Below are 48,171 nucleotides of genomic sequence, written 5' to 3'. Positions count from 1 at the left end.
CACGAGCAGAAGACCGTTTCAGCACGATGAAAACCCTTGACACCCCTGTGCCAGGCGTATGCCCTGGTACAGGTCCTGGACTCGGGTACGTGCGACGAGCCGCAAAGTAGGCAGGTCCCGCAGGTCACGGTGCGTACGCGCCGTTGGGTCGCCGATCGGGTTCCGATCCGGCGGACGAACCTCGCGTACGCACCGTGACCTGCTCAGGCGGACCGGACTTGCGGCATATGACACGGCGGTTAATGCCACCCCAACGCCCGGCGGGTACTGGGCCCTGGGGAGCGCGGGTTCTCATGCTCACCGTGTTCAGGGGAGCGAGATCCACCAGTACGGGCGGTCGTTGCGGGAGGCGACGAACATCTCGAACTCGCCCGTCCGGTCAGGGGCGCCGGGCAGCGGGCCCCGCACGCGAAGTCGATAGCGGACGGCGGGAGGCGCGCCCAGATGTTGGACGTCGCGCTCCTCGGAGAGGATCTCCCAGACGTCCCACGACAGCGAGGGCTTGACTCGGTCGACGCGTCGGGGGCGAGCGGGAAATCCTCCGAAGCGGAGGTAGGCGGCGATCTCCACGGCAACATGTTCGCACGCGTGTTCGAGTACGGGTCCGGCCGTGACGTCGTGAGCTCACGACGTCACGACGGGCACACACCTCAAGCTGATCGCCCCCCTCGCCAGGCGACACGTCACATGTCCGTACACGCCCACACACGTCCATACACGTGTGTGGAACGTGTATGGACGCCGCCTACGGGCGTCTCAGAAATGATCTTGGGCTCAAGGGGTCAGTGCGTCACCTTTAATGATCTTGATCTTGGATGTGTGGTGCGGGACTACGGGTTGTCGCCGGGTCAGCAGGACGAGTTGTGGTGGCAGTGGAAGCAGGGCGAATCGATCCGCTCGATCGCTCGCAGCGTGGGGGCCGAGCAGCACCACGTGCGGCGGTTCCTGGCCCAAAGCGGAGGTGAGGTTCCCCCCGTAGCGCGGCCATCTGGGGTGGGATGGGTCAGCCGGTGGCAGTCTGCTGGGCGTGGTGCATGAGCCGGTCGATCGCGGCGGTGGCCATGGTCTTGGGCATGATCGAATCGAACCCTGACGGGTGGGTGTTGCTGGTCAGGATGATCGAGCGGCGTTCGTAGGCGGCGTCGATACAACGGCCCCACAACGTCACTCACGGCACGGCGACATCGGCCCCGTCCCCGGGCATCCCGGGACGGGAACCCGGGCCACGTGACCACCCACGGCGGCCGTCGGAGCCGGGGGTGACCGGGGGGGACGCTGACTGTCGGACGACCACGGAGCAACCACGGAGCGACCACGGAGCGACCACGGGGACAAAGTGGGGCGAAAATGACGCTGGGCAAACGCGACATTCTAGCGTTTGCCCAGTTCAGAGGTGGTGGGTCGCGTGGGACTCGAACCCACAACCTACGGATTAAAAGTCCGGAGCTCTGCCAATTGAGCTAGCGACCCTTCTGATCCGGTGCCTGCTGGTGGGCGGGTGGTCGGATCAGGAGCCCGATCCTACCGGGCCCCCGCAGAGTGTAGGCCGGGTGGTCGTCGGGCGCATCCCTGAATCGGGGTGGACGGGGGTGGGGTGGGGTCAGGGGGCTGTGAGCTGCACGGGGAGGTGTTTCAGGCCGTTCTGGAAGTTGGAGACGAGGCGGACGGGGGCGCCGGTGGGGGTGATGTCGAGGGGGAGGAGTTCGCGGTAGATCGCGCGCATCTGGGTGCGGGCGAGGCGGGCGCCGAGGCAGAAGTGGGGGCCGAAGCCGAAGCTCACGTGGTCGTTGGGGGCGCGGGTGATGTCGAAGCGGTCCGGGTCCGGGAAGACGGCGGGGTCGCGGTTGGCGGACGCGTGGTAGACGACGACCTTCTCGCCCCTCCTGATCGATTGGCCGCCGAGGGTGAGGTCGCGGGTGGCGGTGCGGCGGAAGTCCATGACCGGGGGCCAGAAGCGGAGGATCTCGTCGACGGCGGTGTCCAGGAGGGACGGGTCGTCGCGCAGGCGCCGGAACTCGGCGGGGTGGTCGAGGAGGGTGAGGAGGCCGCCGGGGATGCCGTTGCGGAGGGTCTCGTTCCCGGCGACGGCGAAGAGGAAGAACATGTTCTCGAACTCGGGGCGGGTCAGGCCGCCGGCGAGCATGCGGGACATGACGTCCTCGCCGGGGGAGCGGCGCTTCTCGTCCGCGAGGGCGTGGGCGTAGGCGAACATGTCGCGGAGGGCGGCCTGCGAGCGGGGGTTCACCGGACGGCCGTCCGGGCGGGTGGACGTGGTGGGGCGCTGGGCCATCGAGGCGCGGCCGATGGGGCTGAGGGCGTCGAAGTCGGTGGTGGACAGGCCCGCGTGGTCGGCGTCCTGGTAGCCGATGATGCGGGACGCCCAGTCGTGGAGGAGGCGGCGGTCGCCGTCCGGGACGCCCATGATGTGGGCGAGCGTCCAGACGGGCAGGTCGGCGGACAGCTCGACGAAGTCGATCTCGCCTCGGGCGGACGCGACCAGCGCGCGGGCCCGGTCGTTGATCGTCTCCTCCAGGGCGCGGACGGCCCGGGGGGTGAACGCGGCTGCGACGATGCGGCGCGTGCGGGAGTGGTCGGGCGGGTCCTGGTTGAGCATCATCGCCTGGACGAACCGCAGGTCGTCAGGCGTGTCGGGGTCGCGGATCTGGGTGGCGCCGAGGTGGGAGGAGAAGTCGGCGGCGGTGCGCAGGACGTGTTTGACGTCCGGGTGGCGGAACACCGCCCAGTAGCCGGGGCCGGACGGCCAGGGGCCGACGGCCGGTTCCGGGATCCGGCAGACCGGTGATTCTTCGCGAAGGCGGGCAAAGGTGTCGTAGGGCACGCCTTCGGCGTAAGTGGCGGGCAGGAAGACCTCCGCAGGCATGATCCCAGCGTGCATCATGACGGGGTGACGGTAGAAGAGGCGGAGAAGGTCCTGCGCGAGAACTTCGCGCCGTGGGTGCTCGACCTCGGGCTGCGCGTCGAGGACGTCGGGAAGGGCACGGCGCGCGTGCGTCTTCCCTGGTCGGACCGGCTGGCGCGGGAGGGCGGCGGGCTGTCCGGGCAGGCGATGATGGCGGCGGCCGACACCGCCACGGTGATCGCGGTGTCCGGGGCGCGCGACGGGTTCGTCCCGATGACGACCGTCCAGCTGAACACGACGTTCCAGCGTCCGGTGAAGGACGCCGACGTGCTGGTGGACGTCCGGCTGACCAAGCTCGGCCGGACGCTGGCGTTCGCCGACATCGCGATCACGGCGGACGGCCGTCCGGACGACCTCGTGGCGCACGCGACGACGGTGTACGCGATTCTGGGGTGATGACGAAGCGCACCGAGACCGTCCGGGTGCCGGACGGCGAGTTCTCCCTGAACGTTTGGCTTCCCGAGAAGGGGAGCGGGCCGGGGATCCTGCTCATCCAGGAGATCTTCGGCGTCGGCGACTACATGGCCGCCGTCGCCGGGGACCTGACCAGCCTCGGCTACGTCGTCGCCGCGCCGGACATGTTCTGGCGGATCGAGCGCGACTGGTCGGTGGAGCACAGCGAGACCATGCTGGCCGAGGCCGGCGACAAGGTGTCCAAGTTCGACTGGACGAAGGGTCCGGACGACCTGGAGGCCGCGCTCGACCGGATGCGTGAACTGCCCGAGGTGTCCGGCGGCGCGGGTGCGATCGGGTTCTGTTTCGGCGGGTCGCTCGCGTACGTCCTCGCGGCCCGCGCGTCCGCGAAGCTGGACGCGGTGGTGTCGTTCTACGGCTCGCGCGTTTCGGACTACCTCGACCGCGTGGGGGAGATCACCGTGCCGATCCAGTTCCATTTCGGTGGCTCCGACCCCTACATCCCGCGCGAGGAGGTCGCCACGGTCGAGGCGGCGGTCACGGGACGCGACAACGTCGAGTTCCACGTCCAGGAGGACGGCGGGCACGCCTTCCACAACCGCACTGCCCCGATGTTCAGCCAGCCCGAGCCCGCCGCGCGCGCCTGGGCGCTGACCGAGGACTTCCTCGCGCGCAACCTCCCCGTCGCCTGACCCCCTCAGGCCGCGATCGCCTCGGCGATCGCGGCCTGGTGGTCGTCGGATCCCGGAGCGCGAGGACGGGTCAGGCGGGGGTGGCGAGGGGGAGGCGGGCGAGGTCGCGGCGGGACGAGATGCCGAGCTTCGGATAGGCCTTGTACAGGTGGTATTCGACGGTTCGGGGGCTGAGGAAGAGCTGGGCGGCGATCTCCCGGCTGCTGATGCCCTCGGCGGCGAGCCTGACGACCTGGAGTTCCTGCGGGGTCAGGCGGTCGAGGAGGTCGGGGGCGGACGCGGCGGCGGGGGCCGTGCCTTCTCCGCTGGCGCGGAGTTCGGCGCGGGCGTGGTCGGCCCAGGGGACGGCCCGGAGGCGCTCGAAGGACTCCAGGGCCGAGTGCAGGCGGGCGCGGGCGTCCGAGCGGCGGCGGTGGCGGCGGAGCCATGCGCCGTACGCCAGCTCGGTGCGGGCCCTCTCGAAGGGACGGCAGGCGAGTTCGTGCAGGTCCAGGGCCTGGACGAACGGGTCCTCGGTGTCGGTGAGGAGTGCCTCGGCGCGGAACGCGACGGCGCGGGCCCACGCCTGCCCGCCCGCGTCCGCCCAGCGGGCGAGGCGGGCCTGGGCGGCGGTGGCCGCTTCCGGACGGTCGGTCCGCAGGGCCGCCTCGACCAGGTCGCCGGACGCGGCCATCGCGGCGGCGGTGTGCCGGTGCGGGCCGTGGAACACGTCCTCGAGCCGCCGGACGACCTCGTCGTGGCGTCCCAGGCTGAGGTCGAGGAGGGCGCGGGAGGCGTCCGCGAACGCGGAGGCGTCCGGGGGCGCGTCGCCGGGCAGGACGTCGCGCACGCCCGCCGGATCGCCCGCGAGGGCGGCGAGGCGGGTGAGGACGGCGGCGCCGCGCGGCCGGAGGCCGGTGTCGCGGGCCAGGGCCAGGGCCTCGGTGGCGGACGCCTCGGCGTCGGCGTGCAGCCCCATCGCGACCTGGACCTGGGCGAGCGCCTCCAGCAGGCCGGGGAGGGCGCCGATCTGGCTCAGGCGGCGGGCGCGCGACGCGGCGGCGGTGACGAGGCCGAGGGTCGGCTCGTCCGCGCCCAGGATGACGCCCGCCCGGACGGCGTCGGGGCCGCCGTCGCCGACGGTCCGGGCGAGCAGGGGCAGGCCGGTCGCGTAGTCCTCGGACGTGAGGGCGGCGAGGCCCGTGACGAACGCGTCGTCGCCGAGCCGGGACGCGGCGGCCCGGACGGACGCGGTGTCGCCGCCCGTCCACGCGTACGCGGCGGCGGTGCGGAGCATGCGCCGCGTGTCGGACGGTTCGCCGCGTCCCGCGTGGGTCAGCAGGAGCCCGGCGGCTGAACGGCCGTCGCCGCGTTCGGCCTGGACGGCGGCGCGCACGCACGCGAGGCGGGCCAGCAGGACGGGGTCGGACGTCAGGGCGGCGGCCTCCTGCGCGCCGTCCTCGGCCTGCTCGGGGCTTCCGGCGGCGAGGACGGCGTCGGCGGCGGCCGTGAGGCGGACGGCGCGCGAGTGGTCGTCCGGGCTGAGCGCGGCGGCCTGCTGGTAGAGCCGGGCGACGACGGCGATCGCCGCCTTGCCGCGCGCGCGTTCGGCGGCGGCCTCCAGGTCGGCGGCGACGTCCTCGTCGGGGCCCATGGCCGCGGCGGCGCGGTGCCGGACGCGGCAGCCTTCGTCGTCGGCGGCCAGCGCGAGGGCGCGGTGCACGACGATCCGGCGCGCGGTCGGCGCGCCCTGGTAGGCGGCGGCGCGGATCAGCGGGTGCCGGAAGGAGAGCCCGGAGCCGGTCACCTCGATCATCCGCAGCCGCTCGGCGTCCTCCAGGTCGTCCAGGCCGATGCCGAAGGACTCGGCGGCGCGCACGACGCTCGGCAGGTGGCCCCGGCCCTCGGCCGCCGCGATCAGCAGCAGCTCGCGGGTGCGTTCGGGCAGCGCGGCGATCTGGGCGCGGAACGAGGCGAGCACCCGGTCGGTGACGGGCAGCACCCCGGACGTGGGCGGCCCGCCCGCGCGGAACTCCAGCAGCGCGAGCGGATTGCCCGCGGCCTCCTCCAGCACCCGCTGGACGGCGCCGCCGGTGAGGCCGCGCCCTTCGAGGACGCGGACGGCGTCGCAGGTCGCGAGCCGTCCGAGGGCCGCCTCGGGCAGCCCGGAGCCGACCAGGGCCTCGTCGCGCGCGGCGACCAGGACGACCACGCCCTCGGCGGCGAGCCGCCGGACGGCGAACAGCAGCGCGTCGAGGCTCGCCGCGTCCAGCCACTGCGCGTCGTCCACCAGGCAGAGCGCGGGACCGTCGCCCGCGATGTCGGCGAGCAGCGTCAGCAGGCCGAGCCCGACGCCGAACCGGTCGACGTGCCCGCCGTCCGCGAGGCCGAGGGCGGCGTGCAGCGCCTCAGCCTGTGCGGCGGGCAGCGCGTCCACGCGGTCGCGCACAGGCCACAGCATCTGGCTGAGCCCGCCGAACGGAATGCTCTGTTCGGCCTCGTACCCGGTGGCCCGCAGGACGCGCTCGTGCGCGCACGTCTGGGCGGCCCACTCCAGCAGCGCCGATTTGCCGATCCCGGCTTCGCCGCGTAGCAGCAGGACGCCGCTGCGGCCGTTGTCGCGCGCGTCGTCCAGCAGTTTCGCGATCCGTGTCTGTTCGCCGTCCCGCCCGTAAAGCACGTGACCAACTTACGGGGACGAGTACCGAAGTCTTACGGATTCGCCCCGTAGTCCCCGGCTTCTACCTTCGTGACCAGTGAGAACGCACGCATCGCACACACGTGGGACAGGCTAGGGAGTGGACGGAATGGACGAGTTCTTCACGCCGGTGACCGTCGGGGGACTGGAGCTGCGCAACCGCCTGGTGATGGCCCCGATGACCCGCAGCCGCGCCGCGGACGCCGGGCGGGTGACCGAGATGACCGTCGAGTACTACGCGCAGCGCGCCGCCGCCGGGCTGATCATCACCGAGGGCACCCAGCCGAGCGTCATGGGCCAGGGGTACGTGTCCACGCCGGGCCTGCACGACGAGGACCAGGTGGCCGCCTGGCGCGCGGTGACCGGCGCCGTCCACGACGGGGGCGGACGGATCTTCGCGCAGCTCATGCACTCCGGCCGGATCGGCCACCCCTACCTGTACCCGGACGACGCGCTGCCGCTCGGCCCGTCCCCGGTCGCGTCCGGCCAGAAGCTGTTCACCCCGGACCAGGGCATGCTGGAGCACCCCGCGCCGCGCGAGATGACGCTGGACGACATCGCGCTCGCCGTCAAGGAGTTCGTGTCCGCCGCGCGCAACGCGATCGAGGCGAGCTTCGACGGCGTCGAGCTGCACGGCGCGAACGGCTACCTCATCCAGCAGTTCCTCGCGGACGGCAGCAACCACCGCGCGGACGCGTACGGCGGCTCGGTCGAGAACCGCAACCGCTTCGCCGTCGAGGTCGCGCGCGCGGTCGTGGACGCCGTCGGACCCGACCGCGTCGGGTTCCGCGTGTCGCCCGGGACGTCCGTCAACGGCATCAGCGAGAGCGACCCGGTCGCACAGTACGAGGCGCTGCTGCGCGAGCTGAACCCGCTCGGCCTCGCGTACCTGCACATCATGGAACTGGGCGACCGCGCGCTGACGCTACGGCTGAGGGACGTGTGGGACGGCACGCTCCTGCTCAACCCGCACGCGACCCCCACGTCCTTCCCGGCCAGCGCGGAGGAGGGGGCGGAGGCGCTGCGCGACGGCGTCGCGGACGCCGTCGTCTTCGGCCAGTTGTGGCTCGCCAACCCGGACCTGCCCGAGCGCATCAAGGCGGGCGGCCCCTACAACGACGCCGAGCCCGCGAGCTTCTACGGCGGCGACCACCGCGGCTACACCGACTACCCGTCCCTCGGCTGAGAACAAGCCGGATGAGAACAAGGAAGCCGTGCGCTGCCCCGAGGGGCGGCGCACGGCTTCCCGAGCGGTGCTTAGTAGCCGGGGCGGACGGCCCCGTTGAAGTTCCGCTTGTAGTAGCTGTTGAGCTTGACCTTGCGGACGTGCCGGCCCGAGCCGGGCGCGTGGATCATGTAGCCGTGGCCGACGTAGATCCCCATGTGGGTGCGTCCGCCGTAGAAGAAGAGCAGGTCGCCCGCGACCGCGCCCTTCCACGAGACCTTGAAGTGGACGGCACGGTAGATCTGCTGCGTCGTGCGCGGAAGCTTCACTCCCGCCTTGCGCCAGGAGCCGCCGGCGAGGCCGGAGCAGTCCCAGGAGCCGGGACCGGTGCCGCCGTAGCGGTACGGGTCGCCGATCTGCTTGTAGGCGTAGGCGATGGCGGTCCTCGCACGGGCCTTCTGCCTGGCGGCGCGCTGCTTCGCGGTGAGGGACGCGAGTGCGTTGACGCTGGTGACCGGGGACGCCGGGGCCGCGTGCGCGGGGGCCGCGACGAGCGCGGATCCGCAGACGGCGGCGGCGGTGGCCACCAGGACGGCACGCTTCAGCGGCTTGAGGTTTCGGGGGGTATGCAGAACGACTCCAGACCTCGCAGGGGGTGCCTGCCGGTGCGGCGTGGTTCGACGTCCGCTCGCGATGACTCGGGGGCCGCGAGGGGCGGCGGGCCGCGGTGCGGACCCGGGCGTGTGCCGGTCGACGCTCCAGGCGGGAGCGGTCCGGGGGACGCCTTGGGGGCCGCGTCCGGCTCCGTGCTTCAGGGCTGCACGGACTCGGCGCTCGACGTCGGCGGTGCGGAGCGGGGGATGCGCCCGCCGTGCGTCGGGTGTTCTGTTGTCGGCGGCGTCCATGCCGCAGTGATCGGCAGGAACGTAGCCAGAGTTCGCCTTTGTTGGCAAATCCCGGGCGTCGCCGGACGTGTCCGAACGGTCGGGACTGATCAGCTTTTGAGCGTTCTGCCTGCGATTTTCCGCGCCCCATTCGAGGAATGTGATCTGCCTCACTAGGAGCCGTCGGAGCGGGTTTCGGGGCGTTCGGGCCCTCGATCTTCGGTGACGCTCGGTAGTCGGAGCGGGGTCGGCGGGGCTCATGCGGGCTCGCATGTAGCGCGCCGGTCACACTTTGTTGACGGTGGGGTGATGGGCGGCGGCTGGGTCATGTTGTGGCAAAGCTCCCTGTTCACACCTGACAGGGTCGCCGCAGTCGCCGAACGGACAAAGGTCCCAGATTGCTCTGATGGAGGGCAACGGGGAAGGTGTTTCGAACGCCCTATTGGTGATTACCCCGGGTTATCGCATCACGCGGAACGGCCCGGTCGTAATGGTTTTGTGAAGCACGCCACAATCGGGCGACACGCGGAGGAGGCGGCCTTTCAGTGCCCTCTTGTCCGGTTTCGCGACTCCGTCAGAACGTCGTCGGACGAACACGGAACGGCGTTCGCGCTTCGAGTGCGAACGCCGTTCCGTGTCCGTTCCGTGCCTACCGTCGGTTCCGTGTGCCGAGCGCCCGCCGTGCGCCCGCCGTGTGCTTCGTGTCTGTCGCGTGTTCCGTGCGTCGTGCCTACGTCGTGCGTCGTGCGTGTGGTGCGTCGTGCGGTTCGTGCTCGCCTCGCCCGGCTTCCGGGCGGCGCGTCCGATGGCCCGATCCGGCCATTCGCGGTTGGGTGGTGCGGGATGTCGATCAACGGGGACGTGGATCAACCCCAGGACCCCGAGGCCGACTCGACGTACGGGGCGTTCGGCGGCAGCGGCGATCCGGGCTGGGCGGGACGGGGCGCGGCCGCCGCCTCCTGCCGGTCCCGCACGCACTTGGCCAGCGTGAACGTCGAGGTCGTCACATAGAGCATGCCGAGTGCGAGGAAGCCGCGCACCCACATGGGCGCCGGGAGGAAGACGATCCCGGCGGTGACCGCGGCCATCGAGACCACGAAGGAGAGGATCGCCTGCACGAAGAACGCCGTCGTGCCCTTGAGCTGGAGGAATCGGTCCATGTCGTCCACTTTCCTCCGCGCCGCGCGACCGCGCCTGAGTAGCCGGACGGGGAGCGCTACTCATTCGGCGCACCCGGATGCCTAGGTAACCGGCCGTTTTCCCATTCCCCGCCTTTCCTCGTGCTTTTGCCGCATCCGGTCAGGCGCGCCGGTTGACGGCCGTCCCGTCCGCGCCTGTGATCGCAAGCGGGAACCCCGGAGGGAGCCGTCGTGCCAGCAGGAACCGCATCCGGAAGAACCGAGCCAGGAAGAGCCGAACACGCGGGAACCGAACGCGCGGGAACCGAAGGCGCAGGAACCGAACGCGCGGGAACCGAAGGCGCAGGAGCCGAACGCGTAGGAACCGGGGCCGCGCAGGCCGTGGGCCGTCGCGCCGCGGTGACCGCGTTCGCGCTGGCCGCCTCGTCCGCGCTCGTCCCGTCGGGGCCCGCGCGCGCCGCCGCGCCGACGTCGGCGAAGGTGCCGAAGGTCCCGGCGGGCTTCATGTGGGGCGTCGCCACGTCCGGCTTCCAGGCCGAAGGGAGCTTCCCGGACAGCAACTGGACGCGCTACGTCGCGGAGAAGAAGCCCGGCGTCACCGAGCCGTACAAGAACTCGGTGGACTTCCGGCACCGCTATCCAGAGGACATCGCGCGCGCCCGCGCGTTGGGCGTGAACGTGTTCCGGACGTCCATCGAGTGGGCCAGGGTCGAGCCGGAGCGCGGACGGCGCGATCCGGCGGCCCTCGCCTACTACGACGACGTCGTCCGGCGGATCCGCGCGGCCGGGATGCGCCCGATGCTCACGCTCGACCACTGGGTCATCCCGGGCTGGGTCGTCGACCAGGGCGGATGGAGCAACCCGCGGACGGTGTCCGACTGGCTGGACGAGGCGGACTTCGTCGTCCGGCGCTACCGGGGCTTGGGCGTCATCTGGATCACCTTCAACGAGGCGAGCCAGTACCTCGTCCGCGAGTTCGCGGACGAGCCGCTCACGCCCGCGCAGGCGGCGACCATGCAGGCCGCCCTGGTCAGGACGCACCGCGCCGCGTACGACCTCATCCACAGGCTCGATCCGGGCGCGCCGGTGTCGAGCAACATCGCCTACGGGACCGTCCTGAACGGCTTCATGGACGGCGTCCTGTTCGACCACGTGACCGAAAAGCTCGACTTCGTCGGCGTCGACTACTACTACGGCGCGAGCCTCTTCAACACGTCCGCGACGAACGCCGCCACGGGCGAGCCGTGGAAGGTGGACCCCGAACCGGACGGCCTTTATTACGTCCTGCGCAACTACCAGCGTCGCCTGCCGAAGCTGCCGCTGTACGTCGTCGAGAACGGGTTCTCGACCGACGGCGGGAAGCCCCGCGCGGACGGCTACACCCGCACCGACCATCTGCGCGACCACATCTACTGGCTGCAACGCGCGATCGGCGACGGCGTGAAGGTCATCGGCTACAACTACTGGAGCCTGACCGACAACTACGAATGGGGCGGTTTCCGGCCGCGCTTCGGCCTCTACACCGTGGACGCCCTGACCGACCCGAAGCTGACGCGCCGTCCGACCGACGCGGTCCCCGCCTACCGGCAGATCATCGCCGGACGCGGCGTGCCGTCCGGGTACACGCCCGTCCGGAAGCCCGCCTGGTGCACGGTCGAGGAGCCGTCCACCTGCCTCGTCCCGACGCCGACCCCGCCCGCCCAGTGAAGCCGGGCCCGTGACGTCCCGCCGGGCCCGCGAAGGGACGCCGACCCCGGCCGCCCGATGACCCGGCCCGAGACCGTAATCTGACCTGTGGGTAACATCACCCCGAACCAGATTCGGTGTCTGACGTAAGGTGCTGCTTATGGACCTGAACGGAGTATCCGCCGTCGTCTCCGGCGGTGCGAGCGGCCTCGGCGAGGCCACCGCGCGCGAGCTGGCCGCGAACGGCGTCAAGGTGGTCGTCGCGGACCTCAACGAGGACAGGGGCAAGGCCCTCGCGGACGAGCTCGGCGGCGTGTTCGTCAAGACCGACGTCTCCGACGCGGCGCAGGTCGAGGCGGCCGTGCAGGCGGCCGTCGACACCGGCGCCCCGCTGCGGATCATCGTGAACTCCGCGGGCATCGGCTGGGCCGAGCGCACCGTCAACCGCGACGGCTCCCCGCACAGCCTCGAGACCTACAGCAAGGTCATCCAGGTCAACCTGATCGGCACCTTCAACCTCATGCGGATCGGCGCGGCGGCCATCGCCAAGACCGAGCCCGCCGACGAGGACGGCCTGCGCGGCGTGGTCGTCAACACCGCGTCCATCGCGGCGCTGGAGGGCCAGACCGGGCAGCTCGCCTACTCGGCGTCCAAGGGCGGCATCGTCGGCATGACGCTGCCCGCCGCCCGCGACCTCGCCGCGATCGGCGTCCGGGTCAACACCATCTGCCCCGGCATCATCGACACCCCGATCTACGGCGAGGGCGAGGCGGCCGAGGCGTTCAAGGCCAAGCTGTCCGCCCCGGTGCCGTTCCCGAAGCGGATGGGCCGGCCGAGCGAGTTCGGGCACCTGGTGCGCTCGCTCATCGAGAACGACTACATGAACGGCGAGACGGTCCGGTTCGACGGCGGCATCCGCTTCCAGCCCAAGTGAGGCCCTGAATGTCCGAAGCTGTACTGGTCGAGGAGGACGGGGCCGTCCTCGTCGTCACCATCAACCGCCCGGAGGCCCGCAACGCGGTCAACGGCGCGGTGGCGCAGGGCATCGCGGCGGCCCTGGACACCCTCGACTCGCGCAAGGACCTGTCCATCGGCGTCCTCACCGGCGCGGGCGGCACGTTCTGCGCGGGCATGGACCTCAAGGGCTTCCTCACCGGGGACAACCCGATCGTGGAGGGCCGCGGGTTCGCCGGGATCGTGGAGCGGCCCCCGGCCAAGCCGCTGATCGCGGCGGTCGAGGGCTACGCCCTGGCGGGCGGCTGCGAGATCGCGCTGTCCTGCGACATGGTCGTGGCGGCGAAGGACGCGCAGTTCGGGCTCCCCGAGCCCAAGCGCGGCCTGGTCGCCGCGGCGGGCGGCCTGCTCCGCCTGCCGCAGCGGATCCCGTTCCACATCGCCATGGAGATGGCGCTCACCGGCGACAAGTACCCGGCGGAGCGGATGGCGGAGTTCGGCTTCGTCAACCGGCTCACCGACTCGGGCGGCGCGCTCGCGGCGGCCAAGGAGCTCGCGCTCAAGGTCGCCGAGAACGCCCCGCTGGCGCTCGCCGCCACCAAGAAGGTCATCGTCGAGTCGCCCGAGTGGTCGGCCGACGAGCGGTGGGCGAGGCAGAGCGAGATCGTCATCCCGGTGTTCGGCTCGAAGGACGCCCAGGAGGGCCCGGCGGCCTTCGCCGAGAAGCGCAAGCCGGTCTGGAAGGGCGAGTGACGCCCGTCCGAGCGGACGGATGACCGGACGAAGCCAACGGCTCGGACGGCTCGGACGGAGACTCGTGGGAACGCCCGGGGGCACGCGCCTCCGGGCGTTCGTGCTGTCCGATATGTGATGCCCGTGTGGCTTGTCTTACTTCTGAGTAAGTCTTCCCGTACTCTTTTCGCGTTCTGATCGATCTCGGGAGTGGGGTTCCCATGCGCTGGAACGCGGTTCTCACCACGGCCGTCGCCACCACGGGCGCCGCGTCGCTCGTCCTCGCCGCCTCCCCGGCGGCGTTCGCGGCGGGCTGGCGCAACGTCGGCGGCGGCGCAGCCCTCAAGTACTCCGGCAGCCTCGACCGCGTCGACTTCGCGGCCAAGGACGTCGGCTGGGCGGTCGGCTCGAAGGGCACCGTGACCGCGCCGAACCCGGTCATCGCGCGCTACACCGCCAAGGGCTGGGCCGCGCAGGCCAGCCCGGAGAAGTTCTCCCCGATGGACGTCGCCGCCGCGTCCGCCAAGAACGCCTGGGTCGTCGGCTACGGCGCGTTCATGAACCCCGTCTCGATCCACTGGAACGGCACCAAGTGGGTCAAGGTCAACTACCCGCTCGTCGGGATCCCGTTCCAGGTGGCCGCCGCGTCCGACGGGACGGCCTACTCGACCGCCGGGATCACCTACGCCGCCGGGATCGGCGCGGTGCTGCGCTGGAGCGGCACGTCCTGGGTGGACGCCAAGGTCCCGCTCCCGACCAACACGACGATCACCGCCGTGGACGTCCGGAACAAGAGCGACGTGTGGCTCGCCGGGACGACCACCGCCGACGGCAAGAAGATCACCGGGCTCGTCTACCACTACGACGGGAAGACCTGGAAGCGCATCAACGTGCCGGGCGAGTTCGGCGTCACGGCCTACCAGGCGATCATCTACCGGCTCGTCGCGCTGTCCCCGACCAACGTGTACGCGATCAAGGACGCGCAGGCCGCGCAGACGACCAACGCGCTCCTGCACTGGGACGGCAAGACCTGGAAGTCGTACACGACCCCGCTGAACTCGGCCGGGCTCGGCCTCTCCGCGGACGGCCGCGGCGGCGTGGTCGTCCTGCCCGCCGGGAACAACGGCAAGGCCCGCTACCTGCACTTCAACGGGAAGACCTGGAGCACGCTCTACGGGCCCGCCCGGAAGGGGACCGTGATGGTCGCCGACGCCGACCAGCGGCCCGGCACCACGGGCGTCGTGGGCGTGGGCCTGGCCACGTCCGGCAGCGCGCGCACCCCGTTCATCGAACTGTTCGGCTGACCGTCCCGGCGCGACGGTCACCGCCGGGTCGTCCGGCCTCCGGAGTCACGCGCCTCCGGAGGCCGAACCTTCTCTCAACGGACTCTCGGGGCGCGTTCAGCCTCTCTTCAGGTTCGCCTGGAAGCCTCTGGGAAGATGTGAGTAGGGGGTTCTTCTCATTGGCTGAGCGGACGGTGACCATGGCCGGCAGGACGCCGGAGGCGGTTCTGCTGGTGGTCGAGGACGAGCCGAACATCCTCGAGTTGCTGGCCGGGAGCCTGCGCTTCACCGGCTTCGAGGTGGTCACCGCGACCAACGGGGCCGACGCGGTGCAGGCCGCGCGCCGGCACCGCCCCGACCTCATCGTCCTGGACGTCATGCTCCCGGACATCGACGGCTTCGACGTGGCGCGGCGGCTGCGCTCCGGCGGCGACCACACCCCGGTGCTGTTCCTGACCGCCCGGGACGCCGTCCAGGACCGGATCAAGGGCCTCACCATCGGCGGCGACGACTACGTCACCAAGCCGTTCAGCCTGGAGGAGGTCATCGCCCGGATCCGGGCCGTCCTGCGGCGGTTCCGCGGCGGCGTGACCGAGCCCCCGCCCCGGCTGGTCTTCGCCGACATCGAGCTGGACGAGGACACCCACGAGGTCTGGCGCGGCGGCAAGGTCATCCAGCTCTCGCCGACCGAGTTCAAGCTGCTGCGCTACTTCATGGCCAACGCGGGCCGCGTGCTGTCCAAGGCGCAGATCCTCGACCACGTGTGGAACTACGACTTCCGCGGCGACGCCGGGATCGTCGAGTCCTACGTCTCCGCGCTGCGCCGCAAGGTCGACAACGTCGAGCCCCGCCTCATCCACACCCTGCGCGGTGTGGGGTACGTCCTGCGCGAACCCCCCGACCAGGGATGATGAACGCGCCCGGCCGCAGCGGCGTCCCGGCGCGGCTTCGGCGGGCGTACCGGCGCGTGCCGCTGCGGATGAAGCTGATCGTCGGGATGCTCGTCCTGGTCGCGCTCGGGCTGACCGTGATGGGCGCGGCGGGCAGCGCGGCCCTGCGCGGCTACATGATGCGGCAGGCCGACGACCAGCTCCAGGGCACCGCCAAGAAGGTCCAGTCCGCGCTCTCGGGACGCCACCCCTTCGCCAACCTGCCGGACGTCATGTACGTGCAGGTCTGGTCGGGGGAGGCGGACGCGCAGCCCACCCTCAACATCCGGGGCCTCGCGGTGGACACGCGGACCGTCCCGGTGATCTCGCGGGGCGAGGCGCTGCGCCGCCAGGACGAGATCTTCAACGCCCGCGGCGAGGGCAAGGGCGCGCTGTGGCGGGTGATGACGTTCACGACCCGGTCCGGCGACGTCGTCGTGCTCGGACGCAACCTCGGCGACGTCCAGGACACCGTCCGGCAGCTCGTCACGATCGACATCACCGTCGGCGTCCTGGTGCTCGCCGGGCTCGGCGCGCTCGCGGCGCTGGTCGTCACGGCCAGCCTGCGCCCGCTGCGGACGATGGAGGCGACGGCGGAGGCGATCGCGCGCGGCGAGCTGTCCCGGCGCGTCCCGGACGCCGACCCGGCCACCGAGGTCGGACGGCTCGGCGCGTCCTTCAACTCGATGCTCGGCCAGATCGAGGCGGCGTTCGGCGCGCAGGCGCGCTCGGAGGCCGCCGCGCGGCGCTCGGAGGAGGCGGCGCGGCACTCCGAGGAGAACGCGCTGCGCTCGGAGGAGCGGATGCGCCGGTTCGTCGCGGACGCGTCGCACGAGCTGCGCACCCCGCTGACCGCGATCCGCGGCTTCGCCGAGTTCTACCGGCAGGGCGCGGCCCGCACCCCGTCCGAGCTGGACCGGCTCATCGGGCGCATCGAGGAGACCGCGGCCCGGATGGGCCTGCTGGTGGAGGACCTGCTGCTCCTGGCCCGTCTCGACCGGCAGCGTCCGGTGGAGCGGCGTCCGGTGGACCTGCTCGCGGTCGCCGCCGAGGCCGTCCAGGAGACGCGGGTCGTCGCCCCGGACCGCCAGGTCGACCTGGACGTCGAGGGCGGCGTCGCCTACCAGGTCCTCGGGGACGAGCCCCGGCTGCGGCAGGTGCTCGGCAACCTGCTGACGAACGCGATCGTCCACACCCCGGCGGGCTCGGCGATCGAGGTGCGGCTGAGCCCCGGCACGCTGGACCGGGCCCCGGCGGCGGTCTGTGAGGTCGTCGACCACGGCCCCGGCCTGAGCCCCGAGCACGCCGAGCGGGTCTTCGAGCGCTTCTACCGCGCCGACAAGGCGCGCAGCCGCGAGGACGGCGGCACCGGCCTCGGCCTCGCGATCGTCGCCGCGCTGGTCGCCGCGCATGAGGGACGCGTCGAGGTGGACGCGGGCACCGGCACCGGCGCCACCTTCCGCGTCATCCTCCCCCTCGCCCCCGACTGACCAGCTCGACCGACCCGCCCGGACCGGCCCGCCCGGATCGCCCGGGCCCTGCCGTGCCGGGCGAGGTCCGCAGGGTTGGGTGGAGTCCAACGATTCGTCCGCGTTCAGAAGACTTTCAGGCCCAGTGCAGGGCGGTCTCAGTCCCGGCGCGCATCCTGAGTACGACGGAACGACAGGGGGCACCCGGATGAGCGACGACCAGCGGGACCTCGCTTCCCGCCAGGACGGCCCGGACGCCACCCGGCGCCCGGAGGCCCATCGCGGAACCCCTGTCGCACCTCCCCGAGCGGCACGGCGGCACCCCGAACCGCCGCCTGCCGGAACCGGGCCGTCCGGACCCGCCGAGCCGTCCCCGTGGCAAGGCATCCCGGACGCGCCCACCACGGTCCGGGACGGCTCGATCCCCGTCGAGCCGTCCCGGACCGGACCGGCTCCCGTCCTGTCCCCGCAGGCGGGGCCGGTCCAGGGCGGGCTCCCCGCCCCCATGGCCTCACCCCACCCGGCCGTCCCGGCCCTCCCGGCGTCCACCGCTCCGTTCGGCGGAGTGCCCGGTGGACCAGGGGGCTCCGGACCGTTCGGCGGCTCCGGCGGTCCAGGCGCGGGCTGGCCTCCGCCGGGCGGTCCGGCCCCCTTCGGCGGCCCCGTGCCGCCCCGGCCGAGCGCGTGGGGCTGGAGCGCAAGGCGCAGGCTCGCCCTCCTCGGCGCAGCAGCGGCGATCGCGCTCGGCGCGGGCGGCGGCGGCGCGGGTGCAACGCTCGCGTTGGACGGCCACTCCGGCTCGCTCCCGAGCCCGGCGGCGGTCGCCGGGGTCTCCACGAAGGGGGACGCCACGACCGCGCAGGTCGCCAAGGCCGTCCAGCCGTCGGTGGTTTCGGTGCAGACCGTCTCCACGTCCGGCGAGGGCACCGGCTCCGGCGTCATCCTCCGCGCGGACGGGACGATCCTGACCAACGCGCACGTGGTGTCCGGCGCGCGCCGGGTGACGGTGAAGTTCAGCGACCGCAGGACGGCCCCCGCGAAGATCCTCGGGGTCGACTCCGAGCACGACATCGCGGTGATCCAGGCGCGCGGCGTGTCCGGGCTGCGCCCGGCGGTCCTCGGCGTGAGCGCCAGGCTGGCCGTGGGCGACCCGGTGCTCGCGGTCGGCAGCCCCCTCGGCCTGGACGGCTCGGTGACGTCCGGGATCGTCTCGGCGCTCGGACGCAGCATCCAGGAGGGCGACGGCGGCGGCGAGGGCGGCGAGCAGGACGTCCCGCCCTTCATGCAGGGCGGGTACACCGAGCGGCAGGCCACGGTGATCAGGAACGCGATCCAGACCGACGCGGCCATCAACCCGGGCAACTCGGGCGGCGCGCTGGTGAACGGCGCGGGCCAGGTCATCGGCGTCAACACCGCCATCGCCACCTCCGGCGACGGCTCGGGCAGCATCGGGGTCGGGTTCGCGATCCCGGTCGACGACGCCCGGAAGGCGGTCAACCGGATCATCGGCGGCGGCTCCATCTGAGCCGCACGAGGACTCACCACCGGGACGGCGTCCGGACTCGGGCTCTGGGGGGAGCGGGCGGACGGCATGCCGGCCCGGCGGTGGAGACGGGTCGTCAGGGATCTCCGTCCCTGGCGGCCCGGTGGGAAGAGCACGGCCGCGGGGACTTGAGGGAGTCCGCGCGGCCGTGTCCCTTTCCCCTGCGGGCCGCCCGCGAGAAATGGGACGACATGATCCGGCTCCGGCGGGGATAATCACCCCATGCCCGGCATCATCAACGTCCGCGACTCGGTCTTCATCCCGGAGACCGAGCTGACCTGGCGCTTCTCGCGATCGTCCGGGCCCGGCGGGCAGCACGTGAACACCAGCTCGACCGCCGCCGAACTCTCCTTCGACGTCCTGAACTCGCCGTCCCTGCCGGAGCCGCTGCGCGCCCGCGCCCTGGAGCGGCTCGCCGGACGGCTCGTCCACGGCGTCCTGTCGATCCGGGCCGAGGAGCACCGGTCGCAACTGCGCAACCGCGAGGCCGCGAAGGCGCGGCTGTCGGCCGTCCTGTCGGACGCGATCGCGCCGCCGCCGAAGAAGCGCATCCCGAAAAAGATGCCGCGCGGCATCAACGAACGGCGCCTGGAAAACAAGCGCCGCCGCTCGGACGTGAAACGCGGCCGATCCTCCCGTTGGGGCTGACCGGCGGGCTTGTCCGCGCGCGCCGCTTTCTCGTTCGGCGGCCAATAATTGATCTTGAAATTGCGGCTCAGCGGAGCTCGCGCACGGCCCGCAGCGCGTCCTTCCGCGTCTGCCCCTTGAGGCTGTCGATGTAGACCATGCCGTCCAGATGGTCGGTCTCGTGCTGCAGGCAGCGGGCGAAATAGCCGGTGCCCTCCACCCGGACGGGCTCGCCGTTCCGGTCCTGTCCCTCGACGACGGCGCGGGCGTGGCGCGGGGTGGGGAAGCGGTGGCCGGGGAACGACAGGCAGCCCTCGTCCTCGACCAGCGGCTCGCCGTCCGTCTCGACCAGGCGCGGGTTGACGACGTGGCCGGAGTGGCGGCGGCCCCGGTCGTCCGCGCAGTCGTAGACGAACAGGCGGAGCGGGACGCCGATCTGGTTCGCGGCCAGGCCCGCGCCGTTCTGCGCGGCGAGCGTGGCGACCATGTCGTCGATCAGGCGGTGCAGGGAGTCGTCGAAGGCGCGGACGGGGTCGCAGCCGGTGCGCAGCACCGGGTCCCCGAGCAGGCGGACGGGTCGGACGGTGGCCATGACCCTCGATCGTACAAAGCGGACGCCCGGACCCTGGAAACGGATGCGCCGCCGTCCCCCGGTCTCCGGGGGACGGCGGCGCGTCGGCCCTCGTGCGGGCCGCTCTCAGGTGTGGAAGGCGGCCGGTCGCTGAAGGCGGTCAGTCGTTGATGTCGGCGGGCGGTTCGGTGTCCAGCCGGGGAGCGGCCGGGGCGGGCTTCACCGGAACGGCCTTGACCTGCGGCGGGACGGGCGCCATCGGGTGGTCGGTCCCCGGGACGTCGTCCAGCAGGGACGGCCCGGACGCCCCGGACGGCCCGGACGCCCCGGACGGCGCGTGCGACGGCGCGGGCGGGGCCGGCGGCGGAGGCGTCCGCGGGATGCCCGTGACCGGCTTGGCGACGACCGGCTCCGGCGGCGCGGCGGGCGCGGGGGCCGAGGCGGGCGGCTGCGCCGGGTTCGCGTGCTGGTTCCCGTGCTGGATCGGCAGCGAGCCCTGGTGAGAGGTCTGGTGCGAGGTCTGGTGCTGGGGCGAGCTCGGGCGCTTGCGCGCGGCCGGGGCCCGGACGGCGTCCTCGACCATCTTCTCCAGCGGGCCCGCCTCGTTCTCGGCGGTGAGCAGCCGGTGCAGGGTCTCGGAGATCTCGGTGAGCCGCTGCAGCGCCTGCGTGTGGTTCTTGGTGAGGTGGTTCAGCCGCTGCGTGGCGCCCTCGTTGATGACGTTGGCGCGGCGCTCGGCGGAGGTGAGGGTGCGCTCGGCCTCCAGGCGCGCGCTCGTCACCGTCTGCTCGGCCTCCTGCTTGGCCGCCGTCAGGACGCTCTCCGACTCCTTCTTGGCGGCGGCGAGCACCTGGTCGGCCTTCTCGCGCGCGTGCGCGATGTCGCGCTCGGCGTGTCCGCGGGCGTCGTCCACGATCCGCTTGGACTCGTGCTCGGCGTCCTTGCGGATCTGGGCGCCCCGGGCCTCGGCGTCGGCCACCTTCTCCTTCGCCTCGTCCTCGGCGAGGTTGATGATCTGCCGGAGCCGGTCGGACAGGTCGTCGCCGGTGGGCTTGCGGGCCTCCCGGACCTCGGCCATCTCCCGGCGGGTGCGCTCGACGTCGTCGAGCGCGCGGGCGAGCCGTGCCTCGAGCTCGCGGATCTGGTTCTGGCTGCGGGCGATGAACTCGTCGACCTGGCGGCGGTTGTAGCCGCGCATGACGATCTCGAAGGATTCCTCACGGAGGAGGTTCGGCAGGATTTCCGCGTCGTTGCTCATGATGCCTTGGGGGTCGTGGCGGGGGGTGAGGATCACCCCTTGCGGGATCAGGGACGGCTCAAGGACGGTCGGTTGCAGGAACTCGGCTCGGTGGTGAGAACTCGGCACCGACTGTTGTCCGGTCCACCCCATTCGCGCAACCGGAATGCCGTTCTCGCTGCCGTTTCTTAACCTGAGCCAGGAAGACAAACTATCCAATCACGGGAAATATCGGCGCGACGACACCCGGGGGCGAGCGCCGCCCGTCCCGTCCTCCCGTCCTACCATCGGCCGCATGAACTACGTGGGTGCGCTGGACGACGACAGGCCCGAGATCCACCCTGACGCGTGGATCGCCCCCGGCGCGGTCGTGGTCGGACGCGTCCGGCTCGGCCGCGCGGCGAGCGTCTGGTACGGCTCGGTGCTGCGCGGCGACGACGAGGAGATCGTCGTCGGGGACGAGTGCAACATCCAGGACCTGAGCTGCCTGCACGCCGACCCGGGCATGCCCGCCGTCCTGGAGGACCGGGTCAGCCTCGGGCACAAGGCCATGGTCCACGGTGCCCACGTCGAGACCGGTTCGCTCATCGGCATCGGCGCGATCGTCCTGAACGGCGCGCGGATCGGCGCGCACACGCTGATCGCCGCGGGCGCGCTCGTCCCGCCGGGCAAGAAGATCCCGTCCGGGGTGCTGGTCGCGGGGACGCCCGGAAAGATCGTCCGGGAGTTGACCGACGACGACCGGGCCGTCTTGCAGTACACGCCGGACGTGTACATGGAAAAGGCGCGACGCCACGCGCGCGCGACCTGGCAGAGCTGACCGCGAGGCTGACCTGCGCGCCGATCCGGGACACCGTCCGGCGGCCGGGCGGTGGCCGGGCGCCTGAACGTGGCCAGCGGCCACTGGCAGAGTTGGGGATTCCTTGACACGGCTACGATGACCCCGTGGTGTGGGGACCGGGACGAGGGAACGCCCCACCGCCCGGGCAGGATCCGTTCGCGGCGGCCGAGCGGGACACGAGGGCGATGGTGGCCGCGGGGTGGTGGCAGTCGGCGCCGCCCCAGCATCGCCAGCACGCCATCGCCGGGCGCATGCTCGCGCTTCCGGACGGCACGTGGTGGCTGTTCGGCGCGTGGGCGCGCTGGTACCGGCTCCAGCCGTCCGACGGCCAGTGGTACCTGTGCCCGCCGCCGCACGCGCCCGCCGTCCGCGCCGGGGCGCGGCCCGCGCAGATCGCGGGCGGGCAGACCCCGCAGCTCCCGCCGCACGTGGTGCCCGCGGGGCCCGACTTCTCCTACGACCCCTCGCCGTCGCTGACGTTCGTCCGGCGCGGGTTCGCGTCCGAGCTGACCGGCCGGATGCGCAGCACCCTCGCGTCCGCCGCCGCGCTCCCGGCCGGGGAGTACCCGCACGACGGCAAGATCTTCACCACGCGGACGCCGTCGACGGTCGTCGCCGCGTGGGGCGTGATGCTGTGGTGCGCCGCCGCGCCCGCCTTCGACGCGCGCCACGACGCCGCGATGACCGGCCTCTGGAAGCGCTACCGGGTGAACCCGCTGCCCGAGGTGGACGGCCCGCGCTGGCTCACCCCGCCGCCGCTGTCGCAGCTGGTCGGCCTGTACGCCGAGCGCCTGCGCGCCGGACGCGTCGATTCGGCCGTCGTCGTCCTGCGGACGATCTGGGCGACCGCCAGCGCGCTGCGCGAGGACCCCCGCTACCAGGCGCGCGCGGACGCGCTGCTCGCGATGGCGGGCCAGACGCTCGGCAACCCGACCGTCGACTACGGCGCCCTTCCCTACGGGGACGAGGCGATCGTCCAGCAGTGGCTGACGCGCTGCCCGCCGCACCTGGTGCCCGCGCTGCGCACGGAGAGCTCGCCCGGTGACAGCTTCCGGCACGCCTTCTACACCTTCGCCGAGGCCGTCGCGGACATCACGGGCGACGCGTCCGACCCGGCGTACATCGAGCCGCGCATGGTCGCCGCCGCGCTGCTCGCCGCCGATCTGGCCGTCGTCCGCGAGGACGTCGCCGCCGCGATCGTCCCGTGGCTGGACCCGGAGATCCGGTACACGGTGCAGGCCGTGATGAGCAATCACGGGCACCCGCTGCGCCGTCTCTGGCCGGACGACCTGACCCTGGCCGAGCCGCTGCGGTCGGCGGTCGCCGCGTCCGGGGAGGGCGCGGACACCCTGCTCGCCGCGATGTACGAGCTCGACCTCGCGTGGTGCCGTCTCGCGGGCGGCATGCCCGCGCGCCCGCGTGGGTTCCCGACGCCGAACGCGATCGTCGCGGGCATCATCGGCCCCGAGCGCACGCGCGCGACCGCGCGCACGAGCACCGGCATCGCCGTCCCCAAGAAGCACAGGCACACGCAGCCGCCGTCGCCGTTCGGCATGCCCGTCCAGCCCGCGCAGCCAGGGCGGCCCCCGCAGCCGCCCCAGACGCCGTACGCGCCGCCCGGCGGCGCGGACATGGCTGGGGGCCCCGGTGGCCCTGCGGGCGCTGGAGCGCCTCCACAGCCACTTGGGCAGCCTCCCGTCCCCGGCGCGTTCGGCCCGCCCGCCGTGCCCGGATATCCGTCCCAGGACGCCGCGCAGGGCGCGTTCGGCCAGCCTGGCGTGCCCGGACAGGCCGTCCAGCCGCCGGGGCAGCCGTACGTCCAGCCTCCGGCGAACCAGGAGCAGCCGTTCGTCCAGCCCGCGCAGCCGGTCGATCCGCAGTTCGGCGCGCCCGGCCCGCACGTTCCCAAGCAGGCAGCCGGGCCGGACGAGCCGCAGGAGAACTTCGCCCCGCCCTACACCGCCCTCGGCTACCAGCCCTCGTCCGCTCACGCGATGCCGCAGCCTCCCGGCCCGCTCGTTTCCCCGGGAGCAGGCGCGGGCGCGGGAGCCGGGGCACCTGCCGCGTTCAACCAGTACGGCACGCCTGCGCCGCCACCGCACGAGGTGGAAGAGGCGACCAAGCCGGACGGCTCGTCGCCCAAGGACGAGCAGAAGGAACCGCAGCGGCCTCCGTACACGGCGCTGGGCTACGCGCCGTCCGGATCGGCTCCCGCGCAGCCGCCCGTCCCGTCCTATGAGCAGAACATGCCCAAGCCCCCCGGGCACCTGGACGCTTCGGCGGGCTACCCGGGCGCGTACGGGCCGGGCATGGGCCAGCAGGAGAAGGTCGATCCGCACGGCACGCGGTTCGACGAGCCCGCGTCCCTGCACCAGCAGGCGCCGCCGCCGGGCATGCCGCCCAGGCCCGACAACCCGCAGCCGCGCACGCGCATGCTGGGCCCGGACGAGACCGGCGCGGCCGGACCCGGTGTGACCGGGGCGCCGAAGAAGGCCGACCCGCCGGGCACGCGCGTGATGTCCGAGACGATGATCGGGGGCTTCGACTTCCTCGACCAGACGCCGTCGCCCGAACGTCCCGTGCACGAGATCCCGCCGCCGAGCGACCGCACCGAACGCCGCGTCCACGAGCGGTACGGCATCGGGTTCGTCTCCGGCGCGCAGGACGCCGCCGAGCTGCTCGACGGGATCCGCGAGCAGGCCGAGGCGTTCAACGCGGTGCTGACGGCGGGCGACGACTCCACCCGCGTCGACGAGTCGTCCGGCATCCGGCGCGGGGTGCCGAGCGTGCTGCTGGTCGGCGCGCCGCACACCGGGCAGCGGCGGCTCGCGCGGATGGTCGCGCTGACCCTGGCCGAGGCGGGCCTCGGCGACGGGACGATCCGCGCCCACGACGCCGACGACGTCCGCGAGTCGTCCGCGTCCGCGTCCGCGACCGCGACCGGGGCCCCGCCCAAGACGATCGTGGACGGCGTCGCCCCGCCGACGGCGGCCGACCTGGTGAAGCAGGTGCTCGCCCAGCGCGGCCCGTCGATCCTGTTCGAGCGGCTGGACGCGGCGCTGTTCGCGGCGTCCGACCCGGCGGCGTTCGTGACGGCGGTGCGGCGGGCGCGCCGCGATCCGGCCACCGACGCCGCGCTGATCGCGACGTGCGAGCCGTCGGCGTACAAGCGGATGCTCGCCGACCATCCGCGCCTGGTCGAGACGTTCCGGGTGTACCGGCTGCCCGAGCTGGCGGATCCCGAGAACCGGATGACGCTGCTGCACCTGCTCGCCGACGAGCGGCGGGTCACCGTCGGCGGCGTCGCGCTCGAGACCGCCCGCGAGGACCTGGCCCGCCTGCGCGGCCCCGGCGACCTGGTGAACGCGCGCCTGGTCGAGACCTACCTGGACACCGCGTGCCAGCGGCACCTGGAGCGGGCGGGCGCCTCGCGCGACCGGCTCGTCCTGGACCCGCAGGACCTGCACGGCATCGCCGAGGGCCTGGAACCGGCGCTGCGCCCGCCCGGCGACATCGACGGCTACCTGCGGCAACTGGACGCCCTGCGTGGCCTGGAGAACGTGAAGTACATCGTCCACGAGCTGGTCGAGGAGGGGCGCGTCGCCGCCGACCGCGCCCGGTACGGCGTGACCGAGCACGCGCCGCTGCACCTGCTGCTCGCCGGTCCCCACGGCACCGGGAAGTCGACCGTCGCGGGCCTGGTCGGCGGGATCTTCGCCGCGCTCGGGCTGCTCGGCTCGGGACACGTGGTGGCGTGCCGTCCCGCCCACCTGACCGGACGCGACCGGCACGACACCGAGGAGCGGGTGCGGGGGATGGTCGAGCAGGCGCTCAACGGGGTGCTGCTGGTCCAGGAGGCCCACCTGCTCGACCGCGTCCCCGAGGTGGTCGCCGAGCTGCGCGCCGTCCTGCGCCGCGACGGCCACCGGCTGCTGGTCGTGTGCGCCGGGCCGCCGGACGAACTGCACGGCTTCCTCGCCGCCAATCCGGCGTTCCGGGACGAGTTCGGCCAGGTCATCGAGTTCGAACCGCTCGGCGACCGGGAGCTGGTCGGGCTGTTCCAGGCGTACGCCGAACGCGAGCTCTACATGCTGGACGAGGAGTTGCGCGTCGAGTTGCTCAGCAGGTTCGAGCAGATGCGCGGCGACCCGTCCTTCGGGTACGCGCGGACCGTCCGCGAGCTGTTCGAGGCGACCATCGCCCGGCAGGCCGCCCGGCTCGCGGGGGCGGACGTCGACGCGTCCACGGTCGCCCGCCTCACTGTGCGTGACCTGCCCGAATCCGCGCTGCAGCAGATGATGGGCGGCCTCCACGAGGGCTACTGACCCTCACCGGACCGCCCCGAGAGGCCACTGAGGGGCCAGGGACAGGCCGCTGGGCGGGGCCAGGCATGGGCCGGGCAAATCCGACCCGGCGGGCGTGACCCGGGTGGGCCGGGCCGCATCATCCGGGCGGGCCAGGGAAGGTACGGGGCGGGAGTGGTCCCCGAATGGCCCTCTTGGGTCATGCGTCCCGACGGACCGGGACCGTACTCTTGACGAGGGCAGTGGGTGCGGCCCGTCCCTGCGCGGAGACGGTGTCATCGCAGGTGGCGGACGCGAATCGCAACCAGGAGGTGGACGCGGTGCGCCAGCGGAATCTCGACCTGCGCGTCCATGACCGGGTCGCACTTGACGAGATCGAACTCTACGCCGAGATGCTCAGCGCGGTCGCGGCGGCCGAGCGGCCGCTCACGCTCGCCGAGATCGACATGGTGCTCGGAGTGAGGTCCGGATGCGAACCCGGTCTTCGAGAGCTGTCGTCACGCGAATAGAAACGGCGGCTCGTCGGCAGGCCGAACCGGTGCCGGGACGTCCCAGCGGACGCCCGGCACCCGCTTTTACCCCGACCCCCGGGGCGCCTCCCGGGGCGCCGCACGGGTCGCCGCACGGGCCTGAGTGGCCTCGAAGGCCCCTCCCGGCCCTCCTGTAACGAATATCACTCTGCGTCCCGGATCACGCTCCGTAACGGGCGGGCAGGGGCGGTACATCCCCCTGGACAGGGCTGTGTGTCGCGGGTGTGCATGTCGTGATCTAGGGCAACCTTGTAGGTGAGAGGATGGAGGACGGCGGTCGAAGCTGGGGCGAAAGTTCTTTTTACGGCCGGTTGCGCCTACGATCCACAGCGGACTGTTCCGGCATCTCAGGAGAACGACGTGCGCTTGCGTCTCACGCCGCGTGAGGACAGCTTTTACGACATGTTCGCCGACTCGGCGAACAACCTGGTCACCGGCGCCAGGCTGCTCGTGGAGCTCATCAGCGACGGCACTGACCGGGAAGCGATCGCGGAGAAGATGCGCGCCTGCGAGCACGCTGGCGACGAGGCGACCCACGCGATCATGCGGCGGCTGAACGAAACGTTCATCACGCCGTTCGACCGCGAGGACATCTACCGGCTGGCCTCCCAGATCGACGACGTGATGGACGAGATGGAGGAGGCCGCCGACCTCGTCGTGCTCTACAAGATCGACGAGTTCCCGAAGGAGATCGTGCACCAGGTCGAGGTCCTGGAGCGCGCCGCCGAGCTCACCGCCGAGGCGATGCCCCGGCTGCGCTCGATGAAGGAGCTCAACGAGTACTGGATCGAGATCAACCGGCTGGAGAACGAGGGCGACCGGGTCTACCGCAAGCTGCTCGCCAAGCTGTTCTCGGGCGACTACGACACCCTCACCGTCCTGAAGCTGAAGCAGGTCATCGACCGGCTGGAGGAGGCGGCGGACGCCTTCGAGCACGTCGCCAACACGGTCGAGACGATCGCGGTCAAGGAATCATGAGCGCTCCCGGCGACACGGGCGGCGCGGTCCTCAGCAGGGACGCGACCGTCCCGGGCGAGGAGCCGTCGCTGGCCGAACAGGTCCGCCGGGGCCCGCACCGGTTCTGGTACGCGATGCCGATCGGCCTGCTGGTCGTCATCCTGCTCGGCGTGACCGGGGTGCGGGCGGAGTCGCAGATCGCGATGCTCCTGCTCGTCGTCCTGGTCTCGCTGGTCTTCGACTACACCAACGGCTTCCACGACGCGGCGAACGCGATCGCCACGGCGATCTCGACGCGCGCCCTCACACCGCGCGTCGCGCTCCTGATGGCGGCCGTGATGAACATGCTGGGCGCGCTGCTCGGCGTGCAGGTCGCCAAGACGGTCAGCGAGGTGATCACCCCGCCCTCGGGGCTGCACGGCCTGACCGTGGTCGCGGCGGGCGTGATCGGCGCGATCTCCTGGAACCTCATCACCTGGTACTTCGGGCTGCCCTCGTCGTCCTCGCACGCCCTCATCGGCGGCGTGGTCGGCGCCGGGCTCGCCTCGGCGTCCTCGGTCGCCTGGGCCAAGGTGGTCGACAAGGTCGCGATCCCGATGGTCATCTCGCCGATCGTCGGATTCATCGCCGCCTACGGCGTGATGCTGGCCATCCTGTGGATCTTCCGGAGGAAGAACCCCAGCAAGGTCGGCCGCCGGTTCCGGATCGCGCAGACGCTGTCCGCCGCGTCCCTCGCCCTCGGGCACGGCCTGCAGGACGCGCAGAAGACGATGGGCATCATCGTCCTCGCGCTCGTCACGACGGGTCACTCGGACGGCAAGGGCGTGCCGTGGTGGGTCATCGTGCTCTGCGCGGGCGCGCTGTCGGCCGGGACGTACGCGGGCGGCTGGCGCATCATGCGCACGCTCGGCCGCAAGGTCATCGAGGTCGATCCGCCGAAGGGCTTCGCCGCCGAGGCGACGGCCTCGGTCATCCTCTACCTGACCGCGTACATCTGGCACGCTCCAATCTCCACCACGCACACGATCACCGCCTCGATCATGGGCGTGGGCGCGACCAAGCGGCTGTCGGCCGTGCGGTGGGGCGTCGCGGGGAACATCCTGGTCGCCTGGGTGCTGACGATGCCCGCCGCCGCGATCGTGGCGGCGGTCGTGTACTACGTCGTGCACTTCTTCGGGGCCTGACCGCCCGACCCCCCGAGAGTTGAACGAGTGAGGGCCGTCCCCGGCTGGGGGCGGCCCTCGTTTCGTTGTGCTTTGTGGCTACTTGCCGGAGATGCGGTCCAGCGGGGGCGGGCTCACGGGCGAGTGGGAGCCGAAGTAGTTCACCAGCGCGTCCAGGTCGATCGGGCCGAGCACCTGGTCCTTGCCCTGGGTGAAGACGGTGAAGCCGTCCCCGCCGCCGAGCAGGAAGTTGTTCGCGGCGATCTTGTAGGACGCGGCCGGGTCGACGGGCTTGCCGTCGATGGTGATGCCCGAGACGCGGTCACCGATCGCCCTGGTGCGGTCGATGGTGAAGTGCAGGCCGGAGGACGGCTGCAGGATCTTCTCGCCCGCGCTCGTCCACTGCTGCTCGAGGACGGCGTCCAGCTGCCCGCCGGTCAGCGTGGTCACGCCCGTGACGTTGCTGAACGGCTGGACGGCGAACGCGTCGCCGTAGGTGACGGTGTGGCCGTCCTTCGGGTCCAGGTCGGTGCGGACGCCGCCGGGGTTGGTGACGGCGACCTGGGCGCCCATGCCCCGGACGGCCTCGAGCTGCGCGTCCGCGATCACGTCGCCGAGCGGGGTCTCACCGGCCGCGCTGGCGGTGCGGTCGAGCTTGGCGGTGACCGTGCCGATCTTCTTGTCGGAGATCGGGGCGGACTTGTCCTTCCAGTACTGGACGAACTTCGCGGTGTCCTCGTCCGGCTTCACGTCCTGGGTGACGACGTGGTTGACGCCCTTCATGGACGACCGGACGATGTCGTCGGTCCTCCGGTTCACCTGGAGGTCGACCTGCGTGATCACGCGGCCGAAGGACGAGCCGGAGGAGTACAGCCGCGGCTGCCCCTTCGGGTCCTTGACCGTGCAGACGTACTGCTGGTGGGTGTGCCCGGACAGGACGACGTCGATGTCCGGGTCGGCCTCGGCGGCGATGCGGGTGCCCGCGCCCGGCACGACGCCGCAGTCGTTCGGCTTGGAGCCCTTCACGACGTCGTCGCCCTCGTGGACGAGCAGGACCATCGCGTGCACGCCGCGCTTCCTGAGCTCGCGCGCGGACCGGTTGGCCGCGGCGACCTCGTCGTCGAACTTCAGGCCCTTGATGCCGTCCGCGGTGACGATCGTCGGCGTGGTCTTGGTGACGACGCCGATGATGCCGACCCGGACGCCGTTGATCCTGCGGATCGTCCACGGCTTGATGGCCGGCCTGTTCGTCGCCTCCTGGAGCACGTTGGCCCCGAGGTAGTCGAACTTCGCGCCCTTCCAGGGGCCCGCGGGGGAGCAGCCGTCGACCGGGTGGCAGCCGCCGTTCTGGATGCGCTTGAGCTCGGTCAGGCCCTCGTCGAACTCGTGGTTGCCCACGGCCGACGCGGTCAGGCCGATGTTCCCCATGAACTGCACCGACGGCTCGTCGTGGAAGGCCGCGGAGATCAGGGGGGACCCGCCGATGAGGTCGCCCTGCGCGACCTTCAGCGTGTTGCGGTCGGTGAGCCGCTTGATGTGCGCGGCGGCGTAGGCCGCGCCGCCCGCGGGGACGGTCTGGCCGGAGTCGTCGACGGCCTTCCCGGAGTTGCCGGTGGGCGGCTCGAGGTTCCCGTGGAAGTCGTTGAGGGCGAGCAGCCGCACGGGCACGGTCTTTCCCTGGCCGTGCGACGGGGACGCCCCGGCGGGCTGGGCCGCGATCGCGGTCACCGCCACCGCGGCGGTCGCCGCCGCGGCCAGTGTGAGACGAGGTCGGATCATGGCTAGGGAACCTAACCAACCGGCGCGTCGCGATCCATACGCCCTCATGACGGTTTCGTGACGGTTTGACGGTCAGTTCCCCCTGTCATGGCATGTTCGCCTGTCCGGGGCGATAGATCCGGGGGCGCCCGGTTCCAGATCCCTCGCGCTGACCTAGCATGTGATCATGACGGAGTCGCAGATCGTCGAGCTGATCGAGGCCGCCACGAAGGCGGACGGCGTCGGGCCGCTCTCCGAGCACGCCATGCTCGCCCTGAAGGCCGGCCACACCGGCGTGGTCGTCCGGGAGAACGAGACGGTCGTCGGCTACGCCCACCTCGACCCCGCCACCGACGAGGAGCCCGCGTCGGGCGAGCTGGTCGTCCACCCCGAGCACCGGCGGCGCGGCTTCGGGCGGCGGCTGGTGCGGGAGCTGAAGGAGCAGGCGGACGGCCCGCTGCGCGTCTGGGCGCACGGCGACCTGCCCGCCGCCGCGCGCCTCGGCGAGTCCGAGGGGATGACGCGCAGCCGCGTTCTGTTCCAGATGCGGAAGTCGGCCGACGACCCCATGATCGACGTCGTCCCGCCGCCGGGCGTCACGATCCGCACCTTCCGGCCCGGCCAGGACGAGGAGGCGTGGCTCGAGGTCAACGCCCGCGCCTTCGCCACCCACCCCGAGCAGGGCCAGTGGACGATCGACGACGTGCGCGCGCGTGAGGCCGAGTCCTGGTTCGACCCCGAGGGCTTCTTCCTCGCCGAGCGCGACGGCCGCCTGATCGGCTTCCACTGGACGAAGACCCACCCGGACGGCCTCGGCGAGGTCTACGTCATCGGCGTCGACCCGTCCGCGCAGGGGATCGGCCTGGGCCGCACCCTGACCCTCACCGGCCTCCACCACCTGCGCGACCGCGGCGTCCCGGCCATCCTGCTCTACGTGGACGAGGACAACCCCGGGGCCGTCCACCTCTACGAGACGCTCGGCTTCGCCCGCTACGCCGTGGACGTGATGTACGCGACCTGAGCCGGAACCTCCGGGACGTCCGCGCCCCGGACGTCCCGGAGCCGTCAGGCGTCGCCGGTGCCTGAAAGCAGCGCGGTCCTGACCACCTTCAGCATCTCGGCCTCCGAGCCGTCGTGACCGCCGTCGACGATCTTCAGGGTGCTGCCCGGCCAGGCTCGCGCGAGGTTCCAGGGGATGTCGGGGGAACTGCTGACGTCGAGGCGTCCGTGGACGAGCGTCCCCGGGATCCCGGCCAGGCGGGACGCGCCGCGCAGCAGCTCGTCCTCGCCCATGAACGCGGCGTTCTTCCAGTAGTGCGTGACCAGGCGCGCGAAGCACAGCCGGAACACCGGGTCCTCGTAGCGCGGGCTTCTGCGGAAGCCGGTTGCGAAGCCCATGTGCGTGTCCTCCCAGGCGCACCAGTCGCGGGCCGCCCTGTCGCGGACCTCGGGGTCGGGGGAGTGGAGGAGGCGTGAGTAGGCGGCGGGCAGGTTCCCGTCGCGGTCGGCCTCGGGGACGCCGTCGCGGAACGCCTCCCAGCGGCCGGGGAAGAGCCGCGCGACGCCCCGGGTGATCCAGTCGACCTCGCGGTGCGTCGTCGTGCACACCGAGAACAGGACCATGTCGGTGACGCGGTCCGGGTGGGTCTCGGCGTAGGCGAGCGCGAGGGTGCTGCCCCAGGAGCCGCCGAGGACCGTCCAGCGGTCGATGCCGAGGTGCTCGCGGAGCCGTTCGATGTCGGCGACCAGGTTCCGGGTGGTGTTGGCCCCGAGGTCGATCTCGGGTTCGGCGGCGTGGGGCAGGCTCCGGCCGCAGTTGCGCTGGTCCAGCAGGACGACGCGGTGGACGTCCAGGTCGAAGAAGGTCAGCCAGCCGTCGTTGCAGCCGGAGCCCGGACCGCCGTGGAGGACGATCGCCGGACGCCTGTTGGCGGTTCCGTGGGCTTCCCAATGGAGAAGGTTTCCGTCGCTGACAGGGAGGAAGGGCATGGCTCCATGCTGCCGGAACCCCTACTCACAAGGGGATGACCTGGGGTGTTAACCCCACGTCCATGGCCTGTCGAGGCATTCTTCCTGGTTGTTGAAGTTTGAGTTCATTTTCCGTTCACCTGGATCGGGGCGTCCGGACACTTCGCCCGCATAGCTTCACACTCGACGGTGAGCCCACTACCTGGACAAACGTCCTAAATCCTCCGGTCGGGACACCGCTGACGACGTTAGAGGAGATCTTGCGGTGAAGAACGGTTCTCGGCTGGCCGCCCTGGGCGGCGTCGTGATCGCTGGCGCCCTGGCCCTGAGCGCCTGCGGCAGCGACGACAACTCCGGCAGCACTGCGAGCGAGGCCCCCACCGGCAACATCGACTGCGCCAAGGGCACGGTCAACGCCGCCGGGTCGAGCGCCCAGAAGAACGCGGTCGAGGAGTGGACCAAGCTGTACTCGGCCAAGTGCGCGGGCGCGAACCTGAACTACAACCCGGCCGGGTCGGGCGCGGGCATCCAGTCCTTCAACTCCGGCCAGGTCTCCTTCGCCGGCTCGGACTCGGCCCTCAAGCCGGAGGAGGTCACCGCCGCGACCAAGCGCTGCGCGGGCTCCCCGGCCGTGAACCTGCCGATGGTCGTCGGCCCGATCGCCGTCGTCTTCAACGTGGACGGCGCCGACTCGCTGAAGCTGTCCCCCGAGACGGTCGCGGGCATCTTCGCGGGCAAGATCAAGAACTGGGACGACCCGGCGATCACCAAGGAGAACGCGGGCGTCAAGCTGTCCGGCGCGATCAAGCCGATCTACCGCGCGGACGAGTCCGGCACCACCGACAACTTCACCAAGTACCTCAAGGCCACCGCCCCCGGCGCGTGGACCTGGGAGCCGGCCAAGAAGTGGCCGAACGGCGTGGGCCAGGGCGCGACCAAGTCCGACGGTGTGGCCGCCCAGGTCAAGAGCACCAAGGGCTCCATCTCCTACGTCGAGCTGTCCTTCGCGACCAACAACAGCCTGAAGACCGCCGACATCAAGAACGGCGCCGGCGAGTACGCCAAGCTGTCCCCGGAGAGCGCGTCCAAGGGCGTCGCGGGCGCCAAGGTCGTCGGCACCGGCAACGACGTCGCCCTGAAGATCGACTACACGACCAAGGAGGCCGGGGCCTACCCGATCGTCCTGGTCACCTACGAGATCGCCTGCACCAAGGGCCTGCCCGCCGACCAGGCGAGCTTCGTCAAGTCCTTCCTGACCTACACCTCCAGCGCGGACGGTCAGAAGATCCTCACCAACCTGGGCTACGCGCCGCTGCCCGACAGCGTGCTCACCAAGGTCCAGACGTCCGTCAAGGCCCTCTCCTGACACCCGAGGTCCCTGACTCCGGCAGCCCCCTCGCCAGCACCGCTGGCCAGGGGGCTACCCCCGGTTCACCCCATCCCACCCCACCAGGAGGGTCTCCCGTGAGCAGTCAGTCCGGCGTCGACGCCGCGGTCGGCGCGCGGCATCGCGCAGACGGCCGACGCTTGAGCACCGGCCGGGCCGGTGACAGGATCTTCGCCGGGGCCGCCCGCGGCTCCGGGATCCTGGTACTGGCGATCATGGCCGCGATCGCGGTCTTCCTCGTCTGGAAGGCGATCCCGGCGCTCCAGGACAACAAGGCGAACTTCCTCACCTCGCAGGACTGGAACCCGAACGCGACGCCCGCGAAGTTCGGCATCGCCCAGCTCGCCTTCGGCACGGTCGTGTCGTCCGCGCTGGCGCTGATCATCGCCACCCCGGTCGCGATCGGCATCGCCCTGTTCATCGCCTTCTACTCGCCGCGGAAGATCGCGTCCGGCCTCGGGTACGTCGTGGACCTGCTCGCGGCCGTCCCGTCGATCGTGTACGGCCTGTGGGGGCTGCTCGTCCTCGCGCCGAACATGGAGGGGATCAGCAAGGCCCTCAACACCGCGCTCGGCTGGATCCCGTTCTTCGGCGGCGACAGCCCCGGCAAGAACTCGATCTTCACCGCCTCGGTGGTGCTGGCGATCATGATCCTGCCGATCATCTCGTCCATCTCCCGCGAGGTCTTCCTCCAGGTCCCGCGCGCGCACGTGGAGGCCGCGCTGGCGCTCGGCGCGACGCGCTGGGAGATGATCCGGCTGTCGGTGCTGCCCTACGGACGGTCCGGCGTGATCGGCGCGTCCATGCTGGGGCTCGGCCGCGCGATGGGCGAGACGATCGCCGTCGCGATGGTGCTGACCTTCGCGCCCGGCGTGAACGTGCACATCCTGGAGGACGGCGGCAACACCTTCGCCGCGAACATCGCCAAGAGCTTCGGCGAGGCCACCGTCACCGGACGCGGCGCGCTGATCGCCTCCGGCCTCGTGCTCTTCGTGATCACCCTCGTCGTCAACATGGCCGCCCGGGCGGTCGTCGCCCGCCGCAAGGAGTTCGTGTGAGCAGCCCGTCCACCTCGCTCGGGTCGGTCTCGGCCGGGCGCAAGATCAAGGACCGGCTCGTCCAGGGCCTGGTCTACCTGGCGTTCGCGCTCGCGGTGATCCCGCTGGTCTCGCTGCTGTGGACGGTCGTCAAGCACGGCGCGAAGCGGTTCGACGCCGACTTCTTCAACCGCTCCATGAACGGCCTGGCCGGCAAGGACGCGGGCGGCGGCGCCTACCACGCGATCATCGGCACCCTCGAGCAGGTCCTGATCACCAGCCTGGTCGCGGTGCCGATCGCGCTGCTCGCCGCCGTCTACCTGGTCGAGTACGGCGGCCGGAGCCGCCTGGCGAAGGTCGTCAGCTTCTTCGTGGACGTCATGACGGGCATCCCGTCCATCGTCGCGGGCCTGTTCGTCCTGGCGCTGTGGCTGCTCACGCTCAAGATGGGCTTCTCCGGCTTCGCCGGCGCGCTGTCCCTGGCCATCCTGATGATCCCGACGGTCATCCGGTCCGCCGAGGAGATGCTGAAGCTCGTCCCGAACGACCTGCGCGAGGCGTCCTTCGCGCTGGGCGTGCCGCGCTGGCGGACGATCTGCTTCGTCGTCCTGCCGACCGCGCTGCCCGGCATCATCACCGGCGTCATGCTCGCCGTCGCGCGGGTCATGGGCGAGACCGCCCCGCTGCTGCTGACGATCTTCATCACGAAGGCGATCAACACCGACCCGTTCACCGGCCCGCAGGGGTCCCTGCCCACCTTCATCTGGGACCAGGCCGCCGACCCCAACACCAACGCGGTCGACCGTGCCTGGACCGGCGCGCTGGTGCTGATCCTGATCATCATGCTGTTCAACCTGGTGGCCCGGCTCGTCGCGCGCGCCTACAAGCCCACCGGACGCTAGTTCACCCGAGGAGTACGAAGTCTCATGGCCAAGCGGATCGAAGTCTCGGGGCTGCACGCCTACTACGGCGGCACCCACGCCATCGAGGACATCTCGATGACGGTCGAGCCGCGCTCGGTGACGGCGTTCATCGGACCGTCCGGCTGCGGCAAGTCCACCTTCCTGCGCACCCTGAACCGGATGCACGAGGTCATCCCGGGCGCCCGCGTCGAGGGCAAGGTCATGCTGGACGACGAGGACCTCTACGGCCCGTCCGTCGACCCCGTCGCCGTGCGCCGCACCGTCGGCATGGTCTTCCAGCGCCCCAACCCGTTCCCGACGATGTCGATCTACGACAACGTCGCCGCGGGCCTCAAGCTGAACGGTGTCCGCCGCAAGTCCCAGCTGGACGAGATCGTCGAGGGCTCCCTCAAGGGCGCCAACCTCTGGGAGGAGGTCAAGGACCGCCTCGGCAAGCCCGGCGCGGGCCTGTCCGGCGGCCAGCAGCAGCGCCTCTGCATCGCCCGCGCGATCGCCGTCCAGCCCCAGGTCCTGCTGATGGACGAGCCCTGCTCGGCGCTCGACCCGATCTCCACCCTCGCCATCGAGGACCTGATCGCCAAGCTGAAGGACCAGTACACGATCGTCATCGTGACCCACAACATGCAGCAGGCCGCCCGCGTCAGCGACCGCACCGCCTTCTTCAACATCGCGGGCACCGGCAAGCCGGGCAAGCTCATCGAGATCGACGACACCTCGAAGATCTTCACCAACCCCGAGCAGAAGGCCACCGAGGACTACATCACCGGCCGCTTCGGCTGACCTCCGGCCCTGTTCACCACACCAGCTGAGAGGTTTCGGATCCCAGCCCCCGGTTATATAATTCTTCATATAGTCACAGAGTGAGCGAGCTGTGGCACATCGAGATCGAGCCGGAGATCCGGGAGTGGCTGCGGGCCCTGTCCGATCGGCACTACGACAAGGTCGAGCGGGCGGTCGACATGCTCGCGACCCGGCCGACGACTCTCGGTGAGCCGTACTCGCGGCACCTCGGAGGCAAACTCCGAGAACTCCGCTTCACTCTGGACGGGAGCGCCGTCCGTCTGTCCTACTGGCTCGCCCCGGAACAGCGGATCGTGCTGTTGACCGTGTTCCGCAAATCCAGGCCACGGGAGGAGGCGGAGGTCGAGCGGGCGAGACTGGCGCAGAGGGCGTGCGAGGCGGGCCACGGCAGGGCCGAGCACATATATGACCGAACCTCGGAGGACGGGCGTTGAACCACGAGCTGTGGAAGACCCGGAGGACCAGGCGGCTCTTGGGGGAGTCGGTCGAGGAAACCCCTGGCTACACGGAGGCGGGACACGCGTTCGGCCTCGGTCAGGCCGTCTACGACCGCCGCACCGAACTGGGACTCTCCCAGGCGGAACTCGCCAGGCGAGCGGGCATGACGCAGCCCCAGATCTCCAACATCGAGGGCGGGGACTCGGTGCCCACGCTGCCCCTGCTGACCCGCCTCGCCGGCGCGCTGGACTCCGCGCTCACCATTCGCCTGGACGACGAGGTCTCCACGTTCGTTTTCGCCTCGCATGGGAGCCCGCCGGCGGATGCCGGTACCGGGACCTCCGCAGCTTGAGCCCGAGCGATCGAGGTTGGCGCGGACGTCGGGCGCGGTCCCTGGTTGAGCAGTCCGCCTGAGGCGGTGTCCGGTATCCATCGATCGCGAACTGGTGGGGAACCGGGTATACGTCCGGGTCAGTGGGCGAGGATCGGGTTGTAGATGCAGGAGGCGGTCGTGTGGCCGCCGGGGGCGGTCGCCGTTTTGACGACCCTGCCGTTGACGGTGATCCGGCAGGCCGCCGTGCCTGACGCCGTGTCGTTGCGGACGTCGACCCGGATGAGGTCCAGGCCGCTCACGTCGCGGCGTTCGCGCTTGCGCCAGGGGAGGCGCGCGTGGGTGCTGTAGGCGGTGACGTCGCCGAAGGAGTAGGTGACGTCGGCCTTCGCCAGGCCGTCCGCGCCCTGGGCGTCGAGGACGATGTCGGCGTTCTCGGTCCTGCGTGTCTGGTCGGCGACTCCGGCGACCAGCGTGATCCCGACGGCCGCGAGCAGGCCGAGGACGCCGAGGACGAGTCCCGCGAGGGCCAGGCCCCGCCCGCTCTGGGCCTTCCGCCTGATCCGGGGCAGCGCCAGCAGCCCGAACGCGATGGCGAGGACGCTGCCCACGCCGCACAGCCACAGGATGCTGAAGATCAGTGAGGCGACCGCGAACGCGCTGACCCCGCCTGATCGTGGCTCCTCAGCTCCGGGAGGGACGTCCGGACCGTACGGCCCCACCGGTCCCATCGGCCCCGCGGGCCCGGTCGGGCCGGGATGCCGGTCGGGTGGCGGATGGTGCTCGGACATCGGGACCCCCAGCGGCGCGAACCAGGGGGTCATCGGGCTTCATGCCCTCCCACCTGCGGGTTCATGCTCCGCGCGAGAATGTCGGAGGGGGTCGCTGGATCTCGGTGGACGCGGAGGGCGTCGCGTCCGACGAGGCCCTCACTCTGTGGATCACCGAAGCTCTGGGCTGACCGGGCGGGGCCGCTTGGGTGGCCGGATCTGGACGCGCGGCGGTCAGGTGCGGGCGGGGGTCTTCTCCTCGGAGTCGCCCGGGCGGTGGTCGGGGACGAAGCGGTAGCCGACGTTGCGGACCGTGCCGATGAGGGACTCGTACTCGGCGCCCAGCTTGGCGCGGAGGCGGCGGACGTGGACGTCCACGGTGCGGGTGCCGCCGAAGTAGTCGTAGCCCCAGACCTCCTGGAGGAGCTGGGCGCGGGTGAAGACGCGTCCGGGGTGCTGGGCCAGGTACTTCAGGAGCTCGAACTCCTTGAAGGTGAGGTCGAGGACGCGTCCGCGCAGGCGGGCCGTGTAGGTGGCCTCGTCGATGGTGAGCTCGCCGCTGCGGATCTCGCCGGGCACCTCCTCGGCGTCCGCGACGGCGGCGCGGCCGACCGCGAGGCGCAGCCGGGCCTCGACCTCGGCGGGCCCGGCGGTCTGGAGCAGGACGTCGGAAAGGCCCCACTCGGGGCTGAGCGCGGCGAGGCCGCCCTCGGTGACGACGGCGAGCAGCGGGCAGTCGAGGCCGGTGGTGCGCAGCAGCCTGCACAGGCTCTTGGCCTGGACGAGGTCGCGGCGCGCGTCCACCAGCACGACGTCGGCGGGCGGGGCGTCGATGAGCGCCGATCCCTCCGCCGGGGCCACGCGCACCGGGTGCAGCAGCAGGCCCAGCGCGGGCAGGATCTCGTCGGACGGTTCCAACGCGTTGGTCAGCAGGAGCACGCTGCTCAAGTGCCGCCTCCTCGCCCAGAAAAGAGGTAGAGACCCGGACGGCTCGTCTGCGAGCCCTCGTCCGTGACCGGGCTCGTCATGCGAGCTCCCTGGCCACGTCGCCCGGATCCCTTCGGCCTCGAGCATATACAACGCGTCCCGGGCGGCAACGGTCGGTGCGGTGAGTGCCCGGTTTCTGGCAGGCTGTCCAGCATGGCGAAGGGCATGATCCGGTACTGGGCGGCGGCCAAGGCCGCGGCGGGGGCGGCCGAGGAGCCGTACGACGCGGCGACCCTCGCCGACGCGCTCGCGACCGCCGTCGCGGGCAGGGACGACGAGTTCGCGCGGGTCGTCTCGCGCAGCTCGTTCCTCGTCGACGGCGACCCGGTCGGCTCCCGCGCGCACGGGGACGTCCGGCTCCCCGAGGGCGGCGTCGTCGAGGTCCTCCCGCCCTTCGCCGGAGGGTGACCGAACTCACGTCCCGCGCCGTCCCGGCGGCCGTGGACGACGGGAACGGCGCAGGCCACACGAACTTCGGGGATCACTCCCCAGGGTGACGCGCTCCCCTCGGGCACCGGCACTACTGTGTGGCGACCACGCCAGGTGTTCGCTACCCGAAGGAGAGAGATGCGCAAGTTCCTGCTGGTGGTGCTCGTCCTGCTGGTCGTGGGGCTGGTGGCCGCCGACCGGATCGGGGTGCGGGTCGCGCAGAACGAGATCGGCAAGCAGGTCGCGGCGCAGTACAACCTGTCGCGGCAGCCCGACGTGTCGATCCACGGGATCCCGTTCCTCACCCAGGCCGTGGGCGGCGAGTACGACCGGATCGACGTGGGCATCGGCGACTGGACGCAGCAGGGGATCACCGTGCGCGACGTCAAGGTCGAGATGCGCGGCGTGAACGCCCCGCTGGACCAGGTCGCGGCCGGGAACGCCGACAACGTGACGGCGCGGACCGCCACGGCGTCCGCGGTGCTGCCGTTCGACGTGATCAAGGGGCGGGCGCCCAAGGAGGTCAAGGCGGTCCGGGCGAAGGACGGGAACCTCGAGGTCGACATGGTCGGGCAGGTGCTGGCGTTCAGCCTGAACGGCACCGCGGAGCTGAAGGTCGTGCCGTCCCGGCGGGGCATCTCGATCACTCCGGTCAAGGTCACCACGAGCGGGATCTCGGTGCCGCTGGACGCCGTCCGGGACCGTCTGACCTGGTACGTCCCCATCACCGAGCTGCCGCTCGGGTCGCGGATCAGCCGGATCCAGGTGACCGACCAGGGGCTGAGGGTCTCGGCGAGCGCCGACAACGTGAAGCTGGGACAGCTCCAGCAGACCGTCCGCTAGGAGAACGGGCGCGGATCGGTACGGACGACGGTGAACCGGACGCCTGTCCCGGACGTGCTGTCTATGTGGGTGCCACCGCGGACGAGCGACTACTGCGCGCCCTGTACGCCGAGCACGGAGGCCCGCTGCTCGGGTACGTCCTGCGGCTGACGGGCGGCGACCGTCCCCAGGCCGAGGACGTCGTACAGGAGACGCTGCTGCGCGCCTGGCGGCATCCCGAGGCCCTGTCCGGACGGCCCGTCCGGCCGTGGCTGTTCACCGTCGCGCGGAACCTCGTGGTGGACGCGCACCGCGCCCGCCGGGCCCGTCCGCCCGAGACCCGGATCGACGAGCACGTGGTCGCGACGCCCGGGGCGGACGACATCGACCGGGCGCTGGAGTCCTGGACGGTCGCCGAGGCCCTGGCCGACCTGAGTCCCGGCCACCGGGCGGTGCTCGTGGAGACCTACTACCAGGGCCGGTCGGTCGCCGAGGCGGCCCACGCCCTCGGCATCCCGCCCGGGACGGTGAAGTCACGGACGTACTACGCACTGCGGGCGCTCCGCCTCGCGCTGGAGGAGCGGGGGCTGGCGCCATGACCGGATGCGGAGAGACGCGGACCGCGCTGGGCGTCTACGTCCTCGGCGCGATCGACCCGGCCGAGCGGGCGCGGGTGGAGGCGCATCTGGCGTCCTGCCCCGCCTGCCGGGACGAGCTGGCGGCGCTCGCCGGGCTGCCCGCGCTGCTCGGCCGCGTGGACGTGGGCCAGATCGACGCGGTGTCCGAGCCCGCCCCGGGCATTCTGGACGGCCTGCTCGCCCGCGTCGAGGCCGAGCGCCGCCGCCCCTGGTACCGGCGCCGCCCGGCGGCGGGCTGGACGCCGCTCGCCGCGGCGGCTGCGGTGGTCATGGCCGTCGGCCTGGTGCTCGGCGGTGTCGTCGGACGTCAGGTCGCGGGCGGCCCGCAGGCCGGTCCGAGGCCGTCCGGCACCTCGTCCGCGCCGAGCGAGACGCGGACCGCGACCGACGCGTCCACGCACGTCACGGCCAGTGTCGTCCTGCGCCGGGGGGCCTGGGGCACGCGCGCCGAGATCACCGTGGGCGGCGTTCCGCAGGGCTCCGCCTGCCGCTGGTTCCTCGTCACGCGGTCGGGGGAGCGGGAGATGCTGGGCAGCTGGTACGTCCCCTATGCCGAGGGCGGCGGCGCGTACGGCGCGACGACGATGTACCCGCGCGACCAGATCGCCTCGTTCCAGGTGGACACCCTCGACGGGCGGAAGCTGGTGACCATCCGCACCTGACGGCCCCGGAATCCCGGGCGCGGGCCGTATGTTGTCGCAGGTGATGAGCGGCGGTGTCGTGGTCGCGGTGGTCGTCCTCGTGGCGGCGACCGCGTTCGGCCTGGTGTGGCGTTGGCGGGACGGGAGGTTGCGGGCGGTGGACGACGGGCGGCTGCGCTCCGACGATCTCGGGGCCGACCTGGGCGAACGCGCCACGCTGGTGCAGTTCTCGACGGCGTTCTGCGCCCCCTGCCGGACGACCCGGCGGATCCTGGACGAGGTCGCCGGGATGGTCGACGGCGTCGTCCACGTCGAGGTGGACGCGGAGGCGAACCTCGGCCTGGTCCGGCGGCTGGAGATCGTCCGGACGCCGACCGTCCTGGTGCTCGACTCCGGCGGCCGGATCGTGCGCCGGGCGAGCGGCGCGCCCCGCAAGGCCGACGTGATCGCCGCCCTCGGCGCGGCCGTGAGCTGACCCTGCTGGCCGCCGCGGGGTTTATCCGGCGGCGTCCAGGAAATCGATAATCAGGGCCCTGACCTGCGATGAGACGCTCGTCACCGTCTCGATGGGCGAGACGGGCGTGACATCGGCGCGCGCCCCGGTTTAGCATCGGAACGTGCGTTACTGGACAGAGCAGCTGCTCACGAAGCGTCGCGCGGTCGACTTCTGCCGCGTGTCGGCTTCGCTCTGTCGCCTGGTCTGAGGCATCGAGCCGTATCCGATTCCGGTGTCACGAACACCGCTCGTACGCACGCTTCCCCCGGTTCCGGGAGCCCCTGATGCAGGTCGACCCGCGAGGGCAACGGTTCTCCGCCGTCCTCACCTCGGTCGTCCTCGTGGCGGTCCTGGTCACGGGAAGCGGGGCTCTGCTCGCCGCCCAGACCGTGGTCTTCGCCCTCGGCGCACTCCTCGGTCCGCGGTACGCCCCGTACGGGCTGGTCTTCAGGGCGCTCGTCCGGCCGCACATCCACCCTCCAGACGATCTCGAACCCGAGTCGCCGACCCGCTTCGCGCAGGGCGTCGGTCTCGTGTTCACGCTGGCGGGGACGGTCGGATTCGCGTTGGACATCCCCTGGATCGCGCTCGGCGCCACGGCCCTCGCGCTGGCGGCGGCGTTCCTGAACGCGGTGTTCGGGCTCTGCCTCGGCTGCGAGATGTACCTGATGATCCGCCGCCCGCAACCGAATGATCGCTCCGACAGGGAGGTTCCCGCATGAGCCGCTCAGACGTCCTGGTGGACGCCACGTGGGTCGAGGCCCACCTCGACTCCCCCGGTCTCGTCCTGGTCGAGGTGGACGAGGACGTGTCCGCCTACGACAAGGGCCATATCCGCGGCGCCGTGAAGATCGACTGGAAGACGGAGTTGCAGGACCCGGTCCGCCGCGACTTCGTCGACCGGCAGGGCTTCGAGGAACTGCTGTCCCGCAAGGGCATCGCCAACGACGACACCGTCATCCTCTACGGCGGCAACAACAACTGGTTCGCCGCCTACGCCTACTGGTACTTCAAGCTGTACGGCCACGCCGACGTCAAGCTCCTCGACGGCGGCCGCAAGAAGTGGGAGCTGGACTCCCGCGAGCTGGTCCTGGACGTCCCGTCGCGTCCGGCCACGCAGTACCAGGCCAAGGAGCAGGACCTGGCGATCCGCGCGTTCCGCGACGAGGTCGTCGACGCGATCGGGGCCAGGAACCTGATCGACGTCCGCTCGCCCGACGAGTTCTCCGGGAAGCTGCTGGCCCCGGCGCACCTGCCGCAGGAGCAGGCGCAGCGGGCCGGGCACGTCCCGACCGCGCGCTCGATCCCGTGGTCCAAGGCGGCCAACGACGACGGCACGTTCAAGTCCGACGAGGACCTGCGCGCGCTGTACACCGCGGCCGGCGTGGACCTCGGCAAGGCGACCATCGCCTACTGCCGCATCGGCGAGCGCTCGTCCCACACCTGGTTCGCCCTGCACGAGCTGCTCGGCCTGCCGGACGTGAAGAACTACGACGGCTCCTGGACCGAGTACGGCTCGCTCGTCGGCGTGCCGATCGAGCTCGGCGACGCGAAGTGATTCCCGAGCCGATCCTGAAGTAACCCCGAACCCACCTGGTAAGACCTTCCGCCGTGCCAGGCGGAGAAGGAGGACTCCGATGACCCAGGGCTGCGCAGCGCCCGCGCAGACGGCGCACCTTCCGGCGACCGTCGACCTTGCCAACGAGGCAGTGATCCAGGGAACCGTCGTCCGCGACGGACAGCCCGTGTCCAGCGCCTACGCCCGCCTGCTCGACTCCACCGGCGAGTTCACCGCCGAGGTCGTGACCGGCGACGAGGGCGTGTTCCGCTTCTTCGCCGCCGACGGCGACTGGACGGTCCGCGTCCTCGCCGCGGGCGGTGTGAGCGTGGACCACACCATCTCCGCCCGGACCGGCGAGGTGGCCGCCCTCGAGGTGACCATCTGACGACCGGAGAACGGTCCCTCCGGAACCCCGCCAGGCCCTCGCGCCCGGCGGGGTTCCGCCTTTCCCGGGCAGGTGGTCCCGCCGTTCGGGGCCGACGGCCCCGCGGTTCGAGGCCGATGGCACCGGCGGGAGGGGCGGGACGTCCGATGATTGTCGGTAATGTACGGGTCCAGCCGGACAACGGTGCCTTCGGGAGGACGAGGAATGCGTGTACCGGGCATGAGGCCGGGAGTGGCCGCCGGAGCCACGGGCCTGGCCCTGGCGTCGATTCTGGTCGCGGTGCCGGGCGCGGCCGCGCAGCCGAACGCGCCTGCGCAGCCGAACGCGGCGCCCAGCCCGACGCACAAGCCCACGACGAGGCCGACGCACAAGCCGTCCACGAAACCGTCGACCAAGCCGACCGAGCAGCCTTCGCGGTACAAGGCCCCGGTGAAGTGCGACAACCCGCCGGTCGGCGCTCCGGCGTCGGCGATCACCCAGGAGCCCTGGGCCCAGTCGCGGCTCGACTTCGAGCAGGTCTGGACGGCCACCAAGGGCAGCGGGATCAAGGTCGCGGTCGTCGACAGCGGCATCGAGTCGGCCAACCCCGCGCTGCGGGGGAAGGTGGTCGCCAGGTTCGGCCCGGACGACGGGTCCGTGCGCGACTGCCCGGGCCACGGCACCAAGGTCGCGGGCATCATCGCGGCCAAGGACATGCGCCAGCGGAACGTGCCGTTCTACGGGGTCGTCCCGGACGTGCAGCTGCTGGACGCCAAGTTCACCTCGTCCGAGTCGTCCGACAACGACAAGAACCTCGCCCAGGCGATCAAGTGGTCGGTGGACAAGGGCGCGCGCGTGATCAACGTGTCGGTGGACTCCCCGGAGACGCCCTGGCTCGGCCAGGCCGTCCGGTACGCGCAGGCCAGGGACGTGCTGATCGTCGCCTCGGCGGGCAACACCGAGAACCAGGCCAAGGCTCTCCCGGCCTACCCGGCCAACTATCCGGGCGTGCTGTCGGTCGCGGCGGTGGACGCGCAGGGCACGATCGCGAACTTCTCCAACATCCGGACGCGCATCGACGTGTCCGCCCCCGGGCAGGGCGTCACCTCCACGTTCGGCAAGGGCTACGCGGTCGGCAGCCTGGACGGGACCAGTTTCGGCGCGCCCTACGCGGCCGGGGTCGCGGCGCTCGTCCGGGCGCGGCATCCGAGGCTCACCTACCAGCAGGTGATCAACCGGATGGAGATCACCGCCGAGGGCAGCATCGGCACGGGCAGCGGCTTCGGCATGATCAACCCGCAGCAGGCCGTCATGGGCCTGGTCGACCCGAACGCCAAGCCGCAGCAGAAGCAGCCGAAGAAGTCGCTGACCGGCGCGGTGAACATCGCGCCCGTCCCGCCGACCGACCACCGGACCCAGAACATCGCACTCGGCGTCGCGGGCGGCTCCATCGGCGTCGCGCTGCTGGTCGCCTTCGGCGGCGCGGTGATCCCCCTCGGCCGCAAGCGCGGCTGGCGCCCCACCAAGGCCCGCATCCCGCAGGAGGTCGCGGAGGACTGATCCCCTACCCGGCGCCAAAAAGCGAGAGGCCCCGCACCGTCCAGGCGGTGCGGGGCCTCTCGCTTGCCGGTCGGGTCAGGACTCGCGGGGGGTCGACGGGTGGAAGGCGGTCTGGATGAGACGCTTTCCGGCTCGGCGGTCGACGTGCGTGCCGCGGCCCTTGGCGAGGGGCTGCGGGCGGACGTCGAAGAGGTTGCCCTCGTCCTTGTTGCCGGACATGATCAGCGCCGGGCTGGCCATGTCCTTGAGGCGCTGCAGGACCGGGTCGAACATCGCGCGGCCGGATCCGCCCATGGTGCGGGACAGGATCAGGTGCATGCCGATGTCGCGGGCCTGCGGCAGGAGCTCGGCGAGCGCGGCGAGCGGGTTGCCGGACGGCGTGGCGACCAGGTCGTAGTCGTCCACGATGAGGAACAGCTCCGAGCCGGACCACCAGGACCGGTTGCGCAGCTGCTCCGGCGTCAGGTCGGACGGTGGGAGCCGGTTGACCAGGGCGCCGTTGGTGTCCTTCATCAGGCCCATCGCGGCCGTCGAGGACGCGGCGTACCCGATGACGTGCTCGCGCTCGGCCGAGTCCAGCAGGGCGCGGCGGTAGTCGAGCATGATGATCCGCGCCTCGGCGGGGGTGTACCGCTCGCAGATCGAGTCGACCAGGACGCGCAGCAGGTTCGACTTGCCGCACTCGTTGTCGCCGAGCATGACGAAGTGCGGGTCGGCCTCGAAGTCGAGCAGGACGGGGGACAGGGTGTCCTCGTCGATCCCGATCGGGACGCGCTTGCCCGTCTCGGTCACCTGCGGCAGCTGCGTCAGCGGCAGCTCGTCCGGCAGCATCCGGACCTGCGGCGCGCCCGGGCGGCCCTGCCAGGCCGCGTTGACCGTGTCGACCAGGTGCTTGACGCCGGTGGACAGGTCGTCGGAGGACGTCCGGCCGTCGACGCGCGGCAGCGCGCCGAGGAAGTGCAGGCCCTCGCGGGTGACACCGCGGCCGGGCCGGCCCTCGGGCACGTTCGCGGCGAGCTTGCGGTCCATCTCGGACTCGTAGGGGTCGCCGAGCTTCAGCTCCAGCTTGGTCGCGAACAGGTCCCGGATGGTCATCCGGAACTCCGACCACTTGTTGGTCGCGGCCATGATGTGGATGCCGTAGCCGAGGCCGCGCGCGGCGAGGTCGGTGATCGTGGTCTCGATCGCCTCGAACTCCGACCGGACGGTCAGCCAGTTGTCCACGACCAGGAACACGTCGCCGAAGCCGTCGCCGGGGATCTGGCCCTCGGCCCGCAGCTTGCGGTACGCGGCGATCGACTCGATGCCGCGCTCGGTGAACATCCGCTCGCGGGACTCCAGCAGCCCGGCGACCTCGGCGACGGTCCGGCGGACCCGGTCCGGGTCGAGGCGGGACGCGATGCCGCCGACGTGCGGCAGATCGGCCAGGGACGTCATCGAGCCGCCGCCGAAGTCCAGGATGTAGAACTGGACCTCCTGCGGCGTGTGCATCAGCGACAGGGACGTGATCAGCGTCCGCATCAGGGTCGACTTGCCGGACTGCGGCGAGCCCGCCACGCCGACGTGGCCGGCGCCGCCCGCCAGGTCGAGCCACATCGGGTCGCGGCGCTGGTCGAACGGGCGGTCGACGATGCCCGCGAACGCGTGCAGCCGTCCGCGGCCCTCCCAGCCCGCGGTGGTGTAGCCGTGCTCGGGCGTGGCCTGCAGGTTCGGCAGGCTGGAGTCCAGCGAGGACGGCTCGTCCAGCGGCGGCAGCCAGATCGGGTGCGGCGGCGGGCCGTGTCCGGCCAGCTGCTTCACCACCATGTCGAACATGCTGATCTGCGGGCCCTCGTCCTCCTTCTTGACCTGCTTCTGCTGCGGGTTCTCCAGCATCTGCGGCTGCACGTAGGTCGGCGTGAACGGGACGATCTGCGCGACCTGGCGCGGACCGCCCTCCTCCTGCCGCTGCGGCGCGTCCTCGTCCGGGCTGTACGGACCCGAGACGTACGCGGCGCGGAAGCGGGTCATCGTGTCGGTGCCGACCTTCAGGTAACCGTTACCGGGTGCCTGGGGGAGTTCGTAGGCGTCGGGGACGCCGAGGACGACGCGGGATTCCATGGCGGAGAAGGTGCGGAGGCCGATGCGGTAGGACAGGTGGGTGTCCAGGCCGCGGAGTTTGCCTTCTTCGAGGCGTTGGGAGGCCAGGAGGAGGTGGACGCCGAGGGATCGTCCGAGTCGTCCGATCATGACGAACAGTTCGGCGAAGTCGGGTTTGGCGGACAGGAGTTCGGAGAACTCGTCCAGGACGACGAACAGGGTGGGCATGGGTTTGAGGGGTGCGCCTTGTTCGCGGGCTTTCTCGTAGTCGCGTAGGGAGGCGTAGTTCCCGGCGGCGCGGAGCCATTCCTGGCGGCGGACCATCTCGCCGTGGAGGGCGTCGTACATGCGGTCGACGAGGGGGAGTTCGTCTTCCAGGTTGGTGATGATGGCCGACACGTGCTGCAGGCCGTCCATGCCCAGGAAGGTCGCACCACCCTTGAAGTCCACCAGGACGAAGTTCA

46 protein-coding genes and 1 tRNA gene are annotated in these 48,171 nt (G+C 71.7%); 33 read left to right on the top strand and 14 right to left on the bottom strand.

Going from position 1 to position 48,171, the window contains the following annotated elements; all coding sequences use genetic code 11:
- Positions 1 to 306: 306 nt before the first annotated feature.
- From P696_RS0142100 to P696_RS0142085, 4 genes are all read right to left on the bottom strand, one after another.
- Positions 307 to 570, bottom strand: coding sequence for a hypothetical protein (locus tag P696_RS0142100; RefSeq protein ID WP_026417031.1), 264 nt, complete (start codon positions 568 to 570; stop codon positions 307 to 309).
- Positions 571 to 1,003: 433 nt separating this feature from the next.
- The gene (locus tag P696_RS55490) at positions 1,004 to 1,168 is read right to left on the bottom strand and encodes an ATP-binding protein (protein WP_211246019.1); all 165 of its coding nucleotides are present in this window, start codon (positions 1,166 to 1,168) and stop codon (positions 1,004 to 1,006) included.
- Positions 1,169 to 1,394: 226 nt separating this feature from the next.
- Positions 1,395 to 1,470, bottom strand: a tRNA-Lys gene (locus P696_RS0142090).
- 130 nt (positions 1,471 to 1,600) lie between these two features.
- A complete protein-coding gene (locus P696_RS0142085; protein WP_051469172.1) occupies positions 1,601 to 2,881 on the bottom strand; it encodes a cytochrome P450 in 1,281 nt (426 codons plus the stop codon).
- A gap of 24 nt (positions 2,882 to 2,905) precedes the next feature.
- Here P696_RS0142085 and P696_RS0142080 point away from each other — a divergent pair, with 24 nt between their 5' ends.
- Positions 2,906 to 3,316: a PaaI family thioesterase gene (locus tag P696_RS0142080; protein WP_034489915.1), complete on the top strand. Its 411-nt coding sequence runs from the start codon at positions 2,906 to 2,908 to the stop codon at positions 3,314 to 3,316.
- A complete protein-coding gene (locus tag P696_RS0142075) occupies positions 3,316 to 4,026 on the top strand; it encodes a dienelactone hydrolase family protein (RefSeq protein WP_026417028.1) in 711 nt (236 codons plus the stop codon). The genes P696_RS0142080 and P696_RS0142075 overlap by 1 nt, the downstream gene beginning before the upstream one ends.
- Positions 4,027 to 4,096: 70 nt before the next feature.
- On the opposite strand, the gene P696_RS0142070 is transcribed toward P696_RS0142075, so the two are convergent.
- Complete coding sequence (locus tag P696_RS0142070; RefSeq protein ID WP_026417027.1) at positions 4,097 to 6,685, bottom strand: ATP-binding protein; 2,589 nt, start codon at positions 6,683 to 6,685, stop codon at positions 4,097 to 4,099.
- 127 nt (positions 6,686 to 6,812) lie between these two features.
- Between P696_RS0142070 and P696_RS0142065 the strand changes: the two genes are divergently transcribed.
- Positions 6,813 to 7,889: an alkene reductase gene (locus P696_RS0142065; protein ID WP_026417026.1), complete on the top strand. Its 1,077-nt coding sequence runs from the start codon at positions 6,813 to 6,815 to the stop codon at positions 7,887 to 7,889.
- A 71-nt stretch (positions 7,890 to 7,960) separates the two neighbouring features.
- Here the strand turns inward: P696_RS0142065 and P696_RS56740 are convergent, their stop codons facing one another.
- Both P696_RS56740 and P696_RS51870 read right to left on the bottom strand, forming a co-directional pair.
- Positions 7,961 to 8,455 carry a C40 family peptidase gene (locus P696_RS56740; protein ID WP_026417025.1) on the bottom strand — a complete coding sequence of 165 codons (495 nt, stop codon included), beginning with the start codon at positions 8,453 to 8,455 and terminating at the stop codon, positions 7,961 to 7,963.
- Positions 8,456 to 9,618: 1,163 nt separating this feature from the next.
- Entirely contained in the window at positions 9,619 to 9,912 is a 294-nt protein-coding gene (locus tag P696_RS51870) for a YiaA/YiaB family inner membrane protein (protein ID WP_051469171.1), read from the bottom strand.
- Between the two features lie 360 nt (positions 9,913 to 10,272).
- Between P696_RS51870 and P696_RS0142050 the strand changes: the two genes are divergently transcribed.
- From P696_RS0142050 to arfB, 8 genes are all read left to right on the top strand, one after another.
- The gene (locus P696_RS0142050) at positions 10,273 to 11,598 is read left to right on the top strand and encodes a glycoside hydrolase family 1 protein (protein ID WP_026417024.1); all 1,326 of its coding nucleotides are present in this window, start codon (positions 10,273 to 10,275) and stop codon (positions 11,596 to 11,598) included.
- Positions 11,599 to 11,737: 139 nt separating this feature from the next.
- Positions 11,738 to 12,511, top strand: coding sequence for an SDR family oxidoreductase (locus P696_RS0142045; RefSeq protein ID WP_026417023.1), 774 nt, complete (start codon positions 11,738 to 11,740; stop codon positions 12,509 to 12,511).
- A gap of 8 nt (positions 12,512 to 12,519) precedes the next feature.
- Positions 12,520 to 13,284 (top strand): crotonase/enoyl-CoA hydratase family protein, encoded by a 765-nt coding sequence (locus P696_RS0142040; RefSeq protein WP_026417022.1) that lies wholly within the window; start codon positions 12,520 to 12,522, stop codon positions 13,282 to 13,284.
- Positions 13,285 to 13,484: 200 nt separating this feature from the next.
- Positions 13,485 to 14,567, top strand: a complete 1,083-nt coding sequence (locus tag P696_RS0142035) for a hypothetical protein (RefSeq protein WP_026417021.1) — start codon at positions 13,485 to 13,487, stop codon at positions 14,565 to 14,567.
- A 179-nt stretch (positions 14,568 to 14,746) separates the two neighbouring features.
- Entirely contained in the window at positions 14,747 to 15,457 is a 711-nt protein-coding gene (locus tag P696_RS0142030; RefSeq protein WP_026417020.1) for a response regulator transcription factor, read from the top strand.
- Entirely contained in the window at positions 15,454 to 16,965 is a 1,512-nt protein-coding gene (locus tag P696_RS0142025) for a sensor histidine kinase (protein ID WP_245628024.1), read from the top strand. Before P696_RS0142030 ends, P696_RS0142025 begins: the two co-directional genes overlap by 4 nt.
- A 187-nt stretch (positions 16,966 to 17,152) precedes the next feature.
- The gene (locus P696_RS51865; RefSeq protein WP_157430256.1) at positions 17,153 to 18,469 is read left to right on the top strand and encodes a S1C family serine protease; all 1,317 of its coding nucleotides are present in this window, start codon (positions 17,153 to 17,155) and stop codon (positions 18,467 to 18,469) included.
- Positions 18,470 to 18,709: 240 nt separating this feature from the next.
- Positions 18,710 to 19,135 (top strand): alternative ribosome rescue aminoacyl-tRNA hydrolase ArfB, encoded by a 426-nt coding sequence (gene arfB, locus P696_RS0142015; RefSeq protein WP_026417018.1) that lies wholly within the window; start codon positions 18,710 to 18,712, stop codon positions 19,133 to 19,135.
- Between the two features lie 67 nt (positions 19,136 to 19,202).
- Here the strand turns inward: arfB and def are convergent, their stop codons facing one another.
- Together def and P696_RS51860 are read right to left on the bottom strand one after the other, a co-directional pair.
- Positions 19,203 to 19,706: a peptide deformylase gene (def, locus tag P696_RS0142010; protein ID WP_026417017.1), complete on the bottom strand. Its 504-nt coding sequence runs from the start codon at positions 19,704 to 19,706 to the stop codon at positions 19,203 to 19,205.
- 139 nt (positions 19,707 to 19,845) lie between these two features.
- Positions 19,846 to 20,943 carry a DivIVA domain-containing protein gene (locus P696_RS51860; RefSeq protein WP_084339098.1) on the bottom strand — a complete coding sequence of 366 codons (1,098 nt, stop codon included), beginning with the start codon at positions 20,941 to 20,943 and terminating at the stop codon, positions 19,846 to 19,848.
- A 274-nt stretch (positions 20,944 to 21,217) separates the two neighbouring features.
- On the opposite strand from P696_RS51860, the gene P696_RS0142000 reads away from it, so the two are divergent.
- The 5 genes from P696_RS0142000 (at position 21,218) to P696_RS0141980 (ending at position 28,738) form a co-directional block, all read left to right on the top strand.
- Positions 21,218 to 21,742, top strand: coding sequence for a gamma carbonic anhydrase family protein (locus P696_RS0142000; protein ID WP_026417016.1), 525 nt, complete (start codon positions 21,218 to 21,220; stop codon positions 21,740 to 21,742).
- A gap of 125 nt (positions 21,743 to 21,867) precedes the next feature.
- Entirely contained in the window at positions 21,868 to 26,088 is a 4,221-nt protein-coding gene (locus tag P696_RS0141995; protein ID WP_157430255.1) for an ATP-binding protein, read from the top strand.
- A gap of 263 nt (positions 26,089 to 26,351) precedes the next feature.
- Complete coding sequence (locus P696_RS0141990; protein WP_245628023.1) at positions 26,352 to 26,576, top strand: hypothetical protein; 225 nt, start codon at positions 26,352 to 26,354, stop codon at positions 26,574 to 26,576.
- 381 nt (positions 26,577 to 26,957) lie between these two features.
- Positions 26,958 to 27,575: a DUF47 domain-containing protein gene (locus P696_RS0141985; protein ID WP_026417013.1), complete on the top strand. Its 618-nt coding sequence runs from the start codon at positions 26,958 to 26,960 to the stop codon at positions 27,573 to 27,575.
- Positions 27,572 to 28,738 (top strand): inorganic phosphate transporter, encoded by a 1,167-nt coding sequence (locus P696_RS0141980; protein ID WP_084339092.1) that lies wholly within the window; start codon positions 27,572 to 27,574, stop codon positions 28,736 to 28,738. The genes P696_RS0141985 and P696_RS0141980 overlap by 4 nt, the downstream gene beginning before the upstream one ends.
- 78 nt (positions 28,739 to 28,816) lie before the next feature.
- On the opposite strand, the gene P696_RS0141975 is transcribed toward P696_RS0141980, so the two are convergent.
- A complete protein-coding gene (locus P696_RS0141975; RefSeq protein ID WP_026417011.1) occupies positions 28,817 to 30,496 on the bottom strand; it encodes a bifunctional metallophosphatase/5'-nucleotidase in 1,680 nt (559 codons plus the stop codon).
- Positions 30,497 to 30,662: 166 nt separating this feature from the next.
- Here P696_RS0141975 and mshD point away from each other — a divergent pair, with 166 nt between their 5' ends.
- Complete coding sequence (gene mshD, locus P696_RS0141970) at positions 30,663 to 31,496, top strand: mycothiol synthase (RefSeq protein WP_034489923.1); 834 nt, start codon at positions 30,663 to 30,665, stop codon at positions 31,494 to 31,496.
- A 44-nt stretch (positions 31,497 to 31,540) separates the two neighbouring features.
- On the opposite strand, the gene pip is transcribed toward mshD, so the two are convergent.
- On the bottom strand, positions 31,541 to 32,464 hold the full coding sequence (gene pip, locus P696_RS0141965; protein ID WP_026417009.1) for a prolyl aminopeptidase: 924 nt from the start codon (positions 32,462 to 32,464) through the stop codon (positions 31,541 to 31,543).
- A 244-nt stretch (positions 32,465 to 32,708) separates the two neighbouring features.
- Here pip and pstS point away from each other — a divergent pair, with 244 nt between their 5' ends.
- The 6 genes from pstS to P696_RS0141935 all read left to right on the top strand — a co-directional run bounded on the left by pstS (position 32,709) and on the right by P696_RS0141935 (position 37,381).
- Positions 32,709 to 33,809 carry a phosphate ABC transporter substrate-binding protein PstS gene (gene pstS / locus P696_RS0141960; RefSeq protein ID WP_026417008.1) on the top strand — a complete coding sequence of 367 codons (1,101 nt, stop codon included), beginning with the start codon at positions 32,709 to 32,711 and terminating at the stop codon, positions 33,807 to 33,809.
- Between the two features lie 161 nt (positions 33,810 to 33,970).
- A complete protein-coding gene (gene pstC, locus P696_RS0141955; protein ID WP_051469166.1) occupies positions 33,971 to 34,888 on the top strand; it encodes a phosphate ABC transporter permease subunit PstC in 918 nt (305 codons plus the stop codon).
- Complete coding sequence (gene pstA / locus P696_RS0141950; protein WP_026417006.1) at positions 34,885 to 35,769, top strand: phosphate ABC transporter permease PstA; 885 nt, start codon at positions 34,885 to 34,887, stop codon at positions 35,767 to 35,769. Before pstC ends, pstA begins: the two co-directional genes overlap by 4 nt.
- Before the next feature lie 24 nt (positions 35,770 to 35,793).
- Positions 35,794 to 36,570, top strand: a complete 777-nt coding sequence (gene pstB / locus P696_RS0141945; protein ID WP_026417005.1) for a phosphate ABC transporter ATP-binding protein PstB — start codon at positions 35,794 to 35,796, stop codon at positions 36,568 to 36,570.
- Between the two features lie 80 nt (positions 36,571 to 36,650).
- Positions 36,651 to 37,025: a type II toxin-antitoxin system RelE/ParE family toxin gene (locus tag P696_RS0141940; RefSeq protein WP_026417004.1), complete on the top strand. Its 375-nt coding sequence runs from the start codon at positions 36,651 to 36,653 to the stop codon at positions 37,023 to 37,025.
- Positions 37,022 to 37,381 carry a helix-turn-helix domain-containing protein gene (locus P696_RS0141935; protein ID WP_026417003.1) on the top strand — a complete coding sequence of 120 codons (360 nt, stop codon included), beginning with the start codon at positions 37,022 to 37,024 and terminating at the stop codon, positions 37,379 to 37,381. Before P696_RS0141940 ends, P696_RS0141935 begins: the two co-directional genes overlap by 4 nt.
- Before the next feature lie 119 nt (positions 37,382 to 37,500).
- On the opposite strand, the gene P696_RS53545 is transcribed toward P696_RS0141935, so the two are convergent.
- Both P696_RS53545 and P696_RS0141925 read right to left on the bottom strand, forming a co-directional pair.
- Positions 37,501 to 38,184 (bottom strand): DUF4190 domain-containing protein, encoded by a 684-nt coding sequence (locus P696_RS53545; protein WP_051469163.1) that lies wholly within the window; start codon positions 38,182 to 38,184, stop codon positions 37,501 to 37,503.
- Positions 38,185 to 38,364: 180 nt separating this feature from the next.
- The gene (locus P696_RS0141925) at positions 38,365 to 39,078 is read right to left on the bottom strand and encodes a winged helix-turn-helix transcriptional regulator (protein ID WP_026417002.1); all 714 of its coding nucleotides are present in this window, start codon (positions 39,076 to 39,078) and stop codon (positions 38,365 to 38,367) included.
- A gap of 192 nt (positions 39,079 to 39,270) precedes the next feature.
- Between P696_RS0141925 and P696_RS0141920 the strand changes: the two genes are divergently transcribed.
- The 10 genes from P696_RS0141920 to P696_RS51845 all read left to right on the top strand — a co-directional run bounded on the left by P696_RS0141920 (position 39,271) and on the right by P696_RS51845 (position 45,628).
- Positions 39,271 to 39,525, top strand: coding sequence for a MoaD/ThiS family protein (locus P696_RS0141920; RefSeq protein WP_026417001.1), 255 nt, complete (start codon positions 39,271 to 39,273; stop codon positions 39,523 to 39,525).
- A gap of 159 nt (positions 39,526 to 39,684) precedes the next feature.
- Positions 39,685 to 40,389, top strand: a complete 705-nt coding sequence (locus P696_RS0141915) for an LmeA family phospholipid-binding protein (RefSeq protein ID WP_026417000.1) — start codon at positions 39,685 to 39,687, stop codon at positions 40,387 to 40,389.
- 65 nt (positions 40,390 to 40,454) lie between these two features.
- Positions 40,455 to 40,967, top strand: a complete 513-nt coding sequence (locus tag P696_RS0141910) for a sigma-70 family RNA polymerase sigma factor (RefSeq protein WP_026416999.1) — start codon at positions 40,455 to 40,457, stop codon at positions 40,965 to 40,967.
- Positions 40,964 to 41,668 (top strand): zf-HC2 domain-containing protein, encoded by a 705-nt coding sequence (locus P696_RS51850; protein WP_051469160.1) that lies wholly within the window; start codon positions 40,964 to 40,966, stop codon positions 41,666 to 41,668. Before P696_RS0141910 ends, P696_RS51850 begins: the two co-directional genes overlap by 4 nt.
- 43 nt (positions 41,669 to 41,711) lie before the next feature.
- Entirely contained in the window at positions 41,712 to 42,122 is a 411-nt protein-coding gene (locus tag P696_RS0141900; RefSeq protein WP_034489918.1) for a thioredoxin family protein, read from the top strand.
- Positions 42,123 to 42,264: 142 nt separating this feature from the next.
- On the top strand, positions 42,265 to 42,351 hold the full coding sequence (locus tag P696_RS59500; RefSeq protein WP_407920867.1) for a putative leader peptide: 87 nt from the start codon (positions 42,265 to 42,267) through the stop codon (positions 42,349 to 42,351).
- A gap of 76 nt (positions 42,352 to 42,427) precedes the next feature.
- Positions 42,428 to 42,865 (top strand): DUF4395 domain-containing protein, encoded by a 438-nt coding sequence (locus P696_RS0141895; RefSeq protein WP_026416997.1) that lies wholly within the window; start codon positions 42,428 to 42,430, stop codon positions 42,863 to 42,865.
- On the top strand, positions 42,862 to 43,701 hold the full coding sequence (locus tag P696_RS0141890; RefSeq protein ID WP_026416996.1) for a sulfurtransferase: 840 nt from the start codon (positions 42,862 to 42,864) through the stop codon (positions 43,699 to 43,701). The genes P696_RS0141895 and P696_RS0141890 overlap by 4 nt, the downstream gene beginning before the upstream one ends.
- 79 nt (positions 43,702 to 43,780) lie before the next feature.
- Positions 43,781 to 44,089, top strand: coding sequence for a DUF1416 domain-containing protein (locus P696_RS0141885; RefSeq protein ID WP_026416995.1), 309 nt, complete (start codon positions 43,781 to 43,783; stop codon positions 44,087 to 44,089).
- 219 nt (positions 44,090 to 44,308) lie between these two features.
- Entirely contained in the window at positions 44,309 to 45,628 is a 1,320-nt protein-coding gene (locus P696_RS51845) for a S8 family serine peptidase (RefSeq protein ID WP_170026744.1), read from the top strand.
- A 75-nt stretch (positions 45,629 to 45,703) separates the two neighbouring features.
- Here the strand turns inward: P696_RS51845 and eccCb are convergent.
- Positions 45,704 to 48,171, bottom strand: a 2,468-nt coding sequence (gene eccCb / locus P696_RS0141875) for a type VII secretion protein EccCb (RefSeq protein WP_026416994.1), incomplete at its 5' end; no start/stop codon positions are given.

It is taken from the genome of Actinomadura oligospora ATCC 43269 (genome assembly GCF_000518265.1).
GTDB lineage: Bacteria > Actinomycetota > Actinomycetes > Streptosporangiales > Streptosporangiaceae > Spirillospora > Spirillospora oligospora.
The sequence above is the reverse complement of the archived record's forward strand: the minus strand, read 5'-3'. Positions and strand labels throughout refer to the sequence as shown.

What these genes read in the sequence shown, in the direction of transcription:
- P696_RS0142025 (WP_245628024.1), top strand. Translation starts at nt 15,454, where the DNA reads ATGATGAACGCGCCCGGCCGCAGCGGCGTCCCGGCGCGGCTTCGGCGG.
- pstB (WP_026417005.1), top strand. Translation starts at nt 35,794, where the DNA reads ATGGCCAAGCGGATCGAAGTCTCGGGGCTGCACGCCTACTACGGCGGC.
- P696_RS53545 (WP_051469163.1), bottom strand. Translation starts at nt 38,184, where the DNA reads ATGACCCCCTGGTTCGCGCCGCTGGGGGTCCCGATGTCCGAGCACCAT.
- P696_RS0141890 (WP_026416996.1), top strand. Translation starts at nt 42,862, where the DNA reads ATGAGCCGCTCAGACGTCCTGGTGGACGCCACGTGGGTCGAGGCCCAC.
- P696_RS0142065 (WP_026417026.1), top strand. Translation starts at nt 6,813, where the DNA reads ATGGACGAGTTCTTCACGCCGGTGACCGTCGGGGGACTGGAGCTGCGC.
- P696_RS0142085 (WP_051469172.1), bottom strand. Translation starts at nt 2,881, where the DNA reads ATGCCTGCGGAGGTCTTCCTGCCCGCCACTTACGCCGAAGGCGTGCCC.
- P696_RS51860 (WP_084339098.1), bottom strand. Translation starts at nt 20,943, where the DNA reads ATGAGCAACGACGCGGAAATCCTGCCGAACCTCCTCCGTGAGGAATCC.
- P696_RS51850 (WP_051469160.1), top strand. Translation starts at nt 40,964, where the DNA reads ATGACCGGATGCGGAGAGACGCGGACCGCGCTGGGCGTCTACGTCCTC.
- P696_RS0142040 (WP_026417022.1), top strand. Translation starts at nt 12,520, where the DNA reads ATGTCCGAAGCTGTACTGGTCGAGGAGGACGGGGCCGTCCTCGTCGTC.
- def (WP_026417017.1), bottom strand. Translation starts at nt 19,706, where the DNA reads ATGGCCACCGTCCGACCCGTCCGCCTGCTCGGGGACCCGGTGCTGCGC.
- P696_RS0141915 (WP_026417000.1), top strand. Translation starts at nt 39,685, where the DNA reads ATGCGCAAGTTCCTGCTGGTGGTGCTCGTCCTGCTGGTCGTGGGGCTG.
- P696_RS0141980 (WP_084339092.1), top strand. Translation starts at nt 27,572, where the DNA reads ATGAGCGCTCCCGGCGACACGGGCGGCGCGGTCCTCAGCAGGGACGCG.
- pip (WP_026417009.1), bottom strand. Translation starts at nt 32,464, where the DNA reads ATGCCCTTCCTCCCTGTCAGCGACGGAAACCTTCTCCATTGGGAAGCC.
- P696_RS0141975 (WP_026417011.1), bottom strand. Translation starts at nt 30,496, where the DNA reads ATGATCCGACCTCGTCTCACACTGGCCGCGGCGGCGACCGCCGCGGTG.
- mshD (WP_034489923.1), top strand. Translation starts at nt 30,663, where the DNA reads ATGACGGAGTCGCAGATCGTCGAGCTGATCGAGGCCGCCACGAAGGCG.
- P696_RS0142035 (WP_026417021.1), top strand. Translation starts at nt 13,485, where the DNA reads ATGCGCTGGAACGCGGTTCTCACCACGGCCGTCGCCACCACGGGCGCC.
- P696_RS0142000 (WP_026417016.1), top strand. Translation starts at nt 21,218, where the DNA reads ATGAACTACGTGGGTGCGCTGGACGACGACAGGCCCGAGATCCACCCT.
- P696_RS0142045 (WP_026417023.1), top strand. Translation starts at nt 11,738, where the DNA reads ATGGACCTGAACGGAGTATCCGCCGTCGTCTCCGGCGGTGCGAGCGGC.
- P696_RS0142075 (WP_026417028.1), top strand. Translation starts at nt 3,316, where the DNA reads ATGACGAAGCGCACCGAGACCGTCCGGGTGCCGGACGGCGAGTTCTCC.
- P696_RS51870 (WP_051469171.1), bottom strand. Translation starts at nt 9,912, where the DNA reads ATGGACCGATTCCTCCAGCTCAAGGGCACGACGGCGTTCTTCGTGCAG.
- P696_RS0141885 (WP_026416995.1), top strand. Translation starts at nt 43,781, where the DNA reads ATGACCCAGGGCTGCGCAGCGCCCGCGCAGACGGCGCACCTTCCGGCG.
- P696_RS0141895 (WP_026416997.1), top strand. Translation starts at nt 42,428, where the DNA reads ATGCAGGTCGACCCGCGAGGGCAACGGTTCTCCGCCGTCCTCACCTCG.
- P696_RS51865 (WP_157430256.1), top strand. Translation starts at nt 17,153, where the DNA reads ATGAGCGACGACCAGCGGGACCTCGCTTCCCGCCAGGACGGCCCGGAC.
- P696_RS0142030 (WP_026417020.1), top strand. Translation starts at nt 14,747, where the DNA reads ATGGCCGGCAGGACGCCGGAGGCGGTTCTGCTGGTGGTCGAGGACGAG.
- arfB (WP_026417018.1), top strand. Translation starts at nt 18,710, where the DNA reads ATGCCCGGCATCATCAACGTCCGCGACTCGGTCTTCATCCCGGAGACC.
- P696_RS0141900 (WP_034489918.1), top strand. Translation starts at nt 41,712, where the DNA reads ATGAGCGGCGGTGTCGTGGTCGCGGTGGTCGTCCTCGTGGCGGCGACC.
- P696_RS0141920 (WP_026417001.1), top strand. Translation starts at nt 39,271, where the DNA reads ATGGCGAAGGGCATGATCCGGTACTGGGCGGCGGCCAAGGCCGCGGCG.
- P696_RS51845 (WP_170026744.1), top strand. Translation starts at nt 44,309, where the DNA reads ATGAGGCCGGGAGTGGCCGCCGGAGCCACGGGCCTGGCCCTGGCGTCG.